Annotated in this window: 53 protein-coding genes and 2 tRNA genes (2 of these 55 running past the window's edge); 20 read left to right on the top strand and 35 right to left on the bottom strand. The window is 71.2% G+C overall.

The window, feature by feature from the left end; translation table 11 throughout:
- Positions 1–542, bottom strand: partial view of a TetR/AcrR family transcriptional regulator gene (locus O1G22_RS24565; RefSeq protein ID WP_270083296.1) — the 5' portion only. Its footprint begins 67 nt before the window's first position; 542 of the gene's 609 nt are visible here — the first part of the coding sequence; it begins with the start codon at positions 540–542; its stop codon lies beyond the left edge, outside the window.
- Between the two features lie 164 nt (positions 543–706).
- Here O1G22_RS24565 and O1G22_RS24560 point away from each other — a divergent pair, with 164 nt between their 5' ends.
- Entirely contained in the window at positions 707–4,099 is a 3,393-nt protein-coding gene (locus O1G22_RS24560) for a S41 family peptidase (protein ID WP_270083295.1), read from the top strand.
- Between the two features lie 137 nt (positions 4,100–4,236).
- Here O1G22_RS24560 and O1G22_RS24555 read toward each other — a convergent pair whose 3' ends face one another.
- The 4 genes from O1G22_RS24555 to O1G22_RS24540 all read right to left on the bottom strand — a co-directional run bounded on the left by O1G22_RS24555 (position 4,237) and on the right by O1G22_RS24540 (position 7,924).
- Positions 4,237–4,464, bottom strand: a complete 228-nt coding sequence (locus O1G22_RS24555) for a hypothetical protein (RefSeq protein WP_270083294.1) — start codon at positions 4,462–4,464, stop codon at positions 4,237–4,239.
- Positions 4,465–4,557: 93 nt separating this feature from the next.
- Positions 4,558–5,442 carry an SDR family oxidoreductase gene (locus O1G22_RS24550; RefSeq protein ID WP_270083293.1) on the bottom strand — a complete coding sequence of 295 codons (885 nt, stop codon included), beginning with the start codon at positions 5,440–5,442 and terminating at the stop codon, positions 4,558–4,560.
- Complete coding sequence (locus tag O1G22_RS24545) at positions 5,439–6,386, bottom strand: alpha/beta fold hydrolase (RefSeq protein ID WP_270083292.1); 948 nt, start codon at positions 6,384–6,386, stop codon at positions 5,439–5,441. Before O1G22_RS24545 ends, O1G22_RS24550 begins: the two co-directional genes overlap by 4 nt.
- Positions 6,383–7,924: a flavin-containing monooxygenase gene (locus tag O1G22_RS24540; RefSeq protein WP_270083291.1), complete on the bottom strand. Its 1,542-nt coding sequence runs from the start codon at positions 7,922–7,924 to the stop codon at positions 6,383–6,385. The genes O1G22_RS24545 and O1G22_RS24540 overlap by 4 nt, the downstream gene beginning before the upstream one ends.
- Positions 7,925–8,112: 188 nt before the next feature.
- Here O1G22_RS24540 and O1G22_RS24535 point away from each other — a divergent pair, with 188 nt between their 5' ends.
- A complete protein-coding gene (locus O1G22_RS24535) occupies positions 8,113–8,742 on the top strand; it encodes a MerR family transcriptional regulator (RefSeq protein ID WP_270086524.1) in 630 nt (209 codons plus the stop codon).
- On the opposite strand, the gene O1G22_RS24530 is transcribed toward O1G22_RS24535, so the two are convergent.
- Entirely contained in the window at positions 8,730–9,533 is an 804-nt protein-coding gene (locus O1G22_RS24530) for an exodeoxyribonuclease III (protein WP_270086523.1), read from the bottom strand. The genes O1G22_RS24535 and O1G22_RS24530 overlap by 13 nt on opposite strands.
- A 146-nt stretch (positions 9,534–9,679) precedes the next feature.
- Here O1G22_RS24530 and O1G22_RS24525 point away from each other — a divergent pair, with 146 nt between their 5' ends.
- On the top strand, positions 9,680–10,156 hold the full coding sequence (locus O1G22_RS24525; RefSeq protein WP_225099180.1) for a GNAT family N-acetyltransferase: 477 nt from the start codon (positions 9,680–9,682) through the stop codon (positions 10,154–10,156).
- 47 nt (positions 10,157–10,203) lie between these two features.
- On the opposite strand, the gene O1G22_RS24520 is transcribed toward O1G22_RS24525, so the two are convergent.
- The 7 genes from O1G22_RS24520 to galU all read right to left on the bottom strand — a co-directional run bounded on the left by O1G22_RS24520 (position 10,204) and on the right by galU (position 15,871).
- Positions 10,204–10,277: transfer RNA gene (locus O1G22_RS24520), tRNA-Ala, on the bottom strand.
- 93 nt (positions 10,278–10,370) lie between these two features.
- Complete coding sequence (gene sepX, locus O1G22_RS24515) at positions 10,371–11,630, bottom strand: divisome protein SepX/GlpR (protein ID WP_270083290.1); 1,260 nt, start codon at positions 11,628–11,630, stop codon at positions 10,371–10,373.
- 172 nt (positions 11,631–11,802) lie between these two features.
- Positions 11,803–12,435, bottom strand: coding sequence for a GNAT family N-acetyltransferase (locus tag O1G22_RS24510; RefSeq protein ID WP_270083289.1), 633 nt, complete (start codon positions 12,433–12,435; stop codon positions 11,803–11,805).
- Between the two features lie 20 nt (positions 12,436–12,455).
- On the bottom strand, positions 12,456–12,992 hold the full coding sequence (locus O1G22_RS24505) for a MogA/MoaB family molybdenum cofactor biosynthesis protein (protein WP_270083288.1): 537 nt from the start codon (positions 12,990–12,992) through the stop codon (positions 12,456–12,458).
- The gene (gene moaC, locus O1G22_RS24500) at positions 12,989–13,501 is read right to left on the bottom strand and encodes a cyclic pyranopterin monophosphate synthase MoaC (protein WP_270083287.1); all 513 of its coding nucleotides are present in this window, start codon (positions 13,499–13,501) and stop codon (positions 12,989–12,991) included. Before moaC ends, O1G22_RS24505 begins: the two co-directional genes overlap by 4 nt.
- Positions 13,502–13,640: 139 nt before the next feature.
- A complete protein-coding gene (gene glp / locus O1G22_RS24495; RefSeq protein WP_225099185.1) occupies positions 13,641–14,963 on the bottom strand; it encodes a molybdotransferase-like divisome protein Glp in 1,323 nt (440 codons plus the stop codon).
- Positions 14,960–15,871: a UTP--glucose-1-phosphate uridylyltransferase GalU gene (galU, locus tag O1G22_RS24490; protein ID WP_270083286.1), complete on the bottom strand. Its 912-nt coding sequence runs from the start codon at positions 15,869–15,871 to the stop codon at positions 14,960–14,962. The genes glp and galU overlap by 4 nt, the downstream gene beginning before the upstream one ends.
- 140 nt (positions 15,872–16,011) lie before the next feature.
- Here galU and O1G22_RS24485 point away from each other — a divergent pair, with 140 nt between their 5' ends.
- Entirely contained in the window at positions 16,012–16,593 is a 582-nt protein-coding gene (locus tag O1G22_RS24485; protein WP_270086522.1) for a 5-formyltetrahydrofolate cyclo-ligase, read from the top strand.
- A 69-nt stretch (positions 16,594–16,662) separates the two neighbouring features.
- Here the strand turns inward: O1G22_RS24485 and O1G22_RS24480 are convergent, their stop codons facing one another.
- The gene (locus O1G22_RS24480; protein ID WP_270083285.1) at positions 16,663–19,488 is read right to left on the bottom strand and encodes a penicillin acylase family protein; all 2,826 of its coding nucleotides are present in this window, start codon (positions 19,486–19,488) and stop codon (positions 16,663–16,665) included.
- 224 nt (positions 19,489–19,712) lie between these two features.
- On the opposite strand from O1G22_RS24480, the gene O1G22_RS24475 reads away from it, so the two are divergent.
- The 6 genes from O1G22_RS24475 (at position 19,713) to mscL (ending at position 25,611) form a co-directional block, all read left to right on the top strand.
- A complete protein-coding gene (locus O1G22_RS24475) occupies positions 19,713–21,260 on the top strand; it encodes a potassium/proton antiporter (RefSeq protein ID WP_270083284.1) in 1,548 nt (515 codons plus the stop codon).
- Between the two features lie 295 nt (positions 21,261–21,555).
- Positions 21,556–22,851, top strand: coding sequence for an MFS transporter (locus O1G22_RS24470; RefSeq protein ID WP_270083283.1), 1,296 nt, complete (start codon positions 21,556–21,558; stop codon positions 22,849–22,851).
- Positions 22,852–22,918: 67 nt separating this feature from the next.
- Positions 22,919–23,224, top strand: coding sequence for an FmdB family zinc ribbon protein (locus O1G22_RS24465; protein ID WP_270083282.1), 306 nt, complete (start codon positions 22,919–22,921; stop codon positions 23,222–23,224).
- A gap of 101 nt (positions 23,225–23,325) precedes the next feature.
- Positions 23,326–24,159, top strand: a complete 834-nt coding sequence (locus O1G22_RS24460; RefSeq protein ID WP_225099191.1) for an S-methyl-5'-thioadenosine phosphorylase — start codon at positions 23,326–23,328, stop codon at positions 24,157–24,159.
- A 168-nt stretch (positions 24,160–24,327) separates the two neighbouring features.
- The gene (locus O1G22_RS24455) at positions 24,328–24,996 is read left to right on the top strand and encodes a hypothetical protein (RefSeq protein WP_270083281.1); all 669 of its coding nucleotides are present in this window, start codon (positions 24,328–24,330) and stop codon (positions 24,994–24,996) included.
- A gap of 138 nt (positions 24,997–25,134) precedes the next feature.
- A complete protein-coding gene (gene mscL / locus O1G22_RS24450) occupies positions 25,135–25,611 on the top strand; it encodes a large conductance mechanosensitive channel protein MscL (RefSeq protein ID WP_270083280.1) in 477 nt (158 codons plus the stop codon).
- Positions 25,612–25,630: 19 nt separating this feature from the next.
- On the opposite strand, the gene O1G22_RS24445 is transcribed toward mscL, so the two are convergent.
- Positions 25,631–25,807 (bottom strand): hypothetical protein, encoded by a 177-nt coding sequence (locus tag O1G22_RS24445; protein ID WP_270083279.1) that lies wholly within the window; start codon positions 25,805–25,807, stop codon positions 25,631–25,633.
- 171 nt (positions 25,808–25,978) lie between these two features.
- Between O1G22_RS24445 and O1G22_RS24440 the strand changes: the two genes are divergently transcribed.
- The 4 genes from O1G22_RS24440 (at position 25,979) to O1G22_RS24425 (ending at position 30,588) form a co-directional block, all read left to right on the top strand.
- Positions 25,979–27,217, top strand: a complete 1,239-nt coding sequence (locus O1G22_RS24440; RefSeq protein WP_270083278.1) for a low temperature requirement protein A — start codon at positions 25,979–25,981, stop codon at positions 27,215–27,217.
- 38 nt (positions 27,218–27,255) lie between these two features.
- Complete coding sequence (locus tag O1G22_RS24435; RefSeq protein WP_270083277.1) at positions 27,256–28,284, top strand: P1 family peptidase; 1,029 nt, start codon at positions 27,256–27,258, stop codon at positions 28,282–28,284.
- A 183-nt stretch (positions 28,285–28,467) separates the two neighbouring features.
- Positions 28,468–29,685 carry a L,D-transpeptidase gene (locus tag O1G22_RS24430; RefSeq protein WP_270083276.1) on the top strand — a complete coding sequence of 406 codons (1,218 nt, stop codon included), beginning with the start codon at positions 28,468–28,470 and terminating at the stop codon, positions 29,683–29,685.
- 156 nt (positions 29,686–29,841) lie between these two features.
- Positions 29,842–30,588 (top strand): DUF6227 family protein, encoded by a 747-nt coding sequence (locus O1G22_RS24425; RefSeq protein ID WP_270083275.1) that lies wholly within the window; start codon positions 29,842–29,844, stop codon positions 30,586–30,588.
- Between the two features lie 124 nt (positions 30,589–30,712).
- On the opposite strand, the gene O1G22_RS24420 is transcribed toward O1G22_RS24425, so the two are convergent.
- The 5 genes from O1G22_RS24420 to O1G22_RS24400 form a co-directional block, all read right to left on the bottom strand.
- Positions 30,713–30,964 carry a hypothetical protein gene (locus O1G22_RS24420; protein WP_270083274.1) on the bottom strand — a complete coding sequence of 84 codons (252 nt, stop codon included), beginning with the start codon at positions 30,962–30,964 and terminating at the stop codon, positions 30,713–30,715.
- A 120-nt stretch (positions 30,965–31,084) separates the two neighbouring features.
- Positions 31,085–33,256, bottom strand: a complete 2,172-nt coding sequence (locus O1G22_RS24415; RefSeq protein ID WP_270083273.1) for a PTS fructose transporter subunit IIABC — start codon at positions 33,254–33,256, stop codon at positions 31,085–31,087.
- Positions 33,257–33,539: 283 nt separating this feature from the next.
- Entirely contained in the window at positions 33,540–34,487 is a 948-nt protein-coding gene (pfkB, locus tag O1G22_RS24410) for a 1-phosphofructokinase (protein WP_270083272.1), read from the bottom strand.
- A complete protein-coding gene (locus O1G22_RS24405) occupies positions 34,484–35,245 on the bottom strand; it encodes a DeoR/GlpR family DNA-binding transcription regulator (protein ID WP_225099202.1) in 762 nt (253 codons plus the stop codon). The genes pfkB and O1G22_RS24405 overlap by 4 nt, the downstream gene beginning before the upstream one ends.
- 216 nt (positions 35,246–35,461) lie before the next feature.
- Positions 35,462–36,982, bottom strand: coding sequence for an MFS transporter (locus O1G22_RS24400; RefSeq protein ID WP_270083271.1), 1,521 nt, complete (start codon positions 36,980–36,982; stop codon positions 35,462–35,464).
- 63 nt (positions 36,983–37,045) lie between these two features.
- Between O1G22_RS24400 and O1G22_RS24395 the strand changes: the two genes are divergently transcribed.
- A complete protein-coding gene (locus O1G22_RS24395; RefSeq protein WP_270083270.1) occupies positions 37,046–38,053 on the top strand; it encodes a helix-turn-helix transcriptional regulator in 1,008 nt (335 codons plus the stop codon).
- A gap of 90 nt (positions 38,054–38,143) precedes the next feature.
- Here the strand turns inward: O1G22_RS24395 and O1G22_RS24390 are convergent, their stop codons facing one another.
- A complete protein-coding gene (locus tag O1G22_RS24390; RefSeq protein ID WP_270083269.1) occupies positions 38,144–39,070 on the bottom strand; it encodes a TetR/AcrR family transcriptional regulator in 927 nt (308 codons plus the stop codon).
- Positions 39,071–39,247: 177 nt separating this feature from the next.
- On the opposite strand from O1G22_RS24390, the gene O1G22_RS24385 reads away from it, so the two are divergent.
- On the top strand, positions 39,248–40,195 hold the full coding sequence (locus O1G22_RS24385; protein WP_270083268.1) for a MerR family transcriptional regulator: 948 nt from the start codon (positions 39,248–39,250) through the stop codon (positions 40,193–40,195).
- Between the two features lie 572 nt (positions 40,196–40,767).
- On the opposite strand, the gene O1G22_RS24380 is transcribed toward O1G22_RS24385, so the two are convergent.
- On the bottom strand, positions 40,768–41,766 hold the full coding sequence (locus O1G22_RS24380) for a sigma-70 family RNA polymerase sigma factor (RefSeq protein ID WP_270083267.1): 999 nt from the start codon (positions 41,764–41,766) through the stop codon (positions 40,768–40,770).
- A gap of 385 nt (positions 41,767–42,151) precedes the next feature.
- Positions 42,152–42,958, bottom strand: coding sequence for a dioxygenase family protein (locus O1G22_RS24370; protein ID WP_270083266.1), 807 nt, complete (start codon positions 42,956–42,958; stop codon positions 42,152–42,154).
- Positions 42,959–43,159: 201 nt separating this feature from the next.
- Between O1G22_RS24370 and O1G22_RS24365 the strand changes: the two genes are divergently transcribed.
- Positions 43,160–43,672, top strand: a complete 513-nt coding sequence (locus tag O1G22_RS24365) for a MarR family winged helix-turn-helix transcriptional regulator (protein ID WP_270083265.1) — start codon at positions 43,160–43,162, stop codon at positions 43,670–43,672.
- Positions 43,673–43,688: 16 nt separating this feature from the next.
- Here O1G22_RS24365 and O1G22_RS24360 read toward each other — a convergent pair whose 3' ends face one another.
- Positions 43,689–45,227, bottom strand: a complete 1,539-nt coding sequence (locus O1G22_RS24360) for an MFS transporter (protein ID WP_270083264.1) — start codon at positions 45,225–45,227, stop codon at positions 43,689–43,691.
- Positions 45,228–45,476: 249 nt separating this feature from the next.
- On the bottom strand, positions 45,477–46,127 hold the full coding sequence (locus tag O1G22_RS24355) for a TetR/AcrR family transcriptional regulator (protein WP_270083263.1): 651 nt from the start codon (positions 46,125–46,127) through the stop codon (positions 45,477–45,479).
- A gap of 850 nt (positions 46,128–46,977) precedes the next feature.
- On the opposite strand from O1G22_RS24355, the gene O1G22_RS24350 reads away from it, so the two are divergent.
- The 3 genes from O1G22_RS24350 (at position 46,978) to O1G22_RS24340 (ending at position 50,089) form a co-directional block, all read left to right on the top strand.
- On the top strand, positions 46,978–48,213 hold the full coding sequence (locus O1G22_RS24350; protein WP_270083262.1) for a M6 family metalloprotease domain-containing protein: 1,236 nt from the start codon (positions 46,978–46,980) through the stop codon (positions 48,211–48,213).
- Between the two features lie 109 nt (positions 48,214–48,322).
- Positions 48,323–49,960, top strand: coding sequence for an IclR family transcriptional regulator domain-containing protein (locus O1G22_RS24345; protein ID WP_428986399.1), 1,638 nt, complete (start codon positions 48,323–48,325; stop codon positions 49,958–49,960).
- 53 nt (positions 49,961–50,013) lie between these two features.
- Positions 50,014–50,089 (top strand) — tRNA-Arg (locus tag O1G22_RS24340).
- Positions 50,090–50,165: 76 nt separating this feature from the next.
- Here O1G22_RS24340 and O1G22_RS24335 read toward each other — a convergent pair.
- The 10 genes from O1G22_RS24335 to O1G22_RS24290 form a co-directional block, all read right to left on the bottom strand.
- On the bottom strand, positions 50,166–51,317 hold the full coding sequence (locus O1G22_RS24335; protein ID WP_270083261.1) for a tyrosine-type recombinase/integrase: 1,152 nt from the start codon (positions 51,315–51,317) through the stop codon (positions 50,166–50,168).
- Positions 51,317–51,505, bottom strand: coding sequence for a helix-turn-helix domain-containing protein (locus tag O1G22_RS24330; RefSeq protein ID WP_270083260.1), 189 nt, complete (start codon positions 51,503–51,505; stop codon positions 51,317–51,319). The genes O1G22_RS24335 and O1G22_RS24330 overlap by 1 nt, the downstream gene beginning before the upstream one ends.
- The gene (gene repSA, locus O1G22_RS24325) at positions 51,502–52,881 is read right to left on the bottom strand and encodes a replication initiator protein RepSA (protein WP_270083259.1); all 1,380 of its coding nucleotides are present in this window, start codon (positions 52,879–52,881) and stop codon (positions 51,502–51,504) included. The genes O1G22_RS24330 and repSA overlap by 4 nt, the downstream gene beginning before the upstream one ends.
- A 127-nt stretch (positions 52,882–53,008) precedes the next feature.
- Positions 53,009–53,326 carry a SpdD-like protein gene (locus O1G22_RS24320; protein WP_270083258.1) on the bottom strand — a complete coding sequence of 106 codons (318 nt, stop codon included), beginning with the start codon at positions 53,324–53,326 and terminating at the stop codon, positions 53,009–53,011.
- A 24-nt stretch (positions 53,327–53,350) separates the two neighbouring features.
- Positions 53,351–53,506, bottom strand: a complete 156-nt coding sequence (locus O1G22_RS24315; protein WP_270083257.1) for a hypothetical protein — start codon at positions 53,504–53,506, stop codon at positions 53,351–53,353.
- A gap of 12 nt (positions 53,507–53,518) precedes the next feature.
- Positions 53,519–53,710, bottom strand: coding sequence for a mobile element transfer protein (locus O1G22_RS24310; protein ID WP_270083256.1), 192 nt, complete (start codon positions 53,708–53,710; stop codon positions 53,519–53,521).
- Between the two features lies 1 nt (position 53,711).
- Positions 53,712–53,906: a hypothetical protein gene (locus tag O1G22_RS24305; RefSeq protein ID WP_270083255.1), complete on the bottom strand. Its 195-nt coding sequence runs from the start codon at positions 53,904–53,906 to the stop codon at positions 53,712–53,714.
- Positions 53,907–53,926: 20 nt separating this feature from the next.
- Positions 53,927–54,619: a DUF2637 domain-containing protein gene (locus O1G22_RS24300; protein ID WP_270083254.1), complete on the bottom strand. Its 693-nt coding sequence runs from the start codon at positions 54,617–54,619 to the stop codon at positions 53,927–53,929.
- Entirely contained in the window at positions 54,619–54,753 is a 135-nt protein-coding gene (locus O1G22_RS24295; protein WP_270083253.1) for a hypothetical protein, read from the bottom strand. The genes O1G22_RS24300 and O1G22_RS24295 overlap by 1 nt, the downstream gene beginning before the upstream one ends.
- Positions 54,754–54,906: 153 nt before the next feature.
- Positions 54,907–55,974: the 3' portion of an FtsK/SpoIIIE domain-containing protein gene (locus O1G22_RS24290; RefSeq protein WP_270083252.1), read on the bottom strand. 288 nt of this gene lie beyond the right edge of the window; 1,068 of the gene's 1,356 nt are visible here — the last part of the coding sequence; its start codon lies off the right edge, out of view; it ends in the stop codon at positions 54,907–54,909.

Genomic DNA, 55,974 nt, shown 5'->3' with positions numbered 1-55,974 from the left:
GTCGGCGGCAGTTCGTCGATCATGGTGCGGGCGGCGAACCCTCCGAGCATCATGTGCATCATGAACTCGATCGCCGGGTTGTCCGCCTTGACCTCACCCCGGTCGACGGCCCGCTGCACCACACGGCGGAACGACGCCAACTCCGGCTCGATCAGATGGTCCCGGAACGCCCGCAGGAGGTCCGGGTTGCTGTGCACCGCCATGGCCAGACCCCGCATCAGGGCGGAGTTCTGCTCCATCTCGCAGTCGTCCGAGCGCAGGGTGAGAGCGTGCAGGTCGCCCTTGAGCGACCCGGTGTCGATGTCGTCGAGGCCGATACCGCCCGGCTTGTTGTGCCGCACCGCCTTCGCGACCAGCTCGGCCTTGCCGCCCCACTGGCGGTAGAGCGTCGCCTTGCTGGACTTGGTGCGCGCGGCCACGGCGTCCATGGTGAGGGCGTCGTAGCCGACTTCCCGGAGCAGGTCGAGCACGGCCTCGTACAGCTCGGCCTCGCGCTCGGGCGTGATCCGACTGCGACGCCCCGTTGCGACGACCTCGGTCATGCCACTCACCTTCCGGCTCCGACGGCCTCCTGTTTCGTACACCATGAACATACCCTGAGAGCATGCGAAACGAAACCGTTTCGTACGTGGGTTGGGTCACGGTTGTTCGGTTTCCATAAGCCACACAAGTTGCTCGTGCCCTTTGACCGGAAAAGCATGAGTAGGTGAGCTATCTGCGCCTTCCCCACCTCTGCGGCGACCTCCTGTGCTTCGTGGCCGAGGACGACCTCTGGCTGGCCCCCCTCGACTCCCCGGGCCGCGCCTGGCGCCTCACGGCGGACCGCACCAAGACCGGCCACCCGCGCTTCTCGCCCGACGGCCGCCACATCGCGTACACGACGTGGCGCAGCCTCGACCCCGAGATCCACCTCGTCGGCGTCGACGGCGGCGGCCCCGCACGGCAGCTGACGTACTGGGGCAGCTCCGACACGCAGGTCTGCGGCTGGACCCCGGAAGGGGACATCCTGGCCGTGGCCTCCCACGGCCAGCCCTTCTCCTATTTCACCTGGGCCTACAAGGTCCCCACCGACGGCGGTCCCGGCGCGCGGCTGCCCTGGGGCCCGGTCACCGACATCCAGGTCGCCGACGTCGCCGACGGGCACAAGACCCTCCTGCTCACCGGCACCCCGCCGCACGAACCGGCCTCCTGGAAGCGCTACCGCGGCGGCGCCATGGGCCGCCTCTGGCTGCACGGGCAGCAGCTCGTGCCGGACATCGGCGGCCATCTGGCCTGCCCCATGTTCGTCGCCGGCCGCGTCGCCTTCCTCTCCGACCACGAGGGTGTCGGCAACCTCTACTCCTGCGCGTACGACGGCACCGACCTGCGCCGGCACACCGACCACGACGCCTTCTACGCCCGGCACGCCTCCACCGACGGCACCCGCGTGGTCTACCAGTGCGCGGGCGACCTGTGGCTGGTGGACGACTTCTCCCCGGGCGGCGTGCCGCGCAAGCTCGACGTCCGGCTCGCCGGGCCGGCCACCGGGCGCCGCCGCTATCAGGTGCCGGCCGCGCAGAACGTCGACGGCATCTCCGTGGACGAGACCGGCCGGGCCAGCGCCGTCGTCGTACGCGGCAGCCTGTACTGGCTCACCCACCGCGACGGCCCCGCCCGTACGATCACCGACACGCCCGGGGTCCGGGTGCGGCTGCCGGAGATGCTGGGCACGACCGGGCAGGTCGCGTACGTCACCGACGCGGAGGGCGAGGACGCCGTCGAGATCGCCCAGCTCCCCCGCGCGTCCGGCGACCGCGCCCCGCGCCGGCTCGCCTCCGGGGCACTGGGGCGGGTCCTGGAGCTGGTCTCCGACCCGCTCGGCGAACGGCTCGCCATCGCGTCGCACGACGGACGGCTGCTGCTGATCGATGTGGCGGAGGAGCCGGAAACGGCAGACGTCGGCGGTGAGCCGGGGGAAGCCGGTGAGTCAGGTGAGCCGAGGGAAGCCGGTGAGTCGGGGGAAGCCGGTGAGTCAGGTGACTCTGATTCTGTAACTGGTGCCACTGGTGTCACTGGTGTCACCGATGTTGCCGTTGTCGGCGAGCAGGTGACCGAGCTGATCCGCTCCATCAATGGCCCCGTCCGTGACCTCGCCTTCTCGCCGGACGGCGCCTGGCTCACCTGGTCCCACCCGGGCATCGGCCGTTCCCTGCGCCAGATCAAACTGGCCCGCATCCAGGACCGGCTGATCGTGGACGTGACCAACGGCCGTTTCGAGGACGAGAACCCCGTCTTCACCCGCGACGGCCGCTACCTCGCCTTCCTCTCCTGGCGCGGCTTCGACCCGGTGTACGACGTCCACACCGGCGACCTCTCGTTCCCGCTCGGCTGCCGCCCGTACCTCGTCCCGCTGAGCTCGGCGACCCCCTCCCCCTTCGCCCTGACCCCCGAGGGCCGCCCGGCGGCCGGTGGGCTGGACCCGGCCGAGGACGAGGAGACCGGCGAGGCCGGCACGGTGACCGTGGAGGTGGAGGGCCTGGAGAACAGGGTCACCCCGTTCCCGGTCATCGCCTCCAAGTACTCCGCGCTGTACCCGGTCGCGGGCGGCGGCCTGATCTGGCTGCGCTGGCCGATCTCCGGCGCGCTCGGCGAGACCTTCGCCAACCCGGCCGACGTCAGTGGTCGGCCGACCCTGGAGTACTTCAACATCACCAAGGCGAAGAAGTCCGAACTGGTCGACCATCTGGACTGGTTCGCGGTGAGTGGCGACGGCACCCGGCTGGTCGTCGTGGACGAGGGCGAGCTGCGGGCGGTGCCGTCCACGGAGATGGGCGACGGCGACACGACCGTCTGGATCGATCTGCGGCGCATCCTGCACGAGGTCGACCCGCCCGCCGAATGGCGCCAGGCCTACGAGGAGGCGGGGCGCATCATCCGCGGCTACTTCTGGGATCCGGGCATGTGCGGCATCGACTGGGACGCGGTGCTCGGCCAGTACCGCCCGCTGGTCGAACGGGTCGCCTCCCCCGACGAGTTCGCGGATCTGCTGCGGGAGGTCCTCGGCGAACTGGGCACCTCGCACGCCTACGTCACGGCGGCCCGCCGCAACGAGGGCCCGCCGCACTACCAGCGCCGGCAGGGCCTCCTCGGCGCCGACTTCGTCCACCGTGACGCCGGCTGGACCGTCCGGCGCATCCTGCCCGGCGACTCCTCCGACTCCCGGGCCCGCTCACCGCTGGCCGGCACGGGCATCCGCGAGGGCGCCGTGCTGACCCACGTCGACGGCCGCCCGGTCGACCCGGTGACCGGGCCGTATCCGCTGCTCGCCGGCTCCGGGGGGACGACCGTGGAGCTGACGTTCACCCCGGCGGAGGGCGAGGCGGGCCGGCCCCGGCGGGTCGCGGTCGTCCCGCTCGTCGACGACCGGCCGCTGCGCTACCAGCACTGGGTCGCCAAGCGCCGCGAGGTGGTACGGGAGCTGAGCGGCGGCAAGTGCGGCTACCTGCACATCCCCGACATGGGCGGCTCCGGCTGGGCCCAGTTCAACCGCGACCTGCGCATGGAGGTGTCCCGGCCCGCGCTGATCGTGGACGTGCGCGGCAACGCGGGCGGGCACATCAGCGAACTCGTCATCGAGAAACTGACCCGGACGATCCTCGGCTGGGACCTGACGAGGGACGCGCAACCGGTGTCGTACACCTCGAACGCGCCCCGCGGCCCGGTGGTCGCCCTGGCCGACGAAGCGACGTCGTCGGACGGCGACATGATCACGGCCGCCTTCAAGCTGCTGCAGCTCGGGCCGGTCGTCGGCCAGCGCACCTGGGGCGGAGTGGTCGGCATGACCGGCCGCCACCGCCTCGGCGACGGCACGGTCATCACGGTCCCGATGAACGCGGCCTGGTTCGACGCCTACGGCTGGTCCGTGGAGAACCACGGCGTCGCCCCCGACCTGGAGATCATGCGCACCCCCCTGGACTGGGCCGAGGGCCGCCACGCCCAGATGGACGACGCCATCCAACTGGCCCTGGAGCTCCTGGAGTCCGCTCCCGCGGCCATTCCCCCGGACTACAGCGACGCCCCGAACAGGGCCCGTCCGAAACTCCCCCCGAGGGGCCGGTAGTCAGGGCAACTACTGCCGGCCGTCAGAGCACCTGCCGGTCGTCAGAGCACCTGCCGGTCGCCAGGGCAAACCCAGCGCAGGGCGCCCTCCACAAGGAAGGGCGCCCCACGCCGATCGGTCAAAGCCGAGCGCAGTGGTTACGCGTCGTAGTCCCGGTTGAACCGGTCCTGCATCTCGCGCTCCGTGTCCTCGATGTCGCGCAGGTTCTCGTGCGGCTGGCGGCCACGCTCGCCCTGCGGCTGCTGGCCCTGCCGGCCGCGCTGCTGCTGACCCTGCTGACCGCGCTGCTGCCCGGCCTGCTTGCCCTGCTTGGCCTGCTGCTTCATCTCGTTGGCCTTGCCCTGCGTCTGGTCCTTCATACCCATGTGGGTTCACTCCTGTGGTGAGTGAGTGGGGAAATCGGCCCCTTGGTGGGGCCTCGACCAGATTCACACGGGGCGCGACGGAGCGCATGTGGATCAGTTACGCTGCGTAGCGCGCGCCGCTTCGTCGGCCGCCCCGCCCGCGCCCACGAGCCCCGAGCGCATCCCCTGCAGGCGGGGCGCGAACCGCTGCATCTCGCGCTGCCCGACGGTTCCGATGAGCGCCGGCAGATATCCGCGCACGCCCTGCATCCCGCGCAGCCACCACTGCCCGTACACGTGCGCCGAGCGGCGCTCGATCCCGGCCACGATCCGGTCCACGGCGGGGCCCAGCGGGTACGTCTTGTTCGACGGCCACGGCAGCCGCTGCCGCAGCTCCCGCATGACGTCGTCCCGGTCGGCGCCGCGCACCATGTCGGTGTCGGTCCACGACAGGTAACCCACGCCGACGCGCACGCCCTGGTAGCCGACCTCGGCGCGCAGACTGTGCGCGTACGCCTCCACGCCCGACTTGGAGGCGCAGTACGCCGTCATCATCGGCGCGGGGGTGATCGCGGCGAGCGAGGCGATCTGCAGCAGATAACCCCGGCTCTCGACCAGCACCGGCAGGAACGCCCGCGCGGTGACCGCCGACCCGATCAGGTTCACCTCGATCACCCGCCGCCACGCCTGCGGATCGGAGTCGATGAACGGACCGCCCGTCGCCACACCGGCGTTGGCGACCACGATGTCCACCTTCCCGAACCGCTCCTTCACCTCCCGCGCGACCCGGCTCATCGCCTCGTGGTCGGTGACGTCGGCGTACCAGTACGCGCTGTCGCTGTGCAGCCGCCCGGACACCTCCTTGAGGGCCTCCTCCTCCAGTCCGACCAGCGCGACCTGCGCGCCGCGCGCCGAGAGCTTGCGCGCCAGCAGCTCACCGACGCCGCGCGCCGCTCCGGTGACGACCGCGACCTGCCCTTCGAGGCTGACCCTGCTCATGCGCCCTCCTTGATCTGCGCCGGGGTGGAACCGTGTTCGGTGACGTACGTGGTGACGAGTTCCCGGATCCGGCCGGTCACCAGGTCGGGAGCCTCGATCGGGGACATGTGCCCGACGCCGGTCAGCTCGGTGAGACCGACGCACTGCGGCAGCGCGGCGACCAGCGCGCGGGCGTGCACAGGGGGTGTGAGCCGGTCGGACGCGCCGTGCACCACGGCGGTGGGCGCGTGCAACTCCCGTACGCCGTGGTCGAGATCGAGCGCCGCGAGCACACCGGCCCACGCGTGCCGTACGCCGCGTGGGCAGGCGTGCACGATCCGCGCGCAGGCCTCCACCATGTGCGGGGCGGAACCGGCGCCCATGGTGGCGTACTTGAGGATGCTCTTCGCGACCGGCGTGACCGGCCCGAGCGGGGCGCGCGAACCGATGATGCGTTCTGTGATCCAGGTGCGCACCCGCCCGGCGCGCATCGGCACCACCCGCGCCTGAGCGACCAGCCGCGAACTGCCCGTGCTGCACAGCAGGACGGCACCGGCGTGGTCCCGGAAGCGGGGGCGCGAGGCCGCGGCCATGACGGTCATGCCGCCCATGGAGTGGCCGACGATCAGCGCCTTCTCACCGGGTGCGAGCGTCTCCGCGAGCACCGCTTCGAGATCGTCCGCCAGCGCGCGAGTGGTGCACGCGGAGCTCGCGGGACTGCGCCCGTGCCCCCGCTGGTCGTACGCGATCACCCGGTGGTCGGCCGCCAGGTCCCGTATCTGCGCCGCCCAGAAGGCGGTCGAGCAGGTCCACCCGTGGGAGAGGACGACAGGGGGCGCGTTCTCGGGCCCGTGCACCTCGACGTGCAGCCGCGCGCCGTCGGCGGAGACGACGGTGAGTTCACGGGAGGGAGCGGGCGGGGTGTAGCGGCCGTCGGCAACGGGGGCGGGGGCGGACCGGCTCATGCGGCACCCTCGCTCCGCGGCGCGGCGGCCACCGTCGTCCGCACGGCCGTACCGGCCGACGTGCTGTCGGTCTTCCGGAGGACCTCGTACTCCCCCAGGTCCACCCGCCGGGTCGCGCTGCGGAACTCGGACGTCGTACCGGGCCAGATGGTGGTGTTGCGGCCGCCGGCGTCCAGGTACCAGCTGGTGCAGCCGCCGGTGTTCCACACGGTCCGCTTCATGCGCTCCTGGACCCTGTGGTTCCAGGACTCGACGGCGGCGGGCCGGGCATCCAGGGCGGTGCGGCCGCCGAGGACGTCGAGCTGACGGAGATAGTCGGCCATGTAGTTCAGCTGGGACTCGATCATGAGGATCATGGAGGAGTTCCCCAGGCCGGTGTTGGGCCCGATGATCGTCATGAAGTTCGGGAACCCAGCCGCGGCGGCGCCGCGCAGCGCCTGCATGCCGTTCTTCCAGGACTCGGCGAGCGTGATGCCCTCCGCGCCGACCACCCGCTCGGCGATCGGCATGTCCGTGACGTGGAAGCCGGTACCGAAGACGATCGCGTCGGCCTCGGCCTCGGTGCCGTCGGCCGCGACGAGCGTCGAGCCGCGGATCTCGCTCAGCCCACTGGCGACGACGTCCACATTCGGCCTGGCCAGCGCCGGGTAGTACGCACTGGACAGCAGGATCCGCTTGCAGCCGATGCGGTAGTCGGGGGTGAGCTTGGCGCGCAGGGCCGGGTCCTTGATGGCGCGGGCCATGTTGCGCTTGGCGAGCTGTTCGACCAGGCCGAGTTCGTCGGGATGCTTGGTGAACGCCTGGACCTGCAGCTCCCGGATGCCCCACAGCAGCCCGCGCCGCGCCTGGGTCGTGAAGGGGAGCAACCGGTGCAGGCGGCGTTCGACGCCGCTGATGGCGCGGTCCACGCGGGGCATCACCCACGGCGGCGTGCGCTGGAAGAGGGTGAGCCGGCCGGCCTGCGGCTGGATCGCGGGCACGATCTGGATGGCGGAGGCACCGGTGCCGACCACGGCGACACGCTTGCCGCCCAGGTCGTAGTCGTGGTCCCAGCGGGCGGAGTGGAACACCTTGCCGGGGAAGGACGCGAGGCCCGGGATCTCGGGGATCTTCGGGTCGGACAGCGGCCCGGTGGCGGAGACGACGACGTCGGCGGTGAGCGTGCCGCGCGTGGTCTCGATGGTCCACCGCAGGTTCCCGGTGTCCCAGCTCATCAGCTTGACCTCGGAGTCGAACCGGATGTGCGGGCGCAGCCCGAAGACATCGGTGACGTGCTCCAGGTACGCCCGGATGTGCTGCTGCCCGGAGAAGGTGCGCGGCCAGTCGGGGTTGGGCGCGAAGGAGAAGGAGTAGAGGTGGGAGGGCACGTCACAGGCGCACCCGGGGTAGCTGTTGTCCCGCCAGGTGCCACCGACGCTGTCGGCGCGCTCCAGGACGACGAAGTCGGTGATCCCCTCGCGGCGCAGCCGCACGGCGGCCCCCAGCCCGCCGAACCCGGACCCGATCACCGCCACCCGTACATGTTCGTGCTCGGCCATCCCGAAGCCTCCACGCATCGCCTTCGACTCTGCCAGTGAACACTGGCGCAATGGGACTGTAGAGCAGCTCCGTACCGAGCGGTAGGGGCCGGGAAAGGAAAGTTACCCGCGGTACAACATAGGCTGCGGGCGTGGCAGAGGACGCAGAACACCCGGAGGCACGGCCGCGGGCAGGGCGCGAGTACCGCATGGAGGAGCTGGCCCGGCTCGCCGGCATCACCGTGCGCACCCTGCGCTTCTACCGGGAGCGCAAACTGATCCCGCCGCCCCGGCGCGAGGGCCGTATCGCCTGGTACGACGACCACCACCTGGCGCGCCTGCGCACCATCGCGGCCCTGCTGGAGCGCGGCCACACACTGAACGGCATCGCGGAACTCGCGGAGGCCCTCGACCAGGGCCGGAACGTCGCCGACCTGCTCGGCGTCGGCACCCCCACCGAGGAGGAACCGGTCCGCCTCACCCCCGAGGAACTCGCCGCCCGCTTCGAGGGCGAGGTCACCCCCGAGAACCTCGCCGCCGCCATGGAACTGGGCTACCTGGGCACCGACGGCGACGAGATCGTCCACATCAGCCGCCGCCTGCTGGACGTCTCCTCCGCCCTGGTCCGCGAGGGCATCCCGCTCGGCGAGGTCCTCGCGGCCGGCGCGCGCGTCCGCGAACACGCCGATGCCCTCGCAGAACTCTTCACCACGCTGATCCTGCGCCACGCCCCCGAGGAAGACCTCCACCGCCTGCGCCCGCTGGCCCGCAGCGTGGTGGAGGCGGAACTGTCGCTGGCGCTGGACCGGCGGATCAGCAAGCGGAATCAGATGTCGTAGACGACGGTCACCGGCGCATGGTCGGACCAGCGCTCGGCGTGCGTGGCCGCGCGCTCCACGAACCCCTTGACGGCCTTGCCGGCGAGTCCGGGCGTGGCGACGTGGTAATCGATGCGCCACCCCGAGTCGTTGTCGAAGGCCCGCCCCCGGTACGACCACCAGGTGTACGGCCCCTCGGCCTCGGGATGCAGGGCGCGCACGACGTCGACGTAACCGCCCTCCTCGGCGGCGAACACCCGGCCGAGCCACTCGCGCTCCTCGGGCAGGAAGCCGGAGTTCTTGGTGTTGCCGCGCCAGTTCTTGAGGTCGGCCTGCTGGTGGGCGATGTTCCAGTCGCCGCAGACGACGACCTCGCGCCCGTCGGCGGCGGCACGCGCGCGCAGCTCCTTGAGATGGACGAGGAACGCGTCCATGAAGCGGATCTTCTCGTCCTGCCGCTCGGTGCCGACCTCGCCGGAGGGCAGATAGAGGGAGGCGACCGTGACGCCGGGCAGGTCGGCCTCGACGTAGCGCCCGCTGCCGTCGAACTCGGCCGAACCGAAGCCGACCCGGACGCGGTCCGGCTCGCGCCGCGTGTAGAGGGAGACGCCCGCGCGGCCCTTGGCGGCGGCCGGGGCGTGCACGACGTGCCAGCCGTCGGGCTCCCGGACCTCGTCGGGCAGCTGGTGCGGCTCGGCGCGCACCTCCTGCAGGCAGACGACGTCCGCGTCCGTCCGGGCGAGCCACTCCACGAAGCCCTTCCTGGCGGCGGCCCGCAACCCGTTCACGTTCACCGAGGTCACCGTCAGCAAAGCACTCTCCTCGACCTCACGGCGGACCTCGGCTTCACGGCACATGGTCCGAGGTCACAGTCAGCACCAGGGCACGATACCGGCACACTGGTCCGAGTCCGCCCACCTGTCCGCCCCAGCGGCTGCATAGAAGTACGATGCCCGGCATGAATATACGTCCCGTTCGCTTCGATCACCCCGACGCCGTCAAACTCAACGACGAGGTCCAGGCCGAGTACGCCGAGCGCTACGGCGACGACGGCGACGCCACCGTCCTCGACACGGCGGACTTCACCCCGCCGGGCGGCGTCTACCTGATCGCGTACGACGAGTTCGACCGCCCCGTGGCCACCGGCGGCTGGCGCAGCCAGGACCGCAACGAGGAGGGCAACGAGGACGGCGACGCCGAGCTGAAGCGCATGTTCGTCATAGCCGAGATGCGCGGCCGGGGCCTGGCCCGCCGGATCCTGGCGGCCCTGGAGGAGGACGCCCGCGCGGCCGGCCGGCGCCGCATGGTCCTGGAGACCGGCACCAAGCAGCCGGAGGCCATCGCCCTGTACACCTCCTGCGGCTACGAGCCGTGCGCCAAGTTCGGCTACTACCGCCATCACGAGGAGAGCCGCTGCTTCGCCAAGAGGCTGTGAACGAGCTGAAGCCCCAGTCGGCTTGCCGACTGGGGCTTCATGCTGCGTGGACCTGAGGGGATTTGAACCCCTGGCCCCCTCGATGCGAACGAGGTGCGCTACCGGACTGCGCCACAGGCCCTTGCAACGAGTGAAACTCTAGCATCCCCATCGGGGTGCTTGGAAATCCGCTCCCTGACTGGTCAGAGGCGGGCTTCCAGCGGCGTGACGGCCGTCACTCGTTGGCCGCGCGCGGGCGGTCGCCGTCCTCGTACTGATCGAACAGGGGCGTGCGTCCGCGCTCGCGCGCCCGGCGCGCGGAGGCCGCGCCGGGGGTCCCCTCGCGCTGGGGGTCCCTCCCGCTTGAGCGAAGCCGAGAGTGGGGGAGCTTTCGGGCGTGGGGGAGCGCGTCACTGCGCCCACCCGCCTGCTTGCCCTCCGCCGCGGACACCTCCTCGTCCGCTTCGCCCTCCGGCGCATGGGCCGCCTCGTGCTCCGGCGCGACCGAACTGGAACGCGCCGAGCTCCACGTGTCGGGCGCCCCCAGATCCACGTCGGACGTGGCCCGCGGCGCGACCGGCGCCGTCACATAGGTCGGCAGGGGCACGGGCACCGGGTCCCAGCTGTCCCCGCCGGGCCGGCGCTGCCGCTCACGCTGCTGGTCGACCCACTCGGCGTGGTCGGTCTGCTCGACCAGGGCCCGCCGGTCCGCAGCGAGCGCCGAGAGACCGGTGTCCGTCCCGGCCTCCGGAGCCTCCTCCGGTTCGTCCGCGCCGGCGCTCGCATCGAGAGGCGCCCGCCGACGCGGCTGGCGCTCCCGCTCCCGCAGCCGCTGCGCCGCGACCTCGGCACGCCGGCGGTCCATCTGGTAGGCGAAGCGACGCCGCTCCTGGGAGCGCAGGTACGCGATGTACCCGCTGAGCAGGACGGCCGGCACGGCGGGCACCCACAGGAAGGCGAGTCCCCCGACAGCGGCGACGATCGCGCCCAGCGTGAAGGCGAAGAAGAGCACCACCGTGGTGCGCCGGCGGCGCGCGAGGACCTTCGTACGCCTGGCACGCGCCGCGGCCGTCTGCGCCGCGGACACATCCCGCGCGGACGGCACTCGCTTCTGCGCCGGCACGGACCCGGACTTGGGCGCCGGCACGGCTGCCTGTTCGCGTGCCGACTCCACTCTCCCGGGTGCCTCGGGCCCGGTGTCCGCGTGCACCTGACGGCGGGTCGGAGGCATGGCGAAGGCCCGGACGTCCACCGAGTCGGTGACGGCGTCCGGATCGCCGGCGTCCGGCTCCCCCTCCTGGGCGGAGCGTGCCCGCAGGTCCCTGGCGTATCGGCGCTCCATACCCGCCCGTCCGGACAGCAGCCGGATGGCGGTGCTGAAGCGTTCCGTCGGACGGGCCTCGTTCAGCTCGTCCTGCCTACGGAGCCACATCGGCACCAAGTAGGCGGCCCAGGCCCCGACAATGACTGCGTAGATGAGGCCGCTGCTGCTCACGCTTCACACGGTAGAGGGGTTTGCGTGAGGCCATCCGCCAATTGGGCCGGTGTGTCGCACGATCTGGCTGATATTTCCAGCATTTTTTGCGGTCGATGCGATCAGAGGACCACCCAACCCGCGAATTCAATGCCCCGAGACGGTCAGCATCCGATCAATTTCGAACATGTATTCAATTTCCCGGGGCCTGGGCGGGAGGATTCCGCGACGGATCCCGCTGAGAGCGTGCCCGCTGCCAGCGCGCGAGCAACCCGTCGGGCACCTCTTCCGCGGTGAGCGCGAAGACCAGATGGTCGCGCCAGGCACCGTCGATGTGCAGATAGCGCGGCCGGAGCCCCTCCTCACGGAATCCGAGTTTCTCCACGACCCGGCGGCTGGGCCGGTTCTCGGGGCGAATGCAGACCTCGATGCGGTGCAGCCCGACGGTACGGAAACAGTGGTCCACCACGAGCGCGACGGCCGTGGGCATCACTCCGCGCCCGGCCACCGCCTCGTCCACCCAGTAGCCGACATGCCCCGAGCACATCGACCCCCAGGTGATCCCCGCGACCGTCAACTGCCCGACGAGCCGCCCCTGGTACTCGATGGCGAACGGCAGCATCCGGCCCGCGTTGGCCTCCGACCGCAGGTGCCGGACCATCTGGCGATAGGTCGGCCGGTGCACGACCGGCCCGCTCGGCGTGGGCGGTGGGATGGTCGCCTCCCAGGGGCGCAGCCAGTCCCGGTTGCGCCGGTTCACCTCGCGCCACGCCCGCTGGTCGCGCAGCTTTATCGGCCGGAGGACGACATCGCCGTCCGCCAGCACGACAGGCCAGGAAGGGCTGTTCAGCTCGCACCCCCGCCAGTGGGTCTGGGGTGGTCGCCGCCGCGGATCTGGTCGACGGCGTGGACCAGCAGCGGCTCCAGTACGGCGAGGCCGTCCTTCACCCCTCCCGTGGAGCCCGGCAGATTGACGATCAGGGTCCGGCCCGCCACCCCGGCCAGCCCCCGGGACAGCACGGCGGTCGGAACCTTCTCCCGGCCGAATGCCCGGATGGCCTCCGCGATGCCCGGCACCTCGTAGTCGATCACCGCGCGGGTCGCCTCGGGTGTGCGGTCGGTCGGCGAGACGCCGGTGCCGCCGGTGGTGACGATGGCGTCGTACCCGGCGTCGACCCCCGCGCGCAGGGCCGCCTCCACGGGGTCCCCGTCCGGGACGACCTGAGGTCCGTCCACCGCGAAGCCGAAGCTCTTGAGGCCGTCGGCGACCAGCGGGCCGCCCTTGTCCTCGTAGACCCCGGCGGCAGCCCTGTTGGAGGCGGTGACGACCAGGGCGCTGTACTGCGCGAGCAGCGCGCCCCCGGCCGATGCGTCGAATGTCATGCCCGGCTCCAGTCGCCCGACTTGCCGCCCGTCTTCTCCTCCACCCGTACGTCCGTGATGACCGCTCCCTTGTCGACCGCCTTCACCATGTCGATCACGGTGAGCGCGGCGACCGTCACGGCGGTGAGGGCCTCCATCTCGACGCCCGTGCGGTCCGTCGTCTTCACGACGGCCTGGATCTCCACGGCGTCGTCCGCGACCGACAGGTCCAGTTTCACACCGGACACCGACAACGGGTGGCACAGCGGGATCAGGTCCGGGGTGCGCTTGGCACCCATGATCCCCGCGATCCGCGCGGTGGCGAGGGCGTCCCCCTTGGGTACCCCCTCGCCACGCAGCAGCTCGACCACGCGGGGTGAGACGAGGACCCGGCCGCTGGCGCGGGCGGTGCGCGCGGTCACGTCCTTCCCGGACACGTCGACCATGCGGGCGGCGCCCGCCTCGTCGATGTGCGTCAGGCCGTCCTGCGCAGGGGGTCCGGGGGTCTCCCCCCGGAAAGACTCAGTCATGCTGTGTGCCGCTCCCGGTCCGGGCCCGTCGCGGTGCGGTGCACGGGCCTGTTGTGCGCGCCACGCTACCGCCAAGCCGGCTCACGCACCGGGCCAGGACCCCCGTGGGCCCCGCGGCACGCACACACGCGCGCGTGCGTCAGCCGAGCAGCACGACCTCCACCTCGTCGCCGGGCTCGACGGACTCCACGTCCTCGGGGACGACGATCAGGGCGTCGGCGTGCGCCAGCGCCGCGATCAGGTGCGAGCCGGAGCCGCCCACGGGGGTCACCTCACCGTCGGCGTACGCGCCCCGCAGGAACTGCCGGCGTCCCTTGGGCGAGCGCAGCGCCTTGTCCGCCTTCAGGGCGGCCCGGGTACGGGGCCGGTGCAGGTCCGTGAGGCCCATCAGGGCACGGATGGCGGGGCGGACGAACAGCTCGAAGGAGACGTACGACGACACCGGGTTGCCGGGCAGGGCCAGCAGCGGCGTGTGGTCGGGGCCGATGGAGCCGAAGCCCTGCGGCTTGCCGGGCTGCATGGCGAGCTTGCGGAACTCCACGCCGCTGCCCGCCTCGTCCTCGTCGCCGGCGTACGACAGCGCCTCCTTGACGACGTCGTACGCCCCCACGCTCACCCCGCCCGTGGTGACCATCAGGTCGGCGCGGACGAGCTGGTCCTCGATGGTCGAACGGAGGGTGTCGGCGTCGTCGGCGACGGCACCCACCCGGTAGGCGATCGCGCCGGCGTCCCGGGCGGCGGCGGTGAGGGCGAAGCTGTTGGAGTCGTAGATCTGGCCGTCGGCCAGGTTCTCGCCGGGCTGGACGAGTTCGCTGCCGGTGGACATGACGACCACGCGCGGGCGCGGGCGCACGCGTACCGTGCCCCGGCCGATCGCGGCGAGGAGCGCGATCTGCGGCGGACCGAGGATCGTGCCGGCCTCCAGGGCGCGGTCGCCGGCCTTCACGTCGCTGCCCTTGGCACGCACGTGCGCGCGTGCCTCGACGGGGCGGTGCACGCGCACCTGCCCCTCGGCCCCCTCGGGGGCCAGACTGCGCGCGCGCATGCCGCTCACCGGTCCCTCGCCGAGCCCGCCGTCGGTCCACTCGACGGGCACGACGGCCTCGGCGCCGGGCGGCAGCGGGGCGCCGGTCATGATCCGGGCGGCCTGCCCCGGGCCGACCCGGACCGGCTCGGCCGCACCTGCCGCGACGTCCCCCACGACGTCCAGGACGGCCGGGAACTCCTCACCGGCATCCGCGACGTCCGCGACCCGTACCGCGTACCCGTCCATGGAGCTGTTGTCGAACGGCGGCAGGGACACCGGCACCGTCACGTCGTCGACCAGGACACAGCCCTGGGCGTCGAGCAGTTGCAGCTCGATGGGTTCGAGGGGGCGGACGGTCGAGAGGATGTCCTCCAGGTGCTCGTCCACCGACCACAGGTGGTCCGGGCCGGCGGGGCGGGTCGCGGCGCTGCTCAAGATTGCTGCATCTCCTCGGCTACGTAACTGCGAAGCCAGGTCCGGAAGTCCGGGCCCAGGTCTTCACGTTCGCACGCGAGTCTGACAATGGCACGCAGATAGTCGCCACGGTCGCCGGTGTCGTAGCGGCGGCCCTTGAAGACGACGCCGTGCACCGGGCCGCCGACCTTCTCGTCCTGCGCGAGCTGCTGGAGGGCGTCGGTGAGCTGGATCTCGCCGCCGCGGCCCGGCTCGGTCCGGCGGAGTATGCCGAAGATGTGCGGGTCGAGAACGTAGCGGCCGATGACCGCGTAGTTCGAGGGGGCGTCCGCCGGATCCGGCTTCTCCACCAGTCCGGTCACCTTCACCACGTCACCGTCGACCGTCGGCTCCACGGCCGCGCAGCCATAGAGGTGGATCTGCTCGGGCGCGACCTCCATCAGGGCGATCACACTGCCGCCGTGCCGCTCCTGGATCTCGATCATGCGCTGCAGCAGCGGGTCGCGCGGGTCGATCAGGTCGTCACCGAGGAGGACGGCGAAGGGCTCGTGGCCGACGTGCGGAGCGGCGCACAGAACGGCGTGGCCGAGGCCCCGGGGGTCGCCCTGGCGGACATAGTGCATGGTCGCCAGATCGCTGGACTCCCGCACCTTCGCGAGCCGTTCGGCGTCGCGCTTCTTCTCCAGCGCCGACTCAAGCTCGTAGTTGCGGTCGAAGTGGTCCTCAAGGGGGCGCTTGTTGCGTCCGGTAACCATGAGCACGTCATCGAGCCCTGCCGACACGGCCTCCTCGACCACGTACTGGATCGCAGGCTTGTCGACGACCGGCAGCATCTCCTTGGGAGTGGCCTTGGTGGCCGGCAGGAACCGGGTGCCGAGCCCTGCCGCGGGAATGACAGCCTTGCTGATCCTGGGGTGCGACTGAGTCATGCCCGCCACCTTAACCGGTGCCTTTGCCGGGAATCTGCGGCTCCGGCTGATTGACCCTTTATGACTGTATTGAACAATCGAGAAGGGTGCGAGAACGACCTGTGGAACACGACGGACGCACGAGCGAGCCTGACAAGCGAATGTTGCGGCGGGAGTTCCTCACGGTGAGGAACGGGTTGACTGCCGATGACGTCGACACTACGGCGCGCAAGCTGGCGGAGCGCGCCCTGGAACTGCCCGAGCTGGCGCATGCGCGCACGGTGGCGGCGTACGTCTCCGTGGGGAGCGAGCCCGGCACGCGGGCGCTGCTGGACGCGCTGCGCGCGCGGGGCGTGCGGGTCCTGCTCCCCGCGCTCCTGCCCGACAACGACCTGGACTGGGGCGAGTACGCGGGCCCGGACTCCCTCGCGCGGATCCAACACGGCGGGAAGATGGCGCTCTTCGAGCCCGCCGGCGCACGCCTCGGCCCGGAGGCCGTCACGGCCGCCGACGTGGTGCTCCTGCCCGGGCTCGCGGTGGACGCGCGCGGGATGCGCCTGGGGCGCGGCGGAGGGTCGTACGACCGTGTGCTGGCCCGCCTGGAGCGCGCGGGCGCACACCCTCGGCTCGTGGTGCTGCTCTACGACGCGGAGGTCGTCGCACGCGTCCCGGCCGAGGCGCACGACAAGCCGGTGCACGCGGTGGTGACCCCCTGCGGCGTGCGCCACTTCCCGAGCGCCTGACACGACACGGAGAACGGCCCTCCACGCGTGCGCGTGGAGGGCCGTTCGGGCGCCCGTGCCGTCAGTCGCTCACGGCTTGAGGACGAGCGTGTCGCTGGTGCTCTTGTCGACCGCGCCTGCCGAGAACGACCAGGGCAGCAGCTCGCCCTTGGCCCACTTGCTCGTCTGGTCCGTGTAGTGCGCGCTGAAGGCGTGCCCGGAGGCGCCGCTCAGGTTGATCCACTTGGACTTGTCGAGATCGGCGAGGTTGACGACCATCCGCATCGACGGCACCCAGACGACGCCGTAGCCGCCGGCGGCGTTCCAGCCGGTCGCGTTGACCGTGGCCTCGCCACCGCTGAGCTTCCAGGGGCCGCGGTTGAGGATGTACTGCAGGACCTTGGGGCCGTCGGTGCCGAGCGTCTGGTTCTTCAGGAACAGGCGGTGCAGGCGGCCCCAGCTCCAGGTGTCGATGTCCTTGCCGAGCTTGGCGGTCAGCTCCCAGCGGGCGTCGATCATGGCGCGGGCGAAGAGCTGGTCCATGGTGGTCGCGGCGGGACGGGTGCCGGACTTGGGGGTCTTCCACCAGTCGCTGTCCGGCTTGTCCATCAGGTTGCGCACGACCTCGAACCAGCGGTCGCCGCCGTCCGGCTGCGCCTGGTCGGCGTCGCGCTGGCCGCACTCGCGCACCTTGGTGTTGTCGTCGACCGGACCGGTGCTGTCGATCTTGTCGACCCACAGGCACTGTCCCTTGACGCGCAGCTCCTTGGGGAGCTTGTTGCCGAAGGCGAGCTTGAGGATGTTGCGCCAGACGGCGTTGAAGTACGCGGCCGCCGCCGAGTCGGATTCCTGGGTGTAGTCCCAGCCCTCCAGCAGCTTCTGCGCCTGGCGGACGTTCTTGTCGTCCAGGTTGATCTTCAGCAGCTTCGGCACCAGGAGCTTGGCGATCTCGCTGCTGTTGTCCAGCTGCATCTGCCGCATGTCGTCGGTGGAGATCTTGCCGCCGTCCTTGATCTTGGACTCGATCAGGTCGGTGATGCGCTGGCTGCGCGTGCCGTAGCCCCAGTCGGCGGTGAGCGTGTACGGGTACGCGGCCTTGTCGACCACGGCCTGGTTGGCGGTGACGATGTACCCGCGCGCGGGGTCGAACTCGTAGGGCAGTTCGTCCTGCTTGATGAAGCCGGTCCAGCGGTACTTCGACTGCCATCCCGGCGCCGGGACGGAGCCGTCGTCCACCGAGGAGCGCGTGGGGATCTTGCCGGGCAGCGTGTAGCCGATGTGGCCGTCGGTGTCGGCGTAGACCAGGTTCTGCGAGGGCACGTCGAACTGGGCGGCGGCCTGGCGGAACTCACTCCAGCCGGACGCCTTGTCGAGGGCGAAGACGGCGTCCATCGAGGTGCCCGGGTCGAGCGCGGTCCACCTCAGGGCGACGCCGTAGCCGTCACCGCGGTCGGGTGCGGCGGTGTTGACCGTGGCCTTCTTGCCGACCTGGACGAGTTCGTCGTCGCGGTCGGACAGCAGCGGCATCCCGTCCTGGGTCTGGCGGACGACGATCGTCTTGGCCGAGCCGCCGGCGACCTTGATGGTCTCCTCGCGGGTCTTGAAGGGCCGGACCTTGCCGTCGTACAGGTAGCCGTTGGCGGTCACCTTCTCCAGGTAGAGGTCGGTGACGTCGACGCCGGAGTTGGTCATGCCCCAGGCGATGTTCGCGTTGTGACCGATGATCACACCGGGCATGCCGGCAAAGGTGTAGCCGGTGACGTCGTACGGGCAGCTGCTGGAGACGGTGCGGCAGTGCAGGCCCATCTGGTACCAGACGGACGGCAGCGACGCCGACAGGTGCGGGTCGTTGGCGAGCAGGGGCTTGCCGGTGATGGTGTAGCGCCCGGAGACGACCCAGGAGTTGGAGCCGATGCCCTGGCCGTTCACACCGACGGCGGTCGGGACGTTGTCCAGGACGTTGTAGAGGCCCCCCAGCTGGCTCGTGAGCGCCGATCCGGTCGCCCCCGAGGTGGAGGAGCCGGTCGTACCCGTCGTGCCGCCAGAGGCGCCCTTGGCGCCGCCGGTCGTACCGGACGTGCCCGTCGCACCCGTGGTGCCGGTGCTCTGGGAGCTGCCCGTCGCACCGCTCTGCCGGAAGGTCTTGGACAGCTCGCTGTACTGACCTTCCTGCACTATCGGCTTGTTACGGCCGTAGGGGTACTCCGGGTAGAGGTCCTGGATCTGCTGCGGGCCGAGCCGGCTCGTCATCAGCGCGCGGTCGATCTCGTCCTGCATGTTGCCGCGCAGGTCCCAGGCCATCGCCTTCAGCCAGGAGATGGAGTCGACCGGGGTCCACGGCTGCGGCGTGTAGTCGTTGGTGAAGCTCAGCGCCGCGTACTCCAGAGAGATGTCCTTGCCGTCCTTGCCCTGCAGGTAGGCGTTGACTCCCTTGGCGTACGCGTCGAGGTACCTCTTCGTGGCGGCCGACAGCTTGGTGTCGTACTCCTGCTTGGCGATCCGGTCCCAGCCGAGGGTGCGCAGGAACTCGTCGTTCTTGACCTGGCTCTTGCCGAACATCTCCGACAGGCGCCCGGAGGTCATGTGCCGGCGCACGTCCATCTCGTAGAACCGGTCCTGCGCCTGGACGAAGCCCTGCGCCATGAACAGGTCCTCGTCGGAGGACGCGTAGATCTGCGGGATGCCGTTGCCGTCCCGCTTCACGTCGACCGGCCCGGACAGGCCCTGGAGCGTGATCGTTCCCTTGGTCTGCGGGAAGGAGGCGCGGACGGTGCTGATCGACCAGTAGGCCCCGTAGGCGATGCCACCGATGATGGCCAGGACCAGCACGAGCACGATAAGTCGGGCTTTGCGCCCCTTCTTCCTGCCGGACTTGGCGGGCTTGTCACCCGTTGTGGCGGTGGTATTCGGGGGCATCGCTGTCCTTGCTGTCCTAACGCGAGCGGCAGGTCGGGCTGTGACTTTGAATGAGCGCTGGAGCAACCATAGGCGCAGGGCCCTGTCCCACTTGACGCGGAGTGGGGAACCAGCGTGTACGAACGTTCGATCTTGCCCGGCCGAGCGTCAAGAAAGCGTCAAGAGTTAGGTAAGGTAACGAAGTACTTGGTGCGGTGTACCGCAGCCTTGGATCTTGTGTACATGTGTCGCGCGCCCCGCGCGCGAGCCAGGGAAGGGAACCGCCGCTGACTGTTCACCACCTCAACCAGCTCCTGCTCGTCTGCTCCCTGGTCCTGCTCGTCGCCGTCGCGGCCGTCCGGATCTCCTCCCGCAGCGGGCTCCCCAGCCTGCTCGTGTACCTGGGGATCGGCGTCCTCATGGGCCAGGACGGCATCGGGCACATCCACTTCAACAGCGCCGCACTGACCCAGGTCATCGGGTACGCGGCCCTGGTCGTGATCCTCGCCGAGGGCGGCCTCGGCACGAAGTGGAAGGAGGTCCGCCCGGTCCTGGCGTCCGCCTCCGTCCTCGCGACCGCCGGAGTCGCCGTCAGCGTGGGCGTCACCGCGGCGGGCGCGCACTATCTGGTCGGGCTGGAGTGGCGGCAGGCGCTGATCATCGGCGCGGTGGTGTCGTCGACGGACGCGGCGGCGGTCTTCTCCGTACTGCGCAGAATCCCCCTCCCCGCGCGCGTGACGGGCACGCTGGAGGCGGAGTCCGGCTTCAACGACGCCCCTGTGGTCATCCTCGTCGTCGCCTTCTCCACGGCCGGACCCGTCGAGCACTGGTACGTCCTGCTGGGCGAGATACTCCTGGAGCTGGCCATCGGCGCGGCCATAGGACTCGCGGTGGGCTGGATCGGCTCCTGGGGGCTCAGGCGCGTGGCCCTGCCCGCCTCCGGCCTCTACCCGATCGCCGTGCTGGCCATCGCCGTCACGGCGTACGCCGCCGGCGCCCTCGGGCACGGCAGCGGCTTCCTGGCCGTCTACCTGGCCTCGATGATGCTCGGCAACGCCAAGCTCCCGCACTGGCCCGCCACACGCGGCTTCGCCGAGGGGCTCGGCTGGATCGCCCAGATCGGCATGTTCGTCCTGCTCGGCCTGCTGGTCACCCCGCACGAGCTGGGCGACGACGTCTGGCCCGCCCTGGTCATCGGACTGGTCCTGACCATGGTGGCCCGCCCGCTGAGCGTGGTCCTCAGCCTCGCGCCGTTCCGGGTGCCGTGGCAGGAGCAGACGCTGATGTCATGGGCGGGACTGCGCGGTGCCGTGCCCATCATCCTGGCCACCATCCCGATGGTGAACGGCGTCACCGGCAGCCGCCGCATCTTCAACATCGTCTTCGTGCTGGTCGTGGTCTACACCCTCGTCCAGGGGCCGACCCTGCCCTGGCTGGCGCGCATGCTGCGCCTGGGTGAGAAGGGTGAGGCCTCCGACCTCGGCATCGAGTCCGCCCCCCTGGAGCGGCTCCGCGGCCACCTGCTCTCCGTCGCGATCCCCGAGGGCTCCCGGATGCACGGCGTGGAGGTCAACGAGCTACGACTGCCGACCGGGGCCGCCGTCACCCTCGTCGTACGCGATGAAAAATCGTTCGTTCCGCTGCCGACGACAGTGCTGCGCCGGGGCGACGAGCTGCTGGTCGTGGCCACCGACCCGGTCCGCGACGCGGCAGAACGACGCCTGCGCGCGGTCGCCCATGGCGGCAAGCTGGCGGGGTGGCTCGGCGCGAACGGCATGGGTGCCGGGCGGTAAGTACACAGCACGCGCGGGGCACGCGTTACGGGTGCGTTTCGCACGATTCACACGCGCGCCAATCACAGGTGAAGAGGCCCGGCCGTGCTCGTTTTCACAGGTGCACAAGCCCTTGATCCCTGTAGGATGAAGGCACCCTGATCGAACCAACTCTGTCTGATGCAGAGCTGGCGCGACCGTATGGCGGCCGGCACGCCCTCCGCAGTGGCACCGGTATCTACCGCAGTTCCGCGCAAGAGGACAGCTCTCGGCGCCCCCGCACGGGCGCGCTACCAGGCGAAGAAAGGCACGGGCCGTGGAGTCCACGGTCACCACCGAGTCGGCGGAGAACTCGCCGGCGCCATCCCGCCCCGGATACGGACAGCTGCTGCGCACCCGCGGCGCCTGGACGTTCCTGCTCCCCGGCTTCGCGGCACGCCAGCCGTTCGCGATGCTCACCATCTCCATCGTGCTGCTGGTGCAGCACACCACCGGCTCGTACGGCGCCGCAGGGGCCGCCGCGGCCGCGACCGGTGTGTCCATGGCGCTGTTCGCGCCCTACAGCGGACGCCTCGCCGACCGCTACGGACAGCGCGCCGTGCTGATCCCCGGCGTCCTCGTGCACACGCTGTCGGGCCTGTCCCTGACGGCACTCGCGCTGGCGCACGCGCCGCTGTGGGCGCTCTTCCTGGCGGCCGTCCCCACCGGCGCCTCGGTGCCACAGGTCGGCCCGATGGTGCGGGCCCGCTGGGGCGTGAAGCTGCAGGGCTCCCCCCTGATGACCACCGCGGCCGCTTTCGAGTCGGTCACGGACGAGCTGACCTTCGTCTTCGGTCCTCTGCTGGCAACCGCGCTGTGCACCGGTGTGACGCCGGCGGCGGGTCTCATCACGGAGGGCGCGCTGACGCTCGTCGGCGGTCTGCTGTTCGCCGCGCAGAAGAGCACGCAGCCCCCGGCGACCGCCGGGTACGGGCACGCGCGCGTGCAGCACGCGTCCGCCTTGCGGGTGCCGGGCGTGCGCGTACTGGTCGTGACCTTCCTGGGCATCGGATCCGTCTTCGGCGGCATGCAGGTGTCGCTGGCCGCCTTCACCGAATCGATCGGCGAGCCCGGCCTGAACGGCGTCCTGTACGGCGTCTTCGCCGCCGGAAACATGCTGTCCGGCATCGTCTGCGGCGCGATCGCATGGAAGGCCGCCCCCCAGCACCGACTGGTCGTCGGCTACACGGCGCTCGCGGTCATCGCGTCCGCCCTGTGGACGGCACACTCGGTCCTGCTGCTCGCGGGGCTCGGCCTGCTGGTCGGCATGTGCATCGCACCGGCGTTGATCACCGGCTACACGCTGGTCGAGGCGCTGGTCCCGGCCGGCGCCCGCACCGAGGCCTTCACCTGGCTGACCGGTGCGGTGGCGCTCGGGCAGGCGGCCGCGGTCACCATCGCGGGCCAGCTGGAGGACCGGCTGTGGAACGGCGCGGGATTCCTGGTGCCCGCGGGCGGCACGCTGCTCGCGCTGGCGACCCTGGTGACGCTGCGAGCACGGCTGGTCGCGCCGCAGCGGAACCTGACCGTCGCACGTGGCGTCGGTCACCGCGTGCCGGTGACGGTGGACTGATCCCCGGGAATACGTCACTATGGATCGTCGTTAGCACTCATCGAGTGAGAGTGCCAGGAGGAAGACAGTGCCGACCTACCAGTACCAGTGCACCGAGTGCGGCGAGGGCCTTGAGGCGGTGCAGAAGTTCACCGATGACGCCCTGACCGAGTGCCCCAGCTGCGGTGGCCGCCTGAAGAAGGTGTTCTCCGCAGTCGGCATCGTCTTCAAGGGCTCCGGGTTCTACCGCAACGACTCCCGCGGCTCCACGTCGAGCAGCACCCCGGCGTCGAAGCCGGCCGGCTCGTCGGCAGGCACGTCTTCGTCCGACTCGAAGTCCTCCTCGTCGTCCTCGTCCTCGTCGTCGAGCTCCACGAGCAGCTCCGCCGCCTGACACCCTCCGGCACTGGGCCCTGTCGTCGCACGACGGCAGGGCTTTCGGCGCTCGCGGACACCGGCTCCCCCGCCGTTCCCCCGCCAGCTAGTGTGCTGGTCATGGCGAACGCAGAGATCGGTGTGATCGGTGGCTCGGGCTTCTACTCGTTCCTCGACGACGTGACCGAGGTCCAGGTGGACACCCCCTACGGGCCGCCCAGCGACTCCCTCTTCCTCGGCGAGATCGCCGGCCGACGGGTCGCCTTCCTGCCCCGGCACGGCCGCGGCCACCACCTTCCGCCGCACCGCATCAACTACCGCGCCAACCTGTGGGCGCTGCGCTCCGTCGGTGTCCGGCAGGTCCTGGGCCCCTGCGCGGTGGGCGGGCTGCGCCCCGAGTACGGCCCCGGCACGCTGCTCGTGCCGGACCAGCTGGTGGACCGTACGAAGTCCAGGGCGCAGACGTACTTCGACGGACTGCCGCTGCCCGATGGCACGGTGCCGAACGTCGTGCATGTCTCCATGGCCGACCCGTACTGCCCCACCGGACGGAGCGCAGCGCTGAAGGCTGCCCGCGGCCGGGACTGGGAGCCGGTGGACGGCGGCACTCTGGTCGTGGTCGAGGGGCCGCGCTTCTCGACCCGCGCCGAATCGTTGTGGCACCAGGCGCAGGGCTGGTCGGTCGTGGGCATGACGGGTCACCCGGAAGCGGCGCTCGCCCGGGAACTGGAGCTGTGCTACACCTCGCTGACCCTGGTCACCGACCTCGACGCGGGCGCCGAGACCGGCGAGGGCGTCTCGCACGAGGAGGTGCTGCAGGTGTTCGCCGCCAACGTGGACCGGTTGCGCGGGGTGCTGTTCGACGCGGTGGCGGCCCTGCCGGAGACCGCGGCACGGGACTGCCTGTGCGTGAACGCGCTCGGCGGGATGGATCCGGGCTTCGAACTGCCGTAGGGCACCTGCCGCTTCAGGCACCGTCTGTGGACAACCGGGCGGAACTCCCCGTTCGGGTGGCCGAGTTATCCACAATGCCTCCGCCATCCACCGTCTCCGACGGAATTCGGCGCGATCCCTCATCGTGGCATCGCAACCCGAATTCCTCGTCGCAGGCGGTGGTTTCCCATGTCCTGGTCCTCGTCGTCCCGGATTCCCTACTCACCTCCCCCCGCTTCTCCTGCTTCGCCGGCGCCTGTCTCACGTCCGCCTTCTGCACGCTCCCGGCCCTCTCCACCACCAGCCCCTCCCTCGCTCCAGCCTCCCGTCCGGCTCCCGCGCCCGCTGGGCACGGACGCTCCCGCCACCTGTGAGATCCCGCAGTTCCCTCCGGTGTACGTGCACGGCGGGCGGTATCAGCTGCAGCGGCTCGTACGGCACCGCCGTCGGGCCATCGCCGCCGGCCTCGCGGTGACCGCGGCCGCCCTCGTGGCCACGGGACCTCGCACGGCGACCGAACCGCACCGCCCGGAGCAGGCCCGCGGGCACCCGGTCATCGCACCCGTACGACGGCACGCACCCGTGGACGTGGTGACGGCGCCGGTGCGGATCGCCGACGCGGCCACGGTCCGGCTGCTGCGGCCCGGCGACCGCGTCGACGTCATCGCAGCCGAGGACCCGTCGGCCGGTGGCGTTGCGAAGGTGCTCGCGCGCGGCGTGCGAGTGACCAAGGTGCCCGAGCCTCTGGAGGGCGGGGCCGAGAGCGGGGCGCTGGTGGTGCTGTCGGTGCCACGTTCCGCAGCGGCCCGGCTCGTGGGTGCGAGCGCGACAGCACGCCTGGCGGTGACGCTGTGCTGAACCGACTCGGACGGTTTCTCGGCGGCTTGCTGTCAAGTCGCTGGATCAAGCTACGGAATTGGACACAATGGCCTCACCGTGCCGTAGGTTGCGGAGCGTTTCGTTCCACACCCAGTGCATACGAGGAGAGTCCCCTAGGTGAGCGCGAAGAAGAAACCGAGCGTCTGGCAGGGCTTCAAGGCCTTCCTCATGCGCGGCAACGTCGTCGATCTGGCAGTCGCGGTGGTCGTCGGCGCGGCCTTCACGAACATCGTGAACTCGGTGGTCAAGGGGGTCATCAACCCGCTGGTCGGAGCGATCGGTACGCAGAACCTGGATCACTACAGCTCCTGCCTGAAGGCCCCGTGCCAGGTGGCCGCGGACGGCACGGTCAAGAGCGGTGTGCCGATCCTGTGGGGCTCCGTCCTCGGTGCCACGCTGACCTTCGTGATCACCGCGGCGGTCGTGTACTTCCTGATGGTTCTGCCGATGTCGAAGTACCTGGCCCGGCAGGTGGCGCAGAAGGCCGCGCGGGAGGGCACGAAGGAGGTCATCGAGGTGACCGAGCTGGAAGTGCTCAAGGAGATCCGCGATGCGCTGGTCGCGCAGCGTGGCTCGGGACACGACGAGCGCTGACGGCGCTACCGCCGGCGGCTCAGATGTGGTGGGGCGGCTTCTCGTCGAGGAAGCGCTTCAGGTCGGCCGCGCTGTCACCCTCCGCGCGCTCGCCCCACCCGCGGTCGGTGTCGTCCGAGGACTGCTGGTCCAGCGGGTCGTCGAAGACCAGTGCGGGCTTCGGGTCGCGAGGCTCGGATTCCGGGGCGGTGCTCATGCGTCAAGAGTACGGCCCCGCTCCCGGCTGCCGGTTCTTCCGCAGGCGTGGCCGTCGTGATCCGCACCGCCCGCACCATCCGACCTGGGTTTCGGTCAGGTCTATGGACCCTCGCCAGCTTGTGAATCTGTGCACAAGATTTTGGGCCGGTTTTCTGCTGTCCTGGGAGGCATGACGTCGAGTTCCGCTCCGGCGCCCGCCTCGTCGGGCGCACCCCAGTCCCCCGGGCTCCTGCGCCGGCTCACCGCGCGCGGGCGCGACGAAGTGCACCGGGTCTCCTCCCCGCTAGAGCTCTTCTTCGACCTGTGCTTCGTCGTGGCGATCGCGCAGGCCGGCGTCCAGCTGGTGCACGCCGTGGCCGGAGGGCATGCGGGCGACGGAATTCTCAACTACGCCATGCAGTTCTTCGCCATCTGGTGGGCCTGGATGAACTTCACCTGGTTCGCCTCGGCGTACGACAACGACGACGCCCTCTACCGGGTCGTCACCCTGGTGCAGATCGCCGGCGTCCTGGTGCTGGCCGCCGGCATTTCCCGGGCCTTCCAGCATCACGACTATCTGGTGGTCTGGCTCGGCTACCTGATCATGCGGCTGGCGATGGCCGCACAGTGGCTGAGAGCCGCGAGATCGGCTTCGGGCGCGGAGAGAACCATGGCGCTGCGGTACGCGACCGGCGTGCTGCTGTGCCTGGTCGGCTGGCTCGGCCTGGTGCTGCTTCCCGGTCCTGCCCGGCCCTGGGTCTTCCTCGTGATGGCGATCGTCGAGATGTGCGTGCCGCTGTACGCCGAGAAGAGCTACGAGACCTCCTGGCATCCGCATCACATCGCCGAGCGGTACGGCCTGTTCACCATCATCGTGCTCGGCGAGACGATCTCCGCGGCGACGGTCGCCGTGAAGTCGGCCGTGGACGAGCACTCCGCGCTGGGCGAGCTGCTGCCGATCGCGGCGGGCGGTCTCCTGATCGTCTTCTCCGCATGGTGGATCTACTTCGTGGTGCCCATCCACGGCCATCTGCGCTCCAACGGACAAGCGTTCCTCTGGGGTTACGGCCACTACCTGATCTTCGCCTCGGCCGCGGCGATCGGCGCTGGCCTGGAGGTGGCCGTGGAACAGGCGGTCGGCAAGACCCACATCTCCACACTGTCCGCCTCGGCTGCCGTGACCCTGCCCACGGCGCTGTACCTGCTGACCGTCTGGGGCCTGCATGCGCGGCACTTCAAGGTCGGCATCACCCAGCAACTGGTACTGCCGGTCACGGCGCTGCTGGTGATCTGTTGCACCTTCCTGGGCCACGAGGCGGTTCTCGCGGCGGGACTCGTGTCCGCGGCCGCGGTCGCGACCGGAGTGACGCTGACGGCGCGCATGGTCGGCAGAGAGCGTGCGGTGAGTGCCGCCGCGTCCGCCGACTGAACCCTCGGCGGTGGCCTGGGCGGGCCAGACTTGCCCTCATGACAGTTGACGCATTGACGGACGTCGCCGGGGTGCGGGTGGGACACGCCACCCGCCGCGGGGACGGCTGGCTCACCGGCACCACGGTCGTCCTCGCTCCGGAGGGCGGCGCCGTCGCCGCCGTGGACGTACGCGGCGGCGGCCCCGGCACCAAGGAGACCGACGCACTCGACCCGCGCAACGTGGTGCAGCGGGTCGACGCGATCGCGCTGACCGGGGGCAGCGCGTACGGGCTCGACGCGGCATCCGGAGTGATGGCCTGGCTGGAGGAGCGGGGACGCGGGGTGCGGGTGGGGCCGGATCCGGCGCACGTCGTACCGGTGGTACCCACCGCGTGTCTCTTCGACCTGGGGCGCGGAGGGGCCTTCCGCGCGCGGCCCGACGCGGCGATGGGACGCTCCGCGGTGGAGGCCGCGGCGGCGAGTGCGCCGGGCGCGCGGGTGCCCGAGGGGTGTGTGGGGGCCGGCACGGGCGCCGTGGCGGGACGGATCAAGGGTGGGGTGGGCACCGCGAGCGCGGTGCTCGATTCGGGGATCACCGTGGCCGCGCTGGCGGTCGTGAACGCCGCGGGGGCCGTGGTGGATCAGGACACGGGAGCGCTGTACGGGGAGTTGTTGCTGCAGGGGCGGGTGGAGTATCCGGAGGAGCGCGTGCTTGTTGCGGCGCGCCGCAGGCTCGACGAAACGGCTGCCAGGAACGCGCCGCCCCCGCTCAACACGACGCTCGCGGTGGTCGCGACCGATGCGGACCTCTCCAAGGCACAGGCGCAGAAGCTGGCCGGGACGGCGCACGACGGGATCGCGCGCGCCGTACGGCCGGTGCACCTCATGCACGACGGGGACACGGTGTTCGCGCTCGCGACCGGTGCGCGCCCGCTGGACGGGCACCCCTTGGCGCTCAACGACATCCTGGCCGCCGGCGCGGATCTCGTGACACGCGCGATCGTGCGGGGGGTGCGCGCCGCCGAGTCGGTCGACGGGCCGGGCGGAGTGTGGCCTTCGTACGGGGAGTTGTACGGGGGACGGTAGGCGCGGCGCAGGGGCGGGAGACGCTCACGCTCTCGCGCACGGGGGCTTGGTGGGGCTGGATTGTCGCGGTTCTGTCACGTGATGGCGTTCAGGGGAGTTGGCGGGAACCTTCGCGGGCGCCGGTGCACTCTTTCTTCACGCACTGGAACGGATCACGCACATCACATGAACCTGGAGCAGCCCGTGACAACGCCGGACATTGCAGCGCGGCGCGCACTGGGGGCCTGTGCCGCCCTGATGGTCGGCGCCCTCACCCTGACCGCGTGCGGCGGCAACGCCAACGCCACCAACGACGACAAGGGCGGGAAGGACTCCCCCAAGACGTCGACGGCGAAGATCGTGATCTCGGCGAAGGACGGGTCGACCGGCGCGTCCATCAACGCGACCGGTGTGACGGTCAGCGGCGGCAGGCTGACCGACGTGAAGATGAGCGTGGCGGGGTCCGGGCAGGCCGTGGCCGGGGCGATGTCGGCGGACGGCAGCAGCTGGAAGCCGAATGAGCGGCTGGAGCGCGGGACGAAGTACGAGATAGACGCGACCGCGAAGGACGCGAACGGGCGCACCGCGGCGGCCAACTCCATCTTCACCACCGTCACCTCGGCGAACAGTTTCATCGGCACCTACACGCCGGACGACGGCAGCACGGTCGGGGTGGGCATGCCGGTGTCGTTCACCTTCGACAAGGCGATCACCGACAAGAAGGCCGTGCAGTCGCACATCACGGTCAACTCCAGCAGTGGCCAGCAGGTGGTCGGGCACTGGTTCGGTGACCAGCGGCTGGACTTCCGGCCGCAGGAGTACTGGAAGGCCGGCTCCAAGGTCACGATGAAGATCGACCTGGACGGGGTCCAGGGGGCGAACGGCGTCTACGGGGTGCAGAAGAAGACCGTCTCCTTCACCGTCGGGCGGGCACAGGTGTCCACCGTCGACGCCAACACGCAGACGATGACGGTCGTACGGGACGGCCAGACGATCAAGACGGTGCCGGTCTCCACGGGCAGCCCCCAGCACACGACGTACAACGGGCAGATGGTGATCTCCGAGAAGTTCACGCAGACCCGCATGAACAGCCAGACGGTCGGCCTGGGCGGCGAGTACGACATCCCGGACGTGCCGCACGCGATGCGCCTGACGGAGTCGGGCACGTTCATCCATGGCAACTACTGGTACAACAAGGGCAACCCGCCCTTCGGCCGCGAGGGCACCAGCCACGGCTGCGTCGGCATGGCGGACGTGCAGGGCGCGCAGGGCGACACGACGGCCAAGTGGTTCTACGACAACTCGCTCGTCGGGGACGTCGTGATCGTGAAGAACTCCCCCGACACGACCGTCGCCCCGGACAACGGGCTGAACGGCTGGAACATGTCGTGGAGCGCCTGGACCGCCGGAAGCGCCGTCTGACGGCGACTTTTGACGCCATGTGGGGCCGCGCGGGAACTTCTCGCGCGGCCCGCGCGTTTTCCCGGCGTACGTTTTCTCGGTTCCCGGACATGATGTCCGACAGAGGGGCTACGGTATGCACCCACAAGGTGACATGCAGCAACGCCGGGAGATGCCTTGAGCGTTCCGTACGAGACAGCAGCGTACGAACCAGCCGAGTCGCCCGAGTCTCCGGAGGAGCATCTCGCGCGGCTCCTCGGCCGTGCCCTGAACTCCTTCGAACTGCCCGACGAGGTGATAAGGCAGCTCGACTGTGCGCTGGCACACGACAGTTCGCTGCACTCCGCGTATCACAGCGCAGGGCGGCACCGGGAGACGTACCGGCACACCTGGCTGCTCGCCGACGGTTCGGCGGTCACGCTGTGGGAGCTCGTGCACAACCCCGCGCCGGGCGAAGCCCCGGAGCACGAGGTGTACGTCGAGGAGGAGGAGCTGCAGGCAGCCACCGCGCGGCTCGGGCTGCCGCCGGACGCGCCGGAGTTCGAGCTGCCCGCGCTGATGCGGCTGTGGGCGATCCCCGAGCCCCGGCATGTGTTCGCCTCCGACGACTCGGCGGACCACGCGCGCCGGCTTCTGCGCCGTGCGGAGAACCCGGACCGGCCCGGCGCGGAGACGGCGGCGCTGCTGGCGACGGCGACCGCGCACGAGATCACCCAGGCCTTCGGGCACCCCGGGCGGGCCGGGCGGGTGGGATTGAGCTACGCGCTGTACGAGCACGCGTTCCTGCTGCCGGACGCGAGCGAGGTCTCCCTGTGGGAGGTCGAGCACACGGCGACGCCCGACGGGCGGCACATGTGCGAGGTCTACATGTCGGAGGACGCCGCCCGGGACGCCATGGAGCGGCGCGCCGCTCGGCAGGGGTAGCGCGCACGGGCGTGCGAGGTGCACGCCCGATGCGAGGGGCGTGGCCCGGTTCCCGGGCACCGGAGCGCTCTTCTGCCGTAAGCCCGAGCGCTCTTCTACCGAAAGCCGGAGCGCTCTTCTGCCGTCAGCCGTCGGCGAGTTGCCGTACCAGGCCCGCGAACGCGTCCTGTTCCGCGGGGGTCAGCTCGACGGATTCCAGCGGGGGCCCGACCCGGGGCTGGCGCGGCAGGGCCGGGAGCAGGGCCGTGGTGCGGCGGGTGGGGGCCTGAAGGCCGGTGCGGCCCAGCAGGCGCAGCAGGACGACGGCCCAGACGACGGCCGCCACAGCGAGGACGGCCACGCCGATCAGCTGGAGAGTCGGGACGTGCTCAGGCATGCGTCCCAGTACACACCACGGTCCGGGACTTTGGTCCCGGACCGTGACGTATCTCGCAGGTGCCGTGAACAACTCACAGCGAACTAAAGGGACAAGATGCGGCGTGGGGTGGCGCGGAGGTCAGGCCGCCACCGGCTGCTTGGTCTCCTTCGGGGCCGTGGCCGGGTCGGCCGCGGGGTCGCCGGCCGTGGGCTCGGGGGTCTGCTTGCGCATGCCCTTGAGGAGGACGACCAGGGCCGTGGTGGCGCAGACGCCGGCCGCGATGGCGATCAGGTAGAGGAACGGGTTGCCGATCAGCGGGACCACGAAGATGCCGCCGTGCGGGGCGCGCAGGGTGGCGCCGAAAGCCATGGACAGGGCGCCGGTGAGCGCTCCGCCGACCATCGACGAGGGGATGACCCGCAGCGGGTCCGCCGCCGCGAACGGGATCGCGCCTTCGGAGATGAAGGAGGCGCCCAGGACCCAGGCGGCCTTGCCGTTCTCGCGCTCGGTCTGGGTGAAGAGCTTGCCGCGCACGGTGGTGGCCAGGGCCATCGCCAGCGGCGGGACCATGCCGGCCGCCATCACCGCGGCCATGATCTTCATCGCGGAGTCGCTGGGGTTGGAGACCGCGATGCCGGCGGTGGCGAAGGTGTAGGCGACCTTGTTGACCGGGCCGCCCAGGTCGAAGCACATCATCAGGCCGAGCAGGGCGCCGAGCAGGATGGCGTTGGTGCCGGTGAGGCTGTTCAGCCAGTCGGTGAGGCCCTTCTGGGCGGAGGCGATGGGCTTGCCGATCACGACGAACATCAGGAATCCGACGATCGCCGAGGAGATCAGCGGGATCACCACCACCGGCATGATGCCGCGCAGCGCCGGGGGGATCTGCACCCTCTGGATCGCCAGCACCACACCACCGGCGATGAGACCGGCGGCCAGGCCACCGAGGAAGCCCGCGTTGATGGTCACCGAGATCGCGCCGCCCACGAAACCCGGGACCAGGCCGGGCCGGTCGGCCATGCCGTAGGCGATGTAGCCGGCCAGGACCGGGACCAGGAAGCCGAAGGAGACGACGCCGATCTGGAACAGCAGGGCGCCCCAGCTGTCGGTCTGGGTCCACACGAAGTGGTCCATCACCGACGGCGCCTTGTTGATCTTGTAGCCGCCGATCGCGAACCCGAGGGCGATGAGCAGGCCGCCCGCGGCGACGAACGGGACCATGTAGCTGACGCCGGACATCAGCCACTTGCGGAGCTTGGTGCCGTACCCCTCGGTGGAGTCGCCGGCGCGCTCGACCGGCGTGCTGCCCGACGCGTGCGCCGGGGCGCTCGCCTCGCCGCGCGCCGCCTTCCCGCGCACCTCGCTGATGAGTTCGGCGGGGCGGTTGATGCCCGCCTTTACGCCGACGTCGACGGTCGGCTTGCCCGCGAAGCGGTCCTTGTCGCGTACGGGGACGTCGTGCGCGAAGATCACGCCGTCCGCCGCCGCGATCACCGCGGGGTCGAGCCGGGTGAAGCCGGCCGAGCCCTGCGTCTCGACGACCAGCTCGACGCCCGCAGCACGGCCCGCGTTCTCCAGGGACTCGGCCGCCATGTAGGTGTGCGCGATACCGGTCGGGCAGGAGGTGACGGCGACGATACGGAAGGGGCGTTCGCCGGAGTCCGCGTCGGAGCCGGCGCCCGCAGGAGTCGTCTGCGCCGGGGCGGGCGCGTCCTGCGTCTTCGTCTGCGCCGCTGTGGTGACCGCTGCGGCGCCGGCGGAGGCCGCCACCGGCGTCGCAGCGGTGTTCTTGGGGGCGCTCACGGCGCCTTCGGCGGCGCGCGTCGCGCCCTCCCCCGCAGGCTCCGCCTCTGCGCGCGACGCCGACGGCGCCTCGTCGCCCCGGATCAGCGCCGCCGCGGTCCCCGCGTCGGCGACTGCCCGCAGGGCCGAGGTGAACTCGGCGTTCATCAGCTGACGGGCCAGGGAGGAGAGGATCGTGAGGTGGGCGTCGTCGGCACCGGCGGGGGCCGCGATCAGGAAGATCAGGTCGGCCGGGCCGTCCGGGGCGCCGAAGTCGATGCCCGCGGTGCTGCGGCCGAAGGCGAGGGTCGGCTCGGTGACGTGGGCGCTGCGGCAGTGCGGGATGCCGATGCCGCCGTCGAGGCCGGTCGGCATCTGGGCCTCGCGGGCGGCCACGTCGGCGAGGAAGCCCTCCAGGTCGGTCACCCGGCCCTGGGTCACCATGCGCTCGGCGAGGGCGCGCGCCGCCGCTTCCTTGGTGTCGGCGGACAGGTCGAGGTCGACCAGGTCCGCGGTGATCATGTCGCTCATCGCGGGCTCCTATGCACGCGTATCGCCCGGGGGGAGGGGTGGGCGGGGAGGGGGACGGGAGTGCTGTGGGGGCGTGGTGTCGAGTGGGAGGCGGGGCCGGGGAAACCCCGCCTCCCGGGAGCGGCACCGTGGCTCGGCCGGTGGTGCCGCCCGGTGGTCGCGGCGAGTAACGGGGAGTCCCGCCGCTTCCGGTCCGGTCGTGTGGGTACGCCCGGCGCGGTGGGGCGGGGGCGTGCGCCCAGCCGCCGGGTGCCGGGGCGTTGGCCACGGAGCGCGAGCGCGGTCATGACACCGGCTCCGTGAGTTCGCGGTCGAGCGGGATCTCGGCCGTGACGGCCACCGCCGTCGGGTCCAGGTCGGCCGGGGTCGGCATCACGCTGCCCGGGAGCTGGACAGCGGCGGCGCCGTGGGCGACGGCGGAGGCGAGGGCCTCGGGGCCGCTGCCGCCGGCGATCAGGAAGCCGGCGAGGGAGGAGTCGCCGGCGCCGACGTTACTACGGACGGTGTCCACACGCGCGCGGCCGAACCAGGCGCCCGTGTCCTCCACGAGGAGCTGACCGTCGGCGCCCAGGCTCGCGAGCACGGCGCGCGCGCCCATGCCGCGCAACTCCTCGGCCGCCTTCAACGCGTCGCCCACGGTCGCCAGGGGGCGCCCGACGGCTTCCGCGAGCTCCTCGGCGTTCGGCTTCACCACGTCGGGCCGCGCGCGCAGCGCTTCCAGCAGCGCGTGCCCCGAGGTGTCCAAGGCGATACGCGCGCCCCCGGCGTGCGCCCGCGTGACCACGTCGGCGTACCACGAGGGCGCGAGCCCCCGGGGCAGGCTGCCGCAGCATGCGATCCAGTCGGCGTCGTGCGACTGGGCTCGCACCGTGTCCAGGAGGAGTTCCTGTTCCTCCGCAGACAGCTCCGGCCCCGGCGCGTTGATCTTCGTGAGCACCCCGTCCGCCTCCGCGAGCGCGATGTTGGAGCGGGTGGCTCCGGCGACCGGGACCGGCGCGACCTCGATGCCCTGCGCGTGGAGCAGATCGGCGACGAGCGCCCCCGGCGCACCCCCCAGGGGCAGGACGGCGACCGTACGCCGCCCGGCGGCCGCGACGGCGCGCGAGACGTTCACGCCCTTGCCGCCCGGGTCCATGCGCTCGCCGGTGGCGCGGATGACCTCGCCGCGCTCCAGGGTGGGGACCTCGTAGGTGCGGTCGAGGGACGGGTTGGGGGTGACGGTGAGGATCATGCGCGCACTACTTCCGTGCCGCCGCGCTCGATGGCGGCGGAGTCTTCGGGGCTCAACCCGCTGTCGGTGATCAGCAGGTCCACGTCGCTCAGGTCGCCGAAGCGGGCGAAGTGCTCCTGGCCGTACTTGGAGGAGTCGGCCAGCAGCACCACGCGGCGGGCGGCGGCGACCGCGGCCCGCTTCACCGCGGCCTCGGCGAGGTCGGGGGTGGTCAGACCGTGCTCGGCGGAGAAGCCGTTGGCCGCCACGAACAGCACGTCGGCCCGGATCTCGCCGTACGCGCGCAGCGCCCAGGCGTCCACAGCGGCGCGCGTACGGTGCCGTACGCGCCCCCCGATGAGGTGGAGCTGGATGCCGGGGTGGTCCGCGAGGCGGGCCGCGATCGGCAGGCTGTGCGTGACGACGGTCAGCGAGGACTCCAGCGGGATGGCGGCTGCCAGCCGCGCCACCGTCGTACCGGCGTCGAGGATCAGCGTGCCCTCGCTCGGCAGTTCCGGGACGGCCGCCTTGGCGATGCGGTCCTTCTCGTCGGCGGACGTGCCCTCGCGTTCGGCGAGGTCCGGTTCGAAGTCGAGGCGGCCGACCGGGATGGCGCCGCCGTGGACCCGGCGGACCAGGCCGGCGCGGTCGAGGGCCTTCAGATCGCGGCGGATCGTTTCCGCCGTGACCTGGAACTCCTCGGCGAGCGACAGCACGTCCACCCGGCCGCCGTCACGGGCGAGCCGGAGGATCTCCTGCTGCCGTTCCGGTGCGTACATGTCCTCGCCTCCGCCTTGATGTCCGTTCGCTTCCGACTGATGCCCGAACGTGTGGTTTCACAGCGGAGGCTACGCCCGGTTTTCCGGAATGTAAACAGGTTCAGACTTTAATCGGGCATGAACGGGCTTCCGGTCAGCATCAGGGCCCGGCACCTGACCGGTGCCGGGCCCTCGTCGTGCGGGCCGTTGTGCCGGCCCACGGGTCGTCGTGCCTGGTCAGGAAACCAGTTCCGGCTCCCGCTCCGTCACCGGCGCCGCCGGCTCGTCCGTCGTGCCCTCCACATGCTGTGCCGGGCGCTTCGGCAGGGCGGACATCAGCAGGAAGATCGCGCCCATGATCCCGGCGACCCACCACAGCGCGTGCTGGAAGGCGTGCACGAAGGCCGGGCCGACCTGGGCCGGAGCCAGCCGGTCGCCGATCTCCCCGAAGAAGACCACCGACACGAGTCCCAGTCCGAGCGCGTTGCCCATCTGCTGCACGGTGTTGATCAGCCCGGACGCGGAACCGGCGTGCTCGCGCGGCACCTCCGAGAGCACCGCGTCGGTCAGCGGGGCGACGATCAGCCCCATCCCGGCACCCATCACGACCAGCGGCAGGGCCATCTGCCAGGAAGCGATGGAAAGGCCGTAGCGGTGGGCCTCCCCCAGGTAGATCAGCACGCCCGCGCCCATCACCAGGGCGCCCGCCTGGAGGACCTTGCGGCCGAAGCGCGGAACCAGCTTCTGCACCGACATCCCGGCCGCCACGGACACCGCGATCGAGAACGGCACGCCGGTCAGCCCGGCCCGCAGCGGGCTCCAGCCCAGGCCGATCTGCATGTACAGCGTCCAGACCAGGAAGAAGATGCCGAGCGCGACACCGAAGACGGTCTGCACGGCGATGCCCGCTGCGAAACTTTTCACCCGGAAGAGGGACAACTCGATGAGCGGGGAACCGTCCCGGGCCGCCTTCCGTTTTTCGTACGACACCAGCGCGGCGAAGACGACGAGCGCACCGACCATGCAGAGGTACCCCCACAGCGGCCAGCCCAGCTCCCGGCCGCGGGTGAGCGGGTAGAGCAGCATCAGCAGGACCAGCGAGACCAGGGCGACGCCGACGAGGTCCAGCTTCAGGGCCTTGGGGGCCTTGGACTCGGTGATGAAGCGACGGCCGAGGAGGAAGGCCGCGATACCGACGGGGAGGTTGATGAGGAAGATGGGCCGCCATTCGAGGCCGAACAGGTTCCACTCCGTCAGGAGTGCGCCGAGCAGCGGCCCGGAGACCGCACCGAGGCCGACGATCGCGCCGAACAGACCGAATACCTTGCCGCGTTCGTGGGCCGGGAAGGTGGCGTGCACGATCGACAGCACCTGCGGCACCATCATGGCCGCCATACCGCCCTGCAGGATGCGGGAGGCGACCAGCATCTCCGGGTTCACGGCGAAGCCGCACAGGGCCGAGGCGAGCGTGAAGCCGCCGATACCGATCAGGAACAGCCGCCTGCGGCCGTGGATGTCGCCGAGCCGCCCGCCGGTGATGAGGGCTGCGGCGAAGGCGAGGGCGTAGCCGGCGGTTATCCACTGGATCTGGCTGACGGAGGCGTGTGCGCTCCGCTGGATGGACGGGATGGCGATGTTGACGATCGTCACGTCCACCAGGTCCATGAAGGCCGCGGTCATGACGATGGCCAGCGCGAACCAGCGGCGTCGGTCGGCCGGGGCCGGCCGAGGGGTGTGGGTCTGTTCCGTGGAGGTCATGTCCGCAAAGCTAGGGCCCCATTAGGTCAGATCTTGTCCTAGTCGTGCGGCATTCTCGTAGACATGACTACCGACACGCCCGCCCGGCTGTTGCAGTTGCTGTCGCTTCTCCAGACCCCGCGCGAGTGGCCCGGCGGTGAGCTGGCCGACCGGCTCGGGGTGTCCCGCCGTACCGTGCGACGGGACATCGACCGGCTGCGCGAGCTGGGCTATCCGGTGCAGGCCACGAAGGGCGCGGACGGCGGATACCGGCTGGTCGCGGGCAAGGCGATGCCGCCGCTGGTGCTGGACGACGAGGAGGCGGTGGCGATCGCGGTGGGGCTGCGGGCCGGTGCCGGGCACGCGGTGGCGGGCGTGGACGAGGCGTCGGTACGGGCCCTGGCCAAGCTGGAGCAGGTGCTGCCGGCCCGGCTGCGGCACCGGGTGTCCACCCTGCAGGCCGCGACCACGCCGCTGACCAGTGGGGACGGTGCGAGCATCGCGCCGGAGACGCTGACCGTGATGGCCTCGACGGTGGCGGGGCACGAGCGGCTGCGGTTCGCCTACCGCGACAAGGAGGGAGGTGAGTCACGTCGGCTGACCGAGCCGCACCGGCTGGTGTCGACGGGACGGAGGTGGTACCTGGTCGCCTACGACCTCGACCGCGCCGACTGGCGTACGTTCCGGGTGGACCGGGTGAGCGAGCCGTTCGCGACCGGCGTGCGGTTCGCGCCGCGGGAGTTGCCGACGGGGGACGCGGCCGAGTACCTACGACGGTCCATCAACCGGCGACAGGAGACGTACGAGTTCGCCGTGCGCTTCGCCGCGCCGGCCGAGCAGGTCGCCTCGCGGGTCCCGGCGTGGTTCGGGGTGCCGGAGGACGACGGGGAGGGCGGTTGCGTCCTACGGGGCACCTCCGGCGATCCCGTGGAGTGGCTGGCGGTACGGCTCGCGATGGCCGGGGTCGAGTTCACCGTACGGGGCCCTGGAGAACTGGCGCAGTGTGTACGGGAGTTGGGCGGACGGTTGAGCCGGGCGGGGGGTGTGCGGTCGTCCGAGCAGTCGCCTGAGCAGTCGTCCGAAAGGGGCTGACCCGACCGGGAGCGCCCACGTTCCGTCAGACCTGCTTTCTGCCGAGCCGTGCCAGGGCCCGCGACGCCGGGATGATCCAAACGACACCCCCTAGCCCTCCCCGCCCCAGTCGAACCCCTTCAGCGCCCCGAGGTTGCGCAGTGCCAGGGCGGCCGGTCCCTCGGGGCCGGTGGGCGGGGCAGCGGTGGCGGCCCAGGACTCCACGGCCACGCGGACGGCGGCGCCGGCGACGGCCGCGGTGAAGCGGAGGTCAGGCGTGAGCGAGGTGGGGCCGGCGGGAGGCGGGGCGGACCCGGCGGGCATCGGGTCCAATTCGGCGGACGCCCGATCCGACCCGGCGGGCGCCCGATCCGATCCAGTGGGCGTCCGGTCCGACCCGGTGGGCGTCCGGTCCGACCCGGTGGGCGTCGGGCGCGCCGTCAGGTCCTCGCCCCGTGACGCGCGGCCCACGCTCGAAGCCTCGCTTCCGTCTCCCCGTGACGCGCGGCCCTCGCCCGAAGCCTCGCGGCCCTCGTACCGCGTCGGGCGGTCTTCGCCTCGCGCCGCGAGGATCTCCACCAAGGTCGTCTCCGACGTCTGGCACACCTCGGCCCAGACCTTGCGGAGGGCGGGGCTGGTGTCGGCCAGGCGGATCAGGGTGCGGACCCACTCCCAGGACGCCGACGAGACGCCGAGCCCGGGGATGAGGGTCTGGTGGACGGCGTGTTCCAGGGCCTCGGGGACGCTGAGGTGGGCCGGGGCCGCGCGGACCGCTTCCGCCCAGCGCTGGGCGCCCGCGGCGTAGAGCGGGGCGACGGCTTCCTCCTTGGTGGCGAAGTAGCGGTAGAAGGTGCGCGGTGCGATGCCCGCGGCCTGAGCGATGTCCTCGGCGCGGGTTGCCCGCAGGCCCTGCCTGACGAACAGCGCACCCGCTGCCCGGGCGATCTCCATCCTGGTCTCGGCCTTTCGCCGTTCGGTCAGCGAAACCGGGGCGGAGGGGGAAAACTGCTGGTGGGCGGCGCTGGGGGTGGTGCTCATTCCGGCAGGCTATGCCCATGTGGCAGAATCTGCCATCCGCGCGGTTCACCCCGGGGTTCAGGTACGGGGTGGACCGCCGTTCCAGCATGCCCTGCCCTCGGGTACGCCCCGTCCCCGCAATCCCCCGCCTCACCGCAGACTTGAGTCTCCCCCAGCAGGAGACCAGAAGGTGGGCTCATGCACGACGGCACCCTGTATTCGATCGGTGAACTGGCCCGGCGTACCGGCCTGTCGGTCAAGACGATCCGCCTCTACTCAGACCGTGGACTGGTCGTTCCCGCGGACCGCACCGCGGCCGGCTACCGCCGCTACGACCCGGACGCCCTGACCCGGCTGGCCCTCGTACGGGCGCTGCGCGAGCTGGGGCTCGGTCTGGAGGTGATCCGGCAGGTCCTGGACCGGCCGTTCACACTCGGCCGGATCGCCGCTGAGCAGGCAGCCGCACTGGACGTGCAGATCAGCGTGCTGCGCCTGCGCCGGGCGGTGCTGTCCGCCGTGGCCGGGCGCGCACCCACCCTCCAGGAGGCAGAATTCATGCACCGGTTGGCGACCTTGTCCGAGACCGAGCGGCGACGGCTCATCGACGGCTTCCTGGACGCCGTCTTCGAAGACACCGACACCCCTCAAGCCGCGGTCCGGCGTTCCATGACTCCCGAGTTGCCCGCCGAGCCCAGCGAGGAACAGCTCGCGGCCTGGCTGGAGTTGGCCGAACTGGTCCTCGACGATGCGTTTCGCTCGGCCGTACGGCGACTGGTCCACGCTTATACGCAAGGCACCGCTCAGCCACCGCGCCCGGATGTTGTCGCCGTCGCCCGCGAGCTGGCCGGGCCCACCATGGCGGCCGGTACCGCCCCCGAGGCCCCGCAGGCGGAACCCGTCGTCACGGCCCTCCTCACCCGGTATGCACCGGCGCCCGGCCACCGAGAGAACACCGCCCCCGGCCACCGACCGTACGCCGATCCCGCCGCCTGGCTGCTCCGCCGGCTGGAGTCCGCGCGCGATCCCCGCTGGGACCGTTACTTCCAGCTGCTGGCCTTGATCAACGGCTGGCCGGCCCCCGACCCTCTGACGCCCCTGATCGACTGGACGGTCACCGCGCTGCGCGCCCATACGTCGGCCGCGTGAGCACCCAACGGGCGTACAAAGTCAGGGCGTTGCGCCGAACCGCAGACAGGAGAGCCGGGCCCCGGCACCCAGGGGGGATGGGTGCCGGAGCCCGGCTTCGGGAGGTCCCGGCGCCGGGGGGGATGGTGCGTCGGGACGTGGTTCGCGTGGGGACGGCCGGCGGTGCGTAGGTCGCCGTACGGTGCGTTGATGCGGTCGGATCGGTGGTGTGTCACGTGCCGTGGTGTGTCACGTGCCGTGCTGTGTGGTGTGCCGTGCTGTGTGGTGTGTGTCAGCTGCGGTGGGGAGTGCGGTCGCGGTTCCCGGGGGCTCGGTGCGGGGCCCGCAAGGGTTGTTCCCTCGGGCCCGGGCTTTGAAGCGACAGGACCACGCCATGTTTGCGCCGTCTTTCGCCACCGGCGTGCGCGGTCCCGAGCATCGCACGCCCACAACCACGCACACCACGCTCAGCCGGGCACAACGCGCTCAACCGCGCCCACAGCCACAGCAAACGGCAGGGGCAGGGGCAGGGGCAGGGCAACGACGGTGTCCGCCCCTGCTACCCAAGCCCACCCCCGTACGTCCTACGTCCGTTACGCCACCGCGTCGAACCCGGTGTCGCGTGCCAGCTTCTTCAGCTCCAGCAGTGCGTGCTTCTCGATCTGGCGGATGCGCTCGCGGGTCAGCCCGTGCTCCTTGCCGACCTCGGTCAGGGTGCGCTCGCGGCCGTCCTCGATGCCGTACCGCATCTTGATGATGGAGGCCGTGCGCTGGTCCAGGCGGCCGATCAGGTCGTCCAGTTCCTCGCTGCGCAGCAGGCTCATGACGGACTGCTCGGGGCCGACCGCCGAGGTGTCCTCCAGCAGGTCGCCGAACTGGGTCTCGCCCTCGTCGTCCACCGACATGTTCAGCGACACCGGGTCGCGGGCCCAGTCGAGGACGTCGATGACGCGCTCCGGCGTCGCGCCCAGCTCCTTCGCGATCTCCGCGGGCTCCGGGTCGCGGCCGTTCTCGCGGTTGAACTCGCGCTGGACGCGGCGGATGCGCCCCAGCTCCTCCACGAGGTGGACGGGGAGCCGGATCGTGCGGGACTGGTCGGCGATGGAGCGGGTGATGGCCTGGCGGATCCACCAGGTGGCGTACGTCGAGAACTTGAAGCCCTTGCGGTAGTCGAACTTCTCGACCGCGCGCACCAGGCCGGCGTTGCCCTCCTGGATCAGGTCCAGCAGGGGCAGGCCGCTGCGGGGGTAGCGCCGGGCGACGGCGACGACCAGGCGGAGGTTGGAGCGGATGAAGACGTCCTTGGCCCGCTCACCGGCGGCTACGAGCGCCTCCAGCTCCTCGCGGCTGGCGTCCGTGGCGGACTCCTCCTCGCCGTCGAGAACCTGCCGCGCGAACACACCCGCCTCGATGGTCTGGGACAGCTCGACCTCCTTGGCCGCGTCGAGCAGCGGTGTGCGCGCGATCTCGTCGAGGTACATCCCGACCAGGTCACGGTCGGCGATCTCGCCGGCGTGTGCGCGAACACTGCTTGCCGAGTCGGCCGTCTCGCCGGAGGCGGACTGACGACGGGCGACGGCACGGGTTGCCATGCGTGCTCCCTTGCGATGGTGGGCTGGCGGGTGGTCCTGGTGGACGCTCAGCACTCCGGGGACTGTGGCCTGTGGGGGAACTCTCCTCGGATGCCCTGCGTCCGATGGAAACAACGACTGGAATCCGGACAGAATTCCCAACCCGCCCCTCAATTTTTCTGATCATGCAGTACCCTGTCCCGCCGCACGGTGAGACAGGGGCCGCCGAAACGTACAGAGGCGCAGGTCAGGCCGCTTCTGAAGAGCATCGGGCGAGCTCCGGAAGAGCGCCGCCTTTGACCGCTCTCCCACCCGAAAGACGGCCCGCACCCGGCGATGGTTGCCACGCGACCGGAATCACAGCAAATACCAGGCCATCTCACATCCCACCCTTACCGGGCAAAGCTCAGCCGAACTGCACCGACCGCTTCGCCATGCCCATCCAGAACCCGTCGATCACGGACTTCTGCGCGTCCAGCTCGCCGCCCGCCTCGGCCGCGCCCATGGTGACGAAGAGCGGGGCGAAGTGTTCGGTGCGCGGGTGGGCGTAGCGGCCGGCCGGGGCCTTGTCCAGGAAGTCGAGCAGGGCGTCCCAGTCGCGGGTCTCCAGGGCGCGCCGGCCCCAGTCGTCGAACTCGGAGGACCAGCTGGGCACGCCGCTGCCCGCGTACCGCAGGGCGGCGAGGTTGTGGGTGAAGAAGCCGGAACCGACGATCAGCACGCCCTCGTCGCGCAGCGGGGCGAGCTTGCGGCCGATGTCCATCAGGCGGACCGGGTCGAGGGTGGGCATGGATATCTGCAGGACGGGGATGTCGGCGGCCGGGAACATCTCGACGAGGGGGACGTAGGCGCCGTGGTCCAGACCGCGGTCGGGGATGTCCTGGACCGGGATGCCGGGGGCGCGCAGCAGCTTGCGCACGGATTCGGCGAGCTCGGGGGCGCCTGGGGCAGCGTACTGGACCTGGTAGTAGTGCTCGGGGAAGCCCCAGAAGTCGTAGACGAGCGGGACCGGCTGTACGGCACCCAGGGCGAGCGGGGCCTCCTCCCAGTGGGCGGAGACCATGAGGATCGCCTTGGGGCGGGGCAGGCCGGCGGACCAGGCGGCGAGCTCACCGGGCCAGATGGGGTCGTCGGCGAGGGGAGGGGCGCCGTGGCTGAGATAGAGGGCGGGCATACGCCCCTCCGAGGCGCGCTCCTGCGATACGGCGGACATGGCGGCGACTCCCCATCATCGAGACGGACGTTCAGAGATACAGACGCTTCGACTGCAGATGTATCGAATGCAGCTGCATCGAGTGCAGCTGCTTCGACTACAGATGCTTCGAAGGAATGCTTTAACTCTCAAGCTATCTGCTTCGAGAGCGTACGCCCGACTTGTTCAAGTTTCAAGGAGACAGCTCGTACAGTGGAAGCCATGAACACGGCATCCGACTCCGCCGCCGCACGGCACCGCTGGCTCACCGACGAGGAACAGCGCGTCTGGCGTGCGTACCTGCACGCCACCACCCTGCTGGAGGACCACCTCGACCGGCAGCTCCAGCGTGACGCGGGCATGCCGCACATCTACTACGGCCTGCTCGTCGGCCTCGCCGAGGCACCGCGCCGGCGGCTGCGGATGACCGAGCTGGCGATGAAGGCGAAGATCACCCGCTCCCGGCTGTCGCACGCGATCGCGCGGCTGGAGAAGAACGGATGGGTGCGCCGCGAGGACTGCCCCTCCGACAAGCGCGGCCAGTTCGCGGTCCTCACCGACGGGGGCCTGGAGGTGCTGCAGCGCACCGCGCCGGGCCATGTGGACGCCGTACGGCAGGCGCTGTTCGACCGGCTCACCCCGGAACAGCAGAAGGCCCTCGGCGAGATCATGGAGATCGTCGCCGAGGGCCTTCAGCCCGAGGAAGCGGGTGCGGACCTGCCCTGGCTCCGCTAAATCACTCTACGGGTGCTCAGTGGGCCACCACCGGGACCCTGACCTCGTCCTCGGCGCCCTCGCCGGAGGCCACCGGGGTGACGCTCGGACGGCCGGCGTTGACGAAGGTGAAGGCGATCAGGGAGGCCAGCGCCAGGATGCCGACGGCGAGCCAGATCGCGGTGCTGTAGCCGTGCACCATGCCCTGGAGCTTCACCAGCTCCTGCTGCGGCTTGGCGGCGGCGCCGGCGATGTGGTCCTTGATGTACGACGTGGTCGCCGAGGAGGCGATGGTGTTCAGCAGGGCGGTGCCGATCGCGCCGCCCACCTGCTGCGAGGTGTTGACCATCGCGGAGGCGACACCGGCGTCCCGGGGCTGGACGCCCTGGGTGGCCAGGGACATCGCCGGCATGAACGCCGTACCCATGCCGAGGCCGAGCAGCACCATCGCCGGCAGCAGCTGGGTCAGGTACGAGGTGTCGGTCTTCAGCTGGGTCAGGATCAGCATGCCGAGCGCGGCGACCAGGAAGCCGGGGCCCATCAGGAAGCGGGCCGGGATCCGGGTCATCAGGCGGGTGCCGATCTGGGTGGAGCCGGTGATCATGCCGGCCACCATCGGCAGGAACGCGAAACCGGTCTTGACCGGCGAGTAGCCCTTCACGACCTGCAGGTAGTAGGTCAGGAAGAGGAACAGGCCGAACATGCCGATGATCGCGAGGCCGAGGGAGAGGTAGATGCCGCCGCGGTTGCGGTCGGTCACCACGCGCAGCGGCAGCAGCGGGGCCTTGACCCGGGACTCGACGACCACGAACGCGAGCAGCAGGACCGCGGACGCCACGAACATCGCGACGGTCACGGAGTCGCCCCAGCCGTCGGACTCGGCACGCGTGAAGCCGTACACGAGCGCGACCAGGCCGAGCGTGGACAGCAGGACGCCCGGGATGTCGAGCGGATTGCGGTTGCGGCCGCCCTCGGGCTCACGGATGACGAAGTAGGCACCGGCCGCGGCGACGACCGCGAACGGGACGTTCACGAAGAAGGTCCAGCGCCAGTTCAGGTACTCGGTGAGGAAGCCGCCGAGGATCAGGCCGACGGCACCGCCGCCGCCGGCGATGGCGCCGTAGATGCCGAACGCCTTGGCACGCTCCCTGGCGTCGGTGAACATCACCGCGAGCAGGGAGAGCGCGGCCGGGGCGAGCAGGGCACCGAAGACGCCCTGGAGGGCGCGGGCGCCGAACATCATCGGGCCGCTGGTGGCGGCGCCGCCCAGCGCGGAGGCGAGGGCGAAGCCGACGAGACCGGTGACGAAGGCGCGCTTGCGGCCCCACTTGTCGGCGATACGGCCGCCGAAGAGCAGCAGACTGCCGAAGGCGAGGGCGTAGGCCGTGACGACCCACTGCCGGTTGCCGTCGGATATGCCGAGGTCGGTCTGGGCGTGGGGCAGGGCGATGTTCACGATGGTGGCGTCGAGGACGACCATCAGCTGGGCGAGCGCGATGAAGACGAGCGCCTTCCAGCGGTTGGCGTCACCGCGCGGGTCGAGGACGCCAGAAGCCTTGGAGGCTGTTTCGGACATGGGAGTACCCACTTCGGAACTTTCGTGACGGAAAAAGAGCGAAAAATCGGGAAGCCGAGGGGAAGCCGAGGGCGCGGCTCGTCGACGGTGACGGCCGGGGCGGAACGGCACGGACAGGGCGGACGGGGCGGACGGGTTGTGCAGGTGGACTGAGGCGCGTACTGAGACGCGTACTGAGGCGTGAGCTGAAGCGTGGACTGAGGCGGTGGGCCGAACTAATCGGTCAGGGCGTGCGCTGATCGGTATCGGTCAGGCCTGGCGCAGCTCCTCGATGGTCACGGCCGTACCCGGCAGGGCGGAGCGGGCGGGTGCCCGCAGGCCGTCGAGGAACAGCTGGAGATGACGGTGGACGAACCGGTCGCTGCGCAGGCAGTCCGTGCCGGCCGGGGGCCTGCTCAGCTGCGCCACCGCGATCATCACATCGCCGACGCCGACGTCCGGCCGGAGCTGCCCGGCCGCCTTGGCCCGGCCCATGACCTCCTCGACGAGCCGCTCCAGGCGCTCGCGGGAGGCCTCCAGGTCGGGATGGTGCCGGTCGAAGGTGCTGGCGATCATCGGGCACAGCGCGCTTATCCGCTCGTCGGCGGAGGCGTGCACGAACCGCTCCAGCGCCGCGAAGGCGTCCCCGGTCTCGGCGAGGGCCACCTCGGCCGCCTCGGCCGTACGGTCCATGACGGAGCAGACCACCTCGCGGACGAGGGCCTCGCGGTCGGGGAAGTTGCGGTACACCGTGGCGTTGCCGACGCCGGCCCGGCGGGCGATCTCGTCCAGGGACACATGCGGGCCGTCCTCGACGAGCATCTCCCGGGCGGCGGCGACGATCCGCTCCCGGTTGCGCAGGGCGTCGGCCCGGGGCCGCGGGACCTTGCGCGATGCTACCGGGGTGGTCGCGGTCGGCACGGCGTACTCCTCACAAGCGATGGGCCCGGCGATCCCGACGGCGGCCGGGACTCGGGGGCGGTGATCACGATCCGGGGAAGCAGTCCCCGTTTCGCTCGGACACAGGGCTAAACGGGGAGAGGGTCCCCGGTTATTTCCCGCCCACGAAAAGAATCACTGTGACCTGGGCCACACCGGCATCCATGCGTCTCCGGTCAGGATTCACCCCCGTGCGGACCGGCTTTCCCACGATCGGTCTCCTCCAGCGCGCGCCCCTCGCCCCCGTCGACACAGGGTGAGCGCAAGGGTGCAGCCGGAGAACGGCGGCTGCCGTGGAGCGAGAGGTCCATGCATGCAGCCGCAGCCACCCCGCCGCCGCATACGCCTCTCTCACGAGCGCGTGCCCGACGAGCGCCAGAAGTACTTCTGCCCCGGACGCGCCGCCGGCGGGGGCCGTGGCAGCGAGGGCCGTGCAGACGGGGGGCACGGCAGCGAGGGCCGTGCAGACGGGGGGCGCCGCGGCGAAGGCCGTGCAGATGGGGGTCGTACCGGCGAGGGCCGGACCGGCGGGGGCCACACGGGCGGCGGGGGCCGTACTGGCAACGAGGGCCGTACCGACGACGACCCGCCCGGCACGGGCCGAGGGGACAGCCACACGGGGCGAGGGGGCGACCACACGGGCCGAGGAAACGGCCACGCACACCACGGGGACGGCCACACGGGCCGAGGAAACGGCCACGCACACCACGGGGACGGCCACACGGATCGAGGAAACGGCCACGCACACTACGGGGACGGCCACGCACACCACGGGGACGGCGACACGGTCCGAGGAAACGGCCGCGCGCGCCGGCGCATACGCCCGCGCCGGGTGGCCGCTCTCGCCGCGGTGACTGCGCTGACCCTCGCGGTCAGCACCTCGGCCGGGACCGGGCATCTGCCGGCGCCCACCACCGCCGGGCCCATCGGTCTGGCCCGCTCCACCGCCCTCGCGCCCTGCATGATCCACGGCGGTCCCGACGTGCAGATGACCGAGGGCGTCCCCACTCCGCAGGGCTACGCCCGCTCCACAGGCACGGTGCACGCCCTGACCCTGATGGTCGACTTCTCCGACGCGCCGGGCCAGGGCAGCGCGATGGACCGCTTCCACGAGTTCTTCCCGCAGACCCAGGAGTGGTTCCGTAAGGCGTCGTACGGCCGCCTGGACTACCGGCCGGGGACGCCGATCACGAGCTGGCTGCGGATGCCGAAACCCTTCCGGGCGTACGGCATAGAGCGCGGCGCACCCTTCGACCCCGGGTACCGGCAGCTGGTGCGGGACATCGTGGCCGCGGCCGACCCGCATGTGGACTTCCGCTCGTACGACATCCTCAACGTCCTGGTCAGCCCGAACGCCGGCCCGTCCGCGCTGGACACGGTGCTGTCGGTGACCTTCGCCGGCAACGGCGACGCCCCGGTCGCCGACGGCGTCCCCATCTCCAACGCGTCCTTCGTCTACTCCCGCCAGGACGACGGCTCCGGCTCGTACGCGCACACCGGCTACCGCGTCCTGCCCCACGAGAACGGCCACACCTTCGGCCTGCCCGACCTGTACACGCAGGAGGGCGGGGGCGCGGTCGGGCACTGGGACATCATGAGCGAGGACTGGGGGGCCGACAACGATCTGCTCGGCTGGCACAAGTGGAAACTGGGCTGGCTGGACGGCTCCCAGGTGGGCTGCGCGACGACTCCGGGCAGCGCCGATTACCTGCTGACGCCGCTGCACACGACGGGGGGCGGGAAACTGGTGATCGTGCCGGTCGACGGCCACAGCTCGTACGCGCTGGAGGTGCGCACCCCCGGCGGCAACGACGAGGCGATCTGCCACCCGGGCGTCCTTGTCTACAAGGTCGACGCGACGGTCGACACCGGCCGTGGGCCGATCACGGTCTACGACGCCCACCGCAACAGCGGCGGCTGCACCCACAGCCCCAACGTCCAGGCAGAACTCTCCGACGCTCCCTTCTCCCCCGGCGAAACCTTCAAGGACCCCGCGCACGGGATCAGCGTGCAGGTAGTGGAGAAGGACGAGGAGGGGAACTACCGAGTGCGAGTCACTCGGGGCTAGGAGCAGGTGGGGGAGGGGAGTCCGGCGGGCGGGGGTTGCGTCGGAGGCGGCGAGCGGGAGGCGGGCACGGTTTACCGTAGGCGTGCCCGAATGCCGTACCGGAGAGCTGATGCCCGCGAACCCCGCACTGGACGCCGAAGGCGCTGCCGCCGCCGCTGCCGAGGGCTCTGTCGAGGTGACCGGCCCACCCGGGGAAGCGGTCGGGCCGCTGATGCGTGGGGTGGGGGTGCTGCGGCGGCTGACCGAGGCGGGCGGCACGCTGAGCCCGAGCGCGCTGGAGCGGGCCACCGGGCTCGCCCGGTCCACGGTCGACCGGATCACCGCGACCCTGGCCCGCATGGGCTACGTCCGCCTGGACGCCCGGGACGTCGTACTGGCTCCCCGCGTGATGGAGCTGGGCAACGCCTATCTGGCCGCCCTGCGCCTGCCCGCCCTGCTCGGCGCGCACGCCGACGCCCTCGCCGACGAACTGGACGAGTCGGTGTCCCTCGCGGTCGCCGACCTCGACGGCATCCGCTTCATCCACCAGGCCACCCGCCGCCGCGCGCTGTCGGTGAGCTTCCGCATCGGCGACCTCCTCCCCGTCGAACGCACCGCGCCCGGACCGCTGTTCGCGACCGGCTGGACCGAGCCGGACTGGGCACGCTGGCGCGCACGCCGGGCCGCGGACCCGCAGGGTACGGCCTTCCCCGCCGTACCGCCCCAGCAGACAGCCGGAGACGACGAGGCCGCTTTCACGGAGCGGGTGGAACGGGCCCGCCGGGACGGCTGGGCGCTGGACGACCAGCTGATCGAACCGGGGCTGGTCGCGGTCTCCGTACCGGTACGGGACCCGGCCACCGGCCGACCGGTGTGCGTGGCGAGCGTGGTCAGCCACACCAGCCGGCACTCGGCGGCCGACCTGCGCACCAGCCTCCTGCCCCGCCTGCGTACGGCGGTGGCGGCGATGGAGGCGGACCTGCGCACGGCACCGCCGCCCGAGCCGGGCCCACCACCGTCAGGCCTGGCAACCTGGACGACGGCGTCGAAGCACGAACTGGGCCGGGACTTCGTGGAGTCACTGGCCCGCGGCCTGACCGTACTGACCGCGTTCGGCGCGGGCCGCTCAGCCCTGCCGCTCACGGAGGTGTCTCGGGCGACGGGCCTGTCCCGGGCCACGGCCCGCCGCGCACTCCTCACACACGAACACCTGGGCCTGGTACGCGCGCACCCGGACCGCACCTTCACCCTCACCCCCCGCGTCCTCGACCTCGGCTTCCCGCCCCTCTCCCGTACGACACTCCCCCACCTGGCCGAACCCCACCTGCGCGCGCTGGCGGCCCGCCTGCACGAACCGACGGCGATGGCGCTTCTGACGGAAGACGGCACGGAGATCCAGTACACGGCCGGAGCGGGCACGAGCCGCGTCCTCACGGTCCACATCACGGTCGGCGCCCGCCTCCCCGCCACCGCGACCTCCCTCGGCCGCGTCCTCCTGGCCGACAACTCCCCCGCCTTCCCGGAGATCCGCGCGCAGGGCTACGCCCTCGCCGACGAGGAACTGGAGTCGGGCCTGCGCTCCATCGCCGTACCGGTACGGGACCGCGCGGGCCGAGCGGTCGCCGCGGTGTGCGTGGCCACCCACGCGGCCCGCCGCACCCTGGAGTCCTGCGTGACCGACGTCCTCCCCGCCCTCCACACCACCGCCGCCCACATCCAGACCGACCTCCACACCGCCTCCCGCTTCACCCCCATCCCCCCAACCTGACAACCCGACCACCCCCCAGGTCACCATCCGGTACTCTGTGGATCGAGTACCACGCCTTCGTAGCTCAGGGGATAGAGCACCGCTCTCCTAAAGCGGGTGTCGCAGGTTCGAATCCTGCCGGGGGCACCAGGCCAAAGGGCCCTCACGTACGGATTTCCGTAGGTGAGGGCCCTTTGACATCTACTTCTGACATCAACGGGGGCGGTCACTGACGACCGGGGCGCCTCCGCAGCAGCCGGTCCATGTGGCTCATGGCCTCGCGCTGGGTGTCCTGGACGACGTGGGTGTAGACGTCCATGGTGATGCTGATCTGGGAGTGGCCGAGGATCTCCATCACGACGCGGGGCGCGACTCCGGCCGCCGTGAGGAGTGTGGCGGTGCCGTGACGGGCGTCGTGGAGGCGAATGACGCGGAGGCCGGCGGACTCGGCGACGCGGGTGAAGGAGCGGTAGAGGTTGCGCGGCTCGACGGGCCGACCGGTCCGGGTGGCGAAGACGTAGTCCGACCCCTGCCACTTCTCCCCCGCCTTGGCACGGGAGGCTGCCTGCCGCATGCGCTGCCAGCGCAGGGGCGCGATGCAGAGGGCGGGCAGCGGGACGGCACGGCGACGGCGGCTCTTGGGGTCGTCGTCGTACAGGACGCCACGGCGACGCTGGACCTGATGACGGACGTAGAGGACGCGGCTGTCGAGGTCGACGTCCGACCAGCGGAGGCCGACGATCTCTCCCCGACGGAGGCCCATGGCGATGGCGAGCACGAAGGCCGCGTAGAGCGGGTCCTTGCGGGAGGCGGCAAGGAAGTCGAGCGTCTCGTCCAGAGTCCAGGGGTGAAGCTCGGGTGTGTCCGTGCGGGGCGGCTCAACGAGCTTGGCCACGTTGCGCGTGATCAGTTCTTCGCGGCACGCGGAGGACAGAGCGGAGCGCAGAACTCGGTGTGATTCCTTGGCGGTTGCGGCGGTGGTGTCCTTCTCCAGGCGCACGAGGAACCGGCGGACGTCGGCGACGCCGAGTGATTCGAGTCGCTTGGCCCCGAGGAGCGGCACCAGGTAGAGGCGGACGTGTGCCTCGTACTTGTCGAAGGTGCTGAGCTTCCGACGGGGCTTGATGACGTTGTCCAGCCAGTACGGCAGCCACTCCGAGAGCTTGGCTGACTTGGTGGGCACGGGCACGCCCTGGTCCACCTTGTCGAGCAGTTCACGGCGTTTGGCGTCGCACTCCGCCCAGGTCTTGCCGTAGGCGAACTTGCGGGCGCGGGTGCCGTCCGGCTGGAGCACGTAGACCGCGCACTGAAAGCGGCCGTCCTTGCGCTTGGTGATGGTGCCGGCGCCGTTCGGGTTGCGCTTGCGCTGACTGGCCATCAGGCAGCCTCCTCCATCTGGCCGAGGACGAAGTCCCGGACCGCGTCAATGGGGATCCGCCGGGCGCCGTCAATCTTGATCGAGACGAGGCGGTGCGACCGGATGAGGTCGTAGACCTTGGAGCGTCCGAGCTTCAGCCGAGTCATGACTTCCGGCACGGTCAGGAGTTCGGCGGTGACGGTGGTCATGCTGCGGCTCCTTCGCGAGCGAGCTGGTCGGTCAGGGCATCGCGGGCGGTCTCGCGGTTGAGTTGGAGATCGCGGGCGATGGTCGTGGCGAGGGCGGCTTCGCCCGGGGTGTGGCCGTGGCCGGCGTACTGCCAGTCCGCCAGGACGAGGACGGTGTCCGGCTCGCGGTCGTCGAGGCCGAGGGCGGATGCCTCCTGCGCGGCGCGGTAGTCGGCGCGTTCCTGGCGGAGGGCGCCGAGGGTGGTGGAGTAGGTGCGCGACTTGGACGAGAAGTGCCCGCGGAAGCCGAGCATGTGTGCCCAGGCCCAGAGGCGCCGGTCCGGGTACAGGCTGTCCAGGTCGCGGCATGCGGTGATGAGCCGTCGGGCGTGGTCGGGGACCTGGTGGCGGTCGAGTTCGGAGAGTTCACCGATGCGGCGGTCGAGGGTGCCAGTGTTCTCGGCGGCCTTGGTGGCGTACTTGGCCACGTACGAGGCGACGGCCTGTTCGGTGATGTCGGAGTCGTCACCGAAGGCCTTGACCGGGCGGACGTCGAGCTGTCGGCCCCAGCGGAAGGTACGGGCGGGCTCGTCACCGGCAGCCGGGACCGAGACGGACGTGTACGAGTGCGCTGCGGCGGCACGTAGCGCGTCCGTGAGTAGGTCGACCGTGGCCCACGCGGGCGGGGGTGTCCCGGGCCCCTCCGGGCCGTCGAGGCGTACGACGGCGTGGAAATGCAGGGCCCCGCGCTTCTGGAACTCGGCGACCTTGCCGTACGAGACGCGAAGGTGTTCGGCCAGTTCCCGGCGAGGCAGGCTGGCGCGGGCGGCGAGTTCGCGGCGGAGTCGGGTGGTGAAGCGCTGCCAGAGTTGTCCGGCGTGGTTGTTGAACAGCACGGCGCCCGCGTAGTCGTAGCTGTCCGGGTCGAGGGCGGTGCCCAGCTCCGGGGCGTCGGGCGCATGCGGGGTGCCGCAGCGGCAGGCGCCGTGATCGGGGCGGTTGTGGACCGGGCCGAACGAGGGGGCCGTGAGGGTGGCGAAGACGCGCGGGTGATCGCGGACGGTGGCGGGGATGTCGCGGCGGTCGTCACCGGCCAGGCCGGCGCGGATCAGGTGGTAGGTGTCGCCCGAGTAGGTCCAGGCGCAGGACGGGCAGCGGGAGGCGCGACGGTTGCCGCAGGCGAGGCGGAGGCGTCCGCCCGGCTCGTTCTCGGTGGAGTAGTGGTGCAGGGTCTCGCCGCTGGTCTTGTCCTTGTGGAGGACCCAGCCGGTGAGGTGGATAGGGTCGGAGCAGCCACCGGTGCGGCGGATCTGGTCTTCCCAGCGGGCGTAGTCGGAGGCCGAGGCCACCCGGAGCACGTCCCCGAGGGTGATCGGGTCGAGCAATGTGTCGGGCATGGGCGCACTAGGTGTCGCGGGTGAGGCGCGGTGGGCCATGCTTGGGGTTCCTTCCGGTTGCGAGATCGGGCAGGGACGGCTCCCGGGCGGCGGATGCTTGGCGGTATCGAGGCCGCCCGGGTGCCGGTCAGCGGCGCTTGGCGTCGGAGGCGAGCAGGGAGCGCAGGACGACCGCGCAGACGGCGACCGATGCGCCGGTGATGGCGACCGCCAGGAGCAGGGAGACCAGGACGGCGCCGAGGACCAGGACGACGGCCGTGCCGCCGCCGACGAGGGCGAGGGCGGTGCCAGGGGTGAGCTGGACCGTGGGCCGGGACGGCGTCGGAGTCGGCGGGGCGGCCGGCGGGGTCTCTGCGTGCCGGGTGACGTTGGTCGGCTCGACGAAGGCGGGCGGGGTGCTGAGGCCCGTCGGCATCGGCATGGTGGGGATCTTCGGGCGGAACATGGGTGATCTCCTCTCGCGGGCGGGCTACTTGACGAGGGCGTTGATGGCCGGGGCGAGGACGCTGTGGGCGAGGAGGAAGCCGCCGAGCAGGAGTACGGCGATGAGCCAGGCGGGTGGGCGGATGAGCTTGACGCCGAGGTAGCCGACGACGAGCAGCGCGAACCAGAGCGGGACCTGCATGGCGGTGACCTCCTAGCGGATGCGGCAGCGGTGGGTGCGGGCGGCGAGCTGGGCGGCGGACTGGCTGGAGTAGTCGGAGGACCAGCCGCAGCCGTCGGAGGTGCACACGGCGGCGTGCTTGGTCTGGCCGTGGCGGTCGCGGTGCGTGCCGATCTGCACCGGGCCGATGTGCATGACGGAGTGGAAGTGGTCGCGGGCGGGCATGTCAGTCGGTCTCCTCTCGGGTCGTGGTCGGGGCGGGGAAGCTGGCGCGGATACCGGCGGCGGTGGCCGGGTCTGCGGTGCGCTGGGCGGCTTCCTCGGCAAGCAGGTGGGCGAGGAAGGGCCGGTTGGCGGCGGCCATCTCGCGGGCGCCGTCGAGGTAGTCGGAGGCGGTCAGGTCGGCCGGGTCAGGGGTCATCGGTCTACCTCTCTTGCTGGTCAGGTCAGGTGGGCGGCGATGGCGTCGGCGAGGTGGGGCGGGACGCCGAGGCGGGAGCGCAGGGTGTCCGTGTCGATCGGAGATCCGGTGCGGATGCGGTACTCGTCGGCGACCTTGCGGGCGTGGTCGAGCAGAACGGCGGGGACCGCAGGAGCAGTGGCAGGGGCCGGGGCGGGAGCCTGGTCCGGAGAAGCGAGGGCTGGGCCTGGCTCGGGTACAGCTCCCGTGACCGACGCGCGTTCGGCGTCCGGGACCGGCTGCTCGGCCGGAGGCACGGACTCCTCCGCGTCCGCGACGGGTGCCGGCGGAACGGGCCCCGACTCCGCAGCCGACGAGTGCGCAAGGAGCGTTCCGCCGAGGAAGGCGAGCGCGGGCCATCCTGCGATGCCGAGGCGGAGCAGGGCGGGCGGGTCGGCCAGGTCGAGGAACCCTGCCGTGGCGACGTTGGCGCCGAGCGACGCGAACAGCGCGACAACGAACCAGCACCAGGCCAGCCGGGACGGTCCCTCACTGCGCAGCCGCCGCCAAGCCGCGACCATGAGCAGGTCGACACTGACCGGGTAGGCCCACGCCTTCCAGCCGTTCTGTCCGGCAGCGGAGGCGAGATCGTGCAGGTGGGCGAAGGACAGGGCACCAGCGATGACGGCCTGAACCAGGACCGCGTCGACACGGAGGCCGTGACGGGCACCCATCAGGAGTCACCGGGATAGGCGGGGCCGCCGTCGGGGTCGTAGCCGGACGGGAACGTGCCGAGCGGCGGCTCGGGAAGCGAGACGGCGAGGGACGCGCCGACAGCTTCCACGAAGTCGAGGTCGGCGCCAACCATGTCGGCGTACAAGGCAAGTTGACCAAGCAGGAGCACGGTCCGGGCGAAGTCCTCGCAGTTCGGGCACACGACGGGTTCTCCGTTCTTTGGGCATGGCGGGGGTAGGGACCTGGCGCGAAGGCAGTCGCGCCGACCGGGGGTGTCCGAGAGAGATCAGCCGGTGGCTGAGGAAACCTTGGCCAGCGGCACGGGAGCTGCGGCCGAGGCGGAGAGGGCAGGCCGGAACGGGGCCAGCTCGGGCAGGTCCGGGGTCCGGTCGGCGTGCCGGTTGCAGATGTTCACGGCCTGGCGGAGCGAGGTGTGCGGAGCACGGATGCGGTGCCACCCTCCGGAGGAGTCGCCCGAGATGGCGAGCCCCCGCATCTCGGCCGGGATCTGGATGGCTGCGAGGACGGCGTCCGGGGCGATGTCGCCGAAGGCCATGTTGGCGGATGACTCGTCGTTGACGCGGTGGGCGGTGCGGCCGGTGAGCTGGGCGCGGAGCATGGTGATGCCCTTGCCGAGTTCGGAGCCGAAGCGCTGGCCGCAGATTTCGAGGTAGATGCCGGCTGCGCGGCCGAGCTGGGCGAGGCGGACCAGGGCGGTGATGATGCGGTCCCGGCGCTTCTCCTCCTCCTTGCTCGCGTACAAGGCGAGTTCAGCGACCTCATCGACCAGGACCACGACCGGGACCGGGCGCAGGTGATCGGGCAGGTCCCAGATATCGGCGGCGATCTCCGCGTCCGGCACGTCGGCGGTGATCCGCTGCTGAGCCCGGATAACCTGATAGGTGCGCTCCATCCGGACCACGAGCGCGTCGAGCACCTCGGCGGCGGTGTCGGGATCGTCGGCCAGTGCGGAGAACCGGCGGGCCAGCGGGAACAGTTCAACCCCCTGCTTGCAGTCGATGCCGATGAGGGCGACGTCCATGGGCGCGAGTCCGGCAACCAGATTGCGCTGGTAGACGGACTTGCCGGACTCCGTGGCGCCGAGGGTGAGCGCGTGGGGTATCGCCCGGTAGTCGCGGTAGTGGACCGAGCCGTCCTGTCGCAGGGCGACCGGTACCCGCATCGGCCGGGTGTCGGTCTCGGTCGGCATCTGCACCCGCTTGAGCACGTCGTAGCCGGTCATTCGCACCTCTACGACGCCGGAGCGCAGCTCCCGCGAGGTCACGCCGTACATGGAGAACGAGTGCCGGAGCCGGTCCGAGGCGGCGGCGATGTCGAAGGCGTCCTGTCCGGG

This window comes from Streptomyces camelliae, assembly GCF_027625935.1.
In the GTDB taxonomy this organism is placed as follows: domain Bacteria; phylum Actinomycetota; class Actinomycetes; order Streptomycetales; family Streptomycetaceae; genus Streptomyces; species Streptomyces camelliae.
Note: the sequence above shows the minus strand (reverse complement) of the source record. Positions and strands in the feature narration are given on the sequence as shown.

Bases quoted from the DNA above. Each gene is read 5' to 3' on its own strand.
- O1G22_RS24555 (WP_270083294.1), bottom strand. From the start codon at position 4,464: ATGGGTATGAAGGACCAGACGCAGGGCAAGGCCAACGAGATGAAGCAG.
- O1G22_RS24550 (WP_270083293.1), bottom strand. From the start codon at position 5,442: ATGAGCAGGGTCAGCCTCGAAGGGCAGGTCGCGGTCGTCACCGGAGCG.
- O1G22_RS24545 (WP_270083292.1), bottom strand. From the start codon at position 6,386: ATGAGCCGGTCCGCCCCCGCCCCCGTTGCCGACGGCCGCTACACCCCG.
- O1G22_RS24540 (WP_270083291.1), bottom strand. From the start codon at position 7,924: ATGGCCGAGCACGAACATGTACGGGTGGCGGTGATCGGGTCCGGGTTC.
- O1G22_RS24535 (WP_270086524.1), top strand. From the start codon at position 8,113: ATGGAGGAGCTGGCCCGGCTCGCCGGCATCACCGTGCGCACCCTGCGC.
- O1G22_RS24525 (WP_225099180.1), top strand. From the start codon at position 9,680: ATGAATATACGTCCCGTTCGCTTCGATCACCCCGACGCCGTCAAACTC.
- O1G22_RS24505 (WP_270083288.1), bottom strand. From the start codon at position 12,992: ATGACATTCGACGCATCGGCCGGGGGCGCGCTGCTCGCGCAGTACAGC.
- moaC (WP_270083287.1), bottom strand. From the start codon at position 13,501: ATGACTGAGTCTTTCCGGGGGGAGACCCCCGGACCCCCTGCGCAGGAC.
- galU (WP_270083286.1), bottom strand. From the start codon at position 15,871: ATGACTCAGTCGCACCCCAGGATCAGCAAGGCTGTCATTCCCGCGGCA.
- O1G22_RS24485 (WP_270086522.1), top strand. From the start codon at position 16,012: ATGTTGCGGCGGGAGTTCCTCACGGTGAGGAACGGGTTGACTGCCGAT.
- O1G22_RS24480 (WP_270083285.1), bottom strand. From the start codon at position 19,488: ATGCCCCCGAATACCACCGCCACAACGGGTGACAAGCCCGCCAAGTCC.
- O1G22_RS24460 (WP_225099191.1), top strand. From the start codon at position 23,326: ATGGCGAACGCAGAGATCGGTGTGATCGGTGGCTCGGGCTTCTACTCG.
- O1G22_RS24455 (WP_270083281.1), top strand. From the start codon at position 24,328: ATGTCCTGGTCCTCGTCGTCCCGGATTCCCTACTCACCTCCCCCCGCT.
- O1G22_RS24445 (WP_270083279.1), bottom strand. From the start codon at position 25,807: ATGAGCACCGCCCCGGAATCCGAGCCTCGCGACCCGAAGCCCGCACTG.
- O1G22_RS24440 (WP_270083278.1), top strand. From the start codon at position 25,979: ATGACGTCGAGTTCCGCTCCGGCGCCCGCCTCGTCGGGCGCACCCCAG.
- O1G22_RS24435 (WP_270083277.1), top strand. From the start codon at position 27,256: ATGACAGTTGACGCATTGACGGACGTCGCCGGGGTGCGGGTGGGACAC.
- O1G22_RS24420 (WP_270083274.1), bottom strand. From the start codon at position 30,964: ATGCCTGAGCACGTCCCGACTCTCCAGCTGATCGGCGTGGCCGTCCTC.
- O1G22_RS24415 (WP_270083273.1), bottom strand. From the start codon at position 33,256: ATGAGCGACATGATCACCGCGGACCTGGTCGACCTCGACCTGTCCGCC.
- pfkB (WP_270083272.1), bottom strand. From the start codon at position 34,487: ATGATCCTCACCGTCACCCCCAACCCGTCCCTCGACCGCACCTACGAG.
- O1G22_RS24405 (WP_225099202.1), bottom strand. From the start codon at position 35,245: ATGTACGCACCGGAACGGCAGCAGGAGATCCTCCGGCTCGCCCGTGAC.
- O1G22_RS24400 (WP_270083271.1), bottom strand. From the start codon at position 36,982: ATGACCTCCACGGAACAGACCCACACCCCTCGGCCGGCCCCGGCCGAC.
- O1G22_RS24395 (WP_270083270.1), top strand. From the start codon at position 37,046: ATGACTACCGACACGCCCGCCCGGCTGTTGCAGTTGCTGTCGCTTCTC.
- O1G22_RS24390 (WP_270083269.1), bottom strand. From the start codon at position 39,070: ATGAGCACCACCCCCAGCGCCGCCCACCAGCAGTTTTCCCCCTCCGCC.
- O1G22_RS24385 (WP_270083268.1), top strand. From the start codon at position 39,248: ATGCACGACGGCACCCTGTATTCGATCGGTGAACTGGCCCGGCGTACC.
- O1G22_RS24380 (WP_270083267.1), bottom strand. From the start codon at position 41,766: ATGGCAACCCGTGCCGTCGCCCGTCGTCAGTCCGCCTCCGGCGAGACG.
- O1G22_RS24370 (WP_270083266.1), bottom strand. From the start codon at position 42,958: ATGTCCGCCGTATCGCAGGAGCGCGCCTCGGAGGGGCGTATGCCCGCC.
- O1G22_RS24365 (WP_270083265.1), top strand. From the start codon at position 43,160: ATGAACACGGCATCCGACTCCGCCGCCGCACGGCACCGCTGGCTCACC.
- O1G22_RS24360 (WP_270083264.1), bottom strand. From the start codon at position 45,227: ATGTCCGAAACAGCCTCCAAGGCTTCTGGCGTCCTCGACCCGCGCGGT.
- O1G22_RS24345 (WP_428986399.1), top strand. From the start codon at position 48,323: ATGCCCGCGAACCCCGCACTGGACGCCGAAGGCGCTGCCGCCGCCGCT.
- O1G22_RS24335 (WP_270083261.1), bottom strand. From the start codon at position 51,317: ATGGCCAGTCAGCGCAAGCGCAACCCGAACGGCGCCGGCACCATCACC.
- O1G22_RS24330 (WP_270083260.1), bottom strand. From the start codon at position 51,505: ATGACCACCGTCACCGCCGAACTCCTGACCGTGCCGGAAGTCATGACT.
- repSA (WP_270083259.1), bottom strand. From the start codon at position 52,881: ATGCCCGACACATTGCTCGACCCGATCACCCTCGGGGACGTGCTCCGG.
- O1G22_RS24320 (WP_270083258.1), bottom strand. From the start codon at position 53,326: ATGTTCCGCCCGAAGATCCCCACCATGCCGATGCCGACGGGCCTCAGC.
- O1G22_RS24315 (WP_270083257.1), bottom strand. From the start codon at position 53,506: ATGCAGGTCCCGCTCTGGTTCGCGCTGCTCGTCGTCGGCTACCTCGGC.
- O1G22_RS24310 (WP_270083256.1), bottom strand. From the start codon at position 53,710: ATGCCCGCCCGCGACCACTTCCACTCCGTCATGCACATCGGCCCGGTG.
- O1G22_RS24305 (WP_270083255.1), bottom strand. From the start codon at position 53,906: ATGACCCCTGACCCGGCCGACCTGACCGCCTCCGACTACCTCGACGGC.
- O1G22_RS24300 (WP_270083254.1), bottom strand. From the start codon at position 54,619: ATGGGTGCCCGTCACGGCCTCCGTGTCGACGCGGTCCTGGTTCAGGCC.
- O1G22_RS24295 (WP_270083253.1), bottom strand. From the start codon at position 54,753: ATGGTTGGCGCCGACCTCGACTTCGTGGAAGCTGTCGGCGCGTCCCTC.